The 57,671-nt window shown below is 71.6% G+C and carries 48 protein-coding genes, 1 pseudogene and 1 riboswitch (1 of these 50 running past the window's edge); of the genes and pseudogenes, 17 read left to right on the top strand and 32 right to left on the bottom strand.

What is annotated here, in order from left to right; all coding sequences use genetic code 11:
• Both gatA and gatC read right to left on the bottom strand, forming a co-directional pair.
• Positions 1 to 569, bottom strand: the start of a protein-coding gene (gene gatA, locus AB0J10_RS27310; protein ID WP_363065123.1) for an Asp-tRNA(Asn)/Glu-tRNA(Gln) amidotransferase subunit GatA. Its footprint begins 931 nt before the window's first position; only the first 569 of its 1,500 coding nucleotides appear in the window; it begins with the start codon at positions 567 to 569; its stop codon lies off the left edge, out of view.
• Between the two features lie 6 nt (positions 570 to 575).
• The gene (gatC, locus tag AB0J10_RS27305; protein WP_269728240.1) at positions 576 to 872 is read right to left on the bottom strand and encodes an Asp-tRNA(Asn)/Glu-tRNA(Gln) amidotransferase subunit GatC; all 297 of its coding nucleotides are present in this window, start codon (positions 870 to 872) and stop codon (positions 576 to 578) included.
• A 659-nt stretch (positions 873 to 1,531) separates the two neighbouring features.
• Between gatC and AB0J10_RS27300 the strand changes: the two genes are divergently transcribed.
• Complete coding sequence (locus AB0J10_RS27300; protein ID WP_363065122.1) at positions 1,532 to 2,026, top strand: hypothetical protein; 495 nt, start codon at positions 1,532 to 1,534, stop codon at positions 2,024 to 2,026.
• A gap of 351 nt (positions 2,027 to 2,377) precedes the next feature.
• Here the strand turns inward: AB0J10_RS27300 and AB0J10_RS27295 are convergent, their stop codons facing one another.
• The 6 genes from AB0J10_RS27295 to mnmA form a co-directional block, all read right to left on the bottom strand.
• The gene (locus AB0J10_RS27295) at positions 2,378 to 4,507 is read right to left on the bottom strand and encodes an EAL domain-containing protein (protein WP_363065121.1); all 2,130 of its coding nucleotides are present in this window, start codon (positions 4,505 to 4,507) and stop codon (positions 2,378 to 2,380) included.
• A 239-nt stretch (positions 4,508 to 4,746) separates the two neighbouring features.
• On the bottom strand, positions 4,747 to 6,930 hold the full coding sequence (ligA, locus tag AB0J10_RS27290) for an NAD-dependent DNA ligase LigA (RefSeq protein WP_363065120.1): 2,184 nt from the start codon (positions 6,928 to 6,930) through the stop codon (positions 4,747 to 4,749).
• 35 nt (positions 6,931 to 6,965) lie between these two features.
• A complete protein-coding gene (locus AB0J10_RS27285; RefSeq protein ID WP_363065119.1) occupies positions 6,966 to 7,961 on the bottom strand; it encodes a methionine synthase in 996 nt (331 codons plus the stop codon).
• On the bottom strand, positions 7,958 to 8,647 hold the full coding sequence (locus AB0J10_RS27280) for an SDR family oxidoreductase (protein ID WP_363065118.1): 690 nt from the start codon (positions 8,645 to 8,647) through the stop codon (positions 7,958 to 7,960). Before AB0J10_RS27280 ends, AB0J10_RS27285 begins: the two co-directional genes overlap by 4 nt.
• Before the next feature lie 16 nt (positions 8,648 to 8,663).
• Positions 8,664 to 9,203, bottom strand: a complete 540-nt coding sequence (locus tag AB0J10_RS27275; protein WP_363065117.1) for a TIGR00730 family Rossman fold protein — start codon at positions 9,201 to 9,203, stop codon at positions 8,664 to 8,666.
• A 206-nt stretch (positions 9,204 to 9,409) separates the two neighbouring features.
• On the bottom strand, positions 9,410 to 10,537 hold the full coding sequence (gene mnmA / locus AB0J10_RS27270) for a tRNA 2-thiouridine(34) synthase MnmA (protein ID WP_363065116.1): 1,128 nt from the start codon (positions 10,535 to 10,537) through the stop codon (positions 9,410 to 9,412).
• Between the two features lie 83 nt (positions 10,538 to 10,620).
• Between mnmA and AB0J10_RS27265 the strand changes: the two genes are divergently transcribed.
• Positions 10,621 to 11,283, top strand: coding sequence for an N-acetylmuramoyl-L-alanine amidase (locus tag AB0J10_RS27265; RefSeq protein WP_363065115.1), 663 nt, complete (start codon positions 10,621 to 10,623; stop codon positions 11,281 to 11,283).
• 180 nt (positions 11,284 to 11,463) lie between these two features.
• Here AB0J10_RS27265 and AB0J10_RS27260 read toward each other — a convergent pair whose 3' ends face one another.
• Genes AB0J10_RS27260 through AB0J10_RS27250 form a run of 3 tightly spaced genes read right to left on the bottom strand, consistent with a single transcriptional unit; the run spans position 11,464 to position 13,136 of the window.
• Entirely contained in the window at positions 11,464 to 12,627 is a 1,164-nt protein-coding gene (locus AB0J10_RS27260) for a cysteine desulfurase family protein (RefSeq protein ID WP_363065114.1), read from the bottom strand.
• 60 nt (positions 12,628 to 12,687) lie between these two features.
• Positions 12,688 to 12,960, bottom strand: a complete 273-nt coding sequence (locus tag AB0J10_RS27255; protein WP_363065113.1) for a DUF4190 domain-containing protein — start codon at positions 12,958 to 12,960, stop codon at positions 12,688 to 12,690.
• Positions 12,961 to 12,977: 17 nt separating this feature from the next.
• On the bottom strand, positions 12,978 to 13,136 hold the full coding sequence (locus tag AB0J10_RS27250) for a hypothetical protein (protein WP_363065112.1): 159 nt from the start codon (positions 13,134 to 13,136) through the stop codon (positions 12,978 to 12,980).
• 143 nt (positions 13,137 to 13,279) lie between these two features.
• Here AB0J10_RS27250 and AB0J10_RS27245 point away from each other — a divergent pair, with 143 nt between their 5' ends.
• The gene (locus tag AB0J10_RS27245) at positions 13,280 to 13,939 is read left to right on the top strand and encodes a TetR family transcriptional regulator (RefSeq protein ID WP_363065111.1); all 660 of its coding nucleotides are present in this window, start codon (positions 13,280 to 13,282) and stop codon (positions 13,937 to 13,939) included.
• Between the two features lie 84 nt (positions 13,940 to 14,023).
• On the opposite strand, the gene AB0J10_RS27240 is transcribed toward AB0J10_RS27245, so the two are convergent.
• The 11 genes from AB0J10_RS27240 to AB0J10_RS27190 all read right to left on the bottom strand — a co-directional run bounded on the left by AB0J10_RS27240 (position 14,024) and on the right by AB0J10_RS27190 (position 25,411).
• On the bottom strand, positions 14,024 to 14,518 hold the full coding sequence (locus tag AB0J10_RS27240; protein ID WP_363065110.1) for a hypothetical protein: 495 nt from the start codon (positions 14,516 to 14,518) through the stop codon (positions 14,024 to 14,026).
• A 319-nt stretch (positions 14,519 to 14,837) separates the two neighbouring features.
• A complete protein-coding gene (locus AB0J10_RS27235; RefSeq protein WP_363065109.1) occupies positions 14,838 to 15,701 on the bottom strand; it encodes a thioesterase family protein in 864 nt (287 codons plus the stop codon).
• A gap of 25 nt (positions 15,702 to 15,726) precedes the next feature.
• Complete coding sequence (locus AB0J10_RS27230) at positions 15,727 to 16,413, bottom strand: trimeric intracellular cation channel family protein (RefSeq protein ID WP_363065108.1); 687 nt, start codon at positions 16,411 to 16,413, stop codon at positions 15,727 to 15,729.
• A gap of 99 nt (positions 16,414 to 16,512) precedes the next feature.
• Complete coding sequence (locus AB0J10_RS27225; RefSeq protein ID WP_363065107.1) at positions 16,513 to 17,826, bottom strand: oligopeptide/dipeptide ABC transporter ATP-binding protein; 1,314 nt, start codon at positions 17,824 to 17,826, stop codon at positions 16,513 to 16,515.
• Positions 17,823 to 18,815 carry an ABC transporter ATP-binding protein gene (locus AB0J10_RS27220; RefSeq protein WP_363065106.1) on the bottom strand — a complete coding sequence of 331 codons (993 nt, stop codon included), beginning with the start codon at positions 18,813 to 18,815 and terminating at the stop codon, positions 17,823 to 17,825. Before AB0J10_RS27220 ends, AB0J10_RS27225 begins: the two co-directional genes overlap by 4 nt.
• A gap of 4 nt (positions 18,816 to 18,819) precedes the next feature.
• Entirely contained in the window at positions 18,820 to 19,782 is a 963-nt protein-coding gene (locus AB0J10_RS27215; RefSeq protein WP_363065105.1) for an ABC transporter permease, read from the bottom strand.
• Complete coding sequence (locus AB0J10_RS27210; protein WP_363065104.1) at positions 19,782 to 20,786, bottom strand: ABC transporter permease; 1,005 nt, start codon at positions 20,784 to 20,786, stop codon at positions 19,782 to 19,784. The genes AB0J10_RS27215 and AB0J10_RS27210 overlap by 1 nt, the downstream gene beginning before the upstream one ends.
• A 106-nt stretch (positions 20,787 to 20,892) precedes the next feature.
• On the bottom strand, positions 20,893 to 22,560 hold the full coding sequence (locus AB0J10_RS27205; RefSeq protein WP_363065103.1) for an ABC transporter substrate-binding protein: 1,668 nt from the start codon (positions 22,558 to 22,560) through the stop codon (positions 20,893 to 20,895).
• A gap of 214 nt (positions 22,561 to 22,774) precedes the next feature.
• Positions 22,775 to 23,557: an enhanced serine sensitivity protein SseB C-terminal domain-containing protein gene (locus tag AB0J10_RS27200; protein ID WP_363065102.1), complete on the bottom strand. Its 783-nt coding sequence runs from the start codon at positions 23,555 to 23,557 to the stop codon at positions 22,775 to 22,777.
• A gap of 114 nt (positions 23,558 to 23,671) precedes the next feature.
• Positions 23,672 to 24,427, bottom strand: a complete 756-nt coding sequence (locus AB0J10_RS27195) for an enhanced serine sensitivity protein SseB (protein WP_363065101.1) — start codon at positions 24,425 to 24,427, stop codon at positions 23,672 to 23,674.
• A gap of 282 nt (positions 24,428 to 24,709) precedes the next feature.
• A complete protein-coding gene (locus AB0J10_RS27190) occupies positions 24,710 to 25,411 on the bottom strand; it encodes an AAA family ATPase (RefSeq protein WP_363065100.1) in 702 nt (233 codons plus the stop codon).
• Positions 25,412 to 25,543: 132 nt separating this feature from the next.
• Positions 25,544 to 25,641: riboswitch (glycine riboswitch) on the top strand.
• 160 nt (positions 25,642 to 25,801) lie between these two features.
• Between AB0J10_RS27190 and gcvT the strand changes: the two genes are divergently transcribed.
• The 4 genes from gcvT to AB0J10_RS27170 all read left to right on the top strand — a co-directional run bounded on the left by gcvT (position 25,802) and on the right by AB0J10_RS27170 (position 30,194).
• On the top strand, positions 25,802 to 26,917 hold the full coding sequence (gene gcvT, locus AB0J10_RS27185; protein ID WP_363065099.1) for a glycine cleavage system aminomethyltransferase GcvT: 1,116 nt from the start codon (positions 25,802 to 25,804) through the stop codon (positions 26,915 to 26,917).
• A 55-nt stretch (positions 26,918 to 26,972) separates the two neighbouring features.
• Complete coding sequence (gcvH, locus tag AB0J10_RS27180; RefSeq protein ID WP_138053026.1) at positions 26,973 to 27,347, top strand: glycine cleavage system protein GcvH; 375 nt, start codon at positions 26,973 to 26,975, stop codon at positions 27,345 to 27,347.
• 27 nt (positions 27,348 to 27,374) lie between these two features.
• Complete coding sequence (gene glyA / locus AB0J10_RS27175; protein WP_363065098.1) at positions 27,375 to 28,634, top strand: serine hydroxymethyltransferase; 1,260 nt, start codon at positions 27,375 to 27,377, stop codon at positions 28,632 to 28,634.
• Between the two features lie 189 nt (positions 28,635 to 28,823).
• Positions 28,824 to 30,194 (top strand): L-serine ammonia-lyase, encoded by a 1,371-nt coding sequence (locus AB0J10_RS27170; protein ID WP_363065097.1) that lies wholly within the window; start codon positions 28,824 to 28,826, stop codon positions 30,192 to 30,194.
• Between the two features lie 147 nt (positions 30,195 to 30,341).
• Here AB0J10_RS27170 and AB0J10_RS27165 read toward each other — a convergent pair whose 3' ends face one another.
• A complete protein-coding gene (locus AB0J10_RS27165) occupies positions 30,342 to 30,557 on the bottom strand; it encodes an EF-hand domain-containing protein (RefSeq protein ID WP_138053029.1) in 216 nt (71 codons plus the stop codon).
• Between the two features lie 94 nt (positions 30,558 to 30,651).
• Here AB0J10_RS27165 and AB0J10_RS27160 point away from each other — a divergent pair, with 94 nt between their 5' ends.
• A complete protein-coding gene (locus AB0J10_RS27160) occupies positions 30,652 to 31,290 on the top strand; it encodes a GNAT family N-acetyltransferase (RefSeq protein ID WP_363065096.1) in 639 nt (212 codons plus the stop codon).
• Positions 31,291 to 31,386: 96 nt separating this feature from the next.
• Here AB0J10_RS27160 and AB0J10_RS27155 read toward each other — a convergent pair whose 3' ends face one another.
• From AB0J10_RS27155 to AB0J10_RS27135, 5 genes are all read right to left on the bottom strand, one after another.
• Positions 31,387 to 32,556, bottom strand: coding sequence for a hypothetical protein (locus AB0J10_RS27155; RefSeq protein WP_363065095.1), 1,170 nt, complete (start codon positions 32,554 to 32,556; stop codon positions 31,387 to 31,389).
• 481 nt (positions 32,557 to 33,037) lie between these two features.
• Entirely contained in the window at positions 33,038 to 33,541 is a 504-nt protein-coding gene (locus AB0J10_RS27150; protein WP_363065094.1) for an ATP-binding protein, read from the bottom strand.
• A gap of 273 nt (positions 33,542 to 33,814) precedes the next feature.
• Positions 33,815 to 34,582, bottom strand: a complete 768-nt coding sequence (locus tag AB0J10_RS27145) for an enoyl-CoA hydratase-related protein (protein ID WP_363065093.1) — start codon at positions 34,580 to 34,582, stop codon at positions 33,815 to 33,817.
• Between the two features lie 82 nt (positions 34,583 to 34,664).
• Positions 34,665 to 35,912, bottom strand: coding sequence for an Ig-like domain-containing protein (locus tag AB0J10_RS27140; RefSeq protein ID WP_363065092.1), 1,248 nt, complete (start codon positions 35,910 to 35,912; stop codon positions 34,665 to 34,667).
• Between the two features lie 174 nt (positions 35,913 to 36,086).
• Positions 36,087 to 37,340 (bottom strand): Ig-like domain-containing protein, encoded by a 1,254-nt coding sequence (locus tag AB0J10_RS27135; protein WP_363065091.1) that lies wholly within the window; start codon positions 37,338 to 37,340, stop codon positions 36,087 to 36,089.
• Positions 37,341 to 37,541: 201 nt separating this feature from the next.
• On the opposite strand from AB0J10_RS27135, the gene glgX reads away from it, so the two are divergent.
• From glgX to AB0J10_RS27120, 3 genes are all read left to right on the top strand, one after another.
• Positions 37,542 to 39,812 carry a glycogen debranching protein GlgX gene (gene glgX / locus AB0J10_RS27130; RefSeq protein WP_363065090.1) on the top strand — a complete coding sequence of 757 codons (2,271 nt, stop codon included), beginning with the start codon at positions 37,542 to 37,544 and terminating at the stop codon, positions 39,810 to 39,812.
• 299 nt (positions 39,813 to 40,111) lie between these two features.
• On the top strand, positions 40,112 to 41,995 hold the full coding sequence (locus AB0J10_RS27125) for an ABC transporter ATP-binding protein (RefSeq protein WP_363065089.1): 1,884 nt from the start codon (positions 40,112 to 40,114) through the stop codon (positions 41,993 to 41,995).
• Positions 41,992 to 43,986 (top strand): ABC transporter ATP-binding protein, encoded by a 1,995-nt coding sequence (locus AB0J10_RS27120; protein ID WP_363065088.1) that lies wholly within the window; start codon positions 41,992 to 41,994, stop codon positions 43,984 to 43,986. Before AB0J10_RS27125 ends, AB0J10_RS27120 begins: the two co-directional genes overlap by 4 nt.
• 400 nt (positions 43,987 to 44,386) lie before the next feature.
• Here AB0J10_RS27120 and AB0J10_RS27115 read toward each other — a convergent pair whose 3' ends face one another.
• Positions 44,387 to 44,623, bottom strand: a complete 237-nt coding sequence (locus AB0J10_RS27115; protein WP_363065087.1) for a hypothetical protein — start codon at positions 44,621 to 44,623, stop codon at positions 44,387 to 44,389.
• 151 nt (positions 44,624 to 44,774) lie between these two features.
• On the opposite strand from AB0J10_RS27115, the gene AB0J10_RS27110 reads away from it, so the two are divergent.
• The 5 genes and pseudogenes from AB0J10_RS27110 (at position 44,775) to AB0J10_RS27090 (ending at position 51,044) form a co-directional block, all read left to right on the top strand.
• Positions 44,775 to 45,044, top strand: a complete 270-nt coding sequence (locus tag AB0J10_RS27110) for a LysR family transcriptional regulator (protein ID WP_363065086.1) — start codon at positions 44,775 to 44,777, stop codon at positions 45,042 to 45,044.
• Entirely contained in the window at positions 45,041 to 45,622 is a 582-nt protein-coding gene (locus tag AB0J10_RS27105; RefSeq protein ID WP_363065085.1) for a GNAT family N-acetyltransferase, read from the top strand. The genes AB0J10_RS27110 and AB0J10_RS27105 overlap by 4 nt, the downstream gene beginning before the upstream one ends.
• A 388-nt stretch (positions 45,623 to 46,010) precedes the next feature.
• Positions 46,011 to 46,700 (top strand): annotated as a pseudogene (locus AB0J10_RS27100) (MBL fold metallo-hydrolase).
• 730 nt (positions 46,701 to 47,430) lie between these two features.
• On the top strand, positions 47,431 to 48,438 hold the full coding sequence (locus AB0J10_RS27095; protein ID WP_363065159.1) for a beta-propeller fold lactonase family protein: 1,008 nt from the start codon (positions 47,431 to 47,433) through the stop codon (positions 48,436 to 48,438).
• A gap of 575 nt (positions 48,439 to 49,013) precedes the next feature.
• Positions 49,014 to 51,044, top strand: a complete 2,031-nt coding sequence (locus tag AB0J10_RS27090; RefSeq protein ID WP_363065084.1) for a M4 family metallopeptidase — start codon at positions 49,014 to 49,016, stop codon at positions 51,042 to 51,044.
• A gap of 146 nt (positions 51,045 to 51,190) precedes the next feature.
• Here the strand turns inward: AB0J10_RS27090 and glgP are convergent, their stop codons facing one another.
• The 3 genes from glgP to AB0J10_RS27075 form a co-directional block, all read right to left on the bottom strand.
• The gene (gene glgP / locus AB0J10_RS27085; RefSeq protein WP_363065083.1) at positions 51,191 to 53,767 is read right to left on the bottom strand and encodes an alpha-glucan family phosphorylase; all 2,577 of its coding nucleotides are present in this window, start codon (positions 53,765 to 53,767) and stop codon (positions 51,191 to 51,193) included.
• A gap of 240 nt (positions 53,768 to 54,007) precedes the next feature.
• Complete coding sequence (locus tag AB0J10_RS27080; RefSeq protein WP_363065082.1) at positions 54,008 to 55,978, bottom strand: protein kinase; 1,971 nt, start codon at positions 55,976 to 55,978, stop codon at positions 54,008 to 54,010.
• A 95-nt stretch (positions 55,979 to 56,073) separates the two neighbouring features.
• A complete protein-coding gene (locus AB0J10_RS27075) occupies positions 56,074 to 57,486 on the bottom strand; it encodes a hypothetical protein (RefSeq protein WP_363065081.1) in 1,413 nt (470 codons plus the stop codon).
• Here AB0J10_RS27075 and AB0J10_RS27070 point away from each other — a divergent pair.
• Positions 57,481 to 57,671 (top strand): hypothetical protein (locus tag AB0J10_RS27070; RefSeq protein WP_363065158.1); only part of this gene is annotated, 191 nt, incomplete at its 3' end. The genes AB0J10_RS27075 and AB0J10_RS27070 overlap by 6 nt on opposite strands.

The raw sequence follows: 57,671 nt of genomic DNA, 5'->3' as shown, positions 1-57,671 counted from the left end.
CCGGTGACGGCGGCGGGCTGGCGGATGGAGCCGCCGGTGTCCGTGCCGATGGCGAGCGGCGCCTCGTAGGAGGCGAGGGCGGCGGACGAGCCGCCGCCGGAGCCGCCGGGGATGCGGGTCAGGTCCCAGGGGTTGCCGGTCGGGCCGTACGCGCTGTTCTCGGTGGAGGACCCCATGGCGAACTCGTCCATGTTGGTCTTGCCGAGGATGACGACGTCGGCCTCCTTGAGCCTGCGCGTCAGGGTGGCGTCGTACGGCGGGACCCAGCCCTCGAGGATCTTGGAGCCGACCGTGGTCGGGATGCCCTCGGTGGTGAAGATGTCCTTCAGCGCCAGCGGCACGCCGGCCAGCGGGCCGAGCTTCTCGCCGCGCTCGCGCTTCTCGTCGACGGCACGGGCCTGCGCGAGGGCGCCGTCACGGTCGATGTGCAGGAACGCGTGGACCTTCTCGTCCACTGCCTCGATCCGGGCGAGGTGCGCCTCGGCGACCTCGACGGCGGTGAGGTCGCCGGAGGCGATCCTCGCGGCGATCTCCGCCGCGGTGAGCTTGATGATGGGGCTGTCCGTCATCGCTGGTCAGTCCTCCCCCAGGATCTGCGGCACCTTGAAACGCTGCTGCTCCTGTGCCGGGGCGCAGTGAAGCGCCTGCTCGGGGGTGAGCGACGGACGGACCTCGTCCGCGCGCATGACGTTCGTCAGCGGCAGCGGGTGGGAGGTCGGCGGTACGTCTCGGTCGGCGACCTCGGCGACGCGGGCGACCGCGCCGATGATGTCGTCGAGCTGTCCGGCGAAGTGGTCGAGCTCTTCGGCCTTCAGCTCCAGACGCGCCAGCCGGGCGAGGTGGGCGACCTCCTCGCGCGTGATGCCAGGCATGCAGCGATCCTCAGGGGTGAGTGTGATGGTTGTGGCCCAATCCTATGGGCCCGGCCCGGGTGCCCGCGAAACCCTTTGCCGCGGGACCGGGCCGGTACCCGCGGCGGCGGCCGGCTCCGGGCGTGCGGCGGGGGCCGCCGGGCGGCCGGCCGAGCCCTTGTCCCATGCCGGCCGGGACCCACCTCGCCGGGGCCGCGGAGCCGGGCCCGAGGGCCTGACGCCGCCGAGGGGCGATCGGGCCGCGGCCGTCCTCGGGAGCGGGCGCGGCAGCTGGGAGACGACACCCGACCCGGGGTGCCAGGACCGGCCAGGACCGCCGGGCGGAACACCGTCGAGGCGGGACGCTCATCGATCCGCCCTCGGCTCGGGCAGGCGTCTCCAGAGCATCGGATCCACCGTTGACGAGACGCTCCTGCCACTGCCGGTGGATGGCACGTCGCACCGCTCACTGTTGCCTTGCCCAGGCAGTGTGCCTCCCTGGTGATCGATGCGACGATGCCTTCAGCGGCGCGCTCGCCACCACAGCGGAGTGGCACCGAAGGCCCGGTTGCCCGGTTCCGGCATTTCCGGCCGGACGGCTGCCCACGCTTCGCCGCATTCCCCCGTCCCCCCGTTCCCCGTTCCCAATTCCCCGTTCCCCGTTGCAGACAGGACACGGCATGACCGACCCCCGGGCCAGGCGGTCCCGGCACCGCGCCTCGCGCGTTCTCGCCAGAGTGCTCTTTGCAGCGCTCGCAGTTGTCGGACTCCTGTGGACCGCGCTGGGAATCTCCGAAGGCGGAGCCGCTGTCGGCGTCACCGGTGTGCGGGGCACCCTCACCGTGGAGCACTGTGAAGAGCGCCCAGGCGCCAGAGGGGGCACCACCACCGACTGCCGGGGGACCTTTGTCTCGGCGGACGACCGGATCACCGACGGACATGCCGAGACACAAGCCACGGAAGCACGGCCCGGGGACCGGCTCGAGGTCCGCCGTGTGTTCACCGGCCTGTACGTCGTCCAGGACACGTCCGAGGCCCACACCTACCTCCCTGGTGTCGTAGGGGGTGCCATCGCGGGCGCCGTCGGAATTTACGGGATGTTCCGCGCGCCGAAGCTGAGCGGCGCAAGGGCCTCGTGGCGGTCGCGGTACGGACGCACGCAGGGCGGGAGGTGAGTCGCTGCCGACGGACGCGTCCACGGATCCGTACGGGCCGGAGAAGGACGTCCGCGCCCGGATCTCGGACGGGTCGCGGCCGCAACACCGGCCCCCCACGTCCGAGCCGAGACCCAGACCCCCACCGCCTCACCCGCATTCGGACGGAACCGCCGACCCGGAACGAACGGGGCGTCTTGCGAAAGCAGCTCCGTCCGCCCACCGGGCGGGATCGCAAGGCGGAGGATCATCTTCGTGCTGGACCTACGGGGATGACTCCGCCAACACGGCGTGGGGGTACCTCCCGCGCCGAAGGGCTACGGGGAGTGCATGCCGGGCGTAGCGGACCAGGAGGGACCTTGGCGACACGCCCTAGTTCACCAGGCCCGACGGGCGGTCCACCTCCGAGGGAGCGGCGGCTGGGAGCTCGCCCACCGGACGGCGCCAGCCGTGCTCGCCCCGGGCAAGCAGCCAGGCCGTGGTCTCCTGCGGCGGCATGGCCGCCGCGACCAGCCAGCCCTGCACCGCGTCGCAGCCCAGGTCGCGCAGCCGCTCCCAGGTCTCGTCGTCCTCGACGCCCTCGGCGACCACGAGCAGTCCGAGGGAGTGGGCGAGGTCGACAGTGCAGCGGACGATCTCCGCGTCCTCCGCGTCGATCGCCAGCCGGGCGACGAAGGACCGGTCGATCTTGAGCTCGCTCACGGGCAGCCGGCGCAGATGGACCAGGGACGAGTAGCCCGTGCCGAAGTCGTCCAGCGACATCTTCACCCCGTGGCCCGTGAGCGCCGCGAGGGTGTCCCCGGCCCGCTGCGGGTCCTCCAGCAGCACATGCTCCGTGATCTCCAGCTGCAGCGCGCCCGCCGGAACGCCGTGCCGGGCCAGCCGGGCGGCGACGGAGCCGGCGAAGCCAGGCGTGTGGACGTCGCGCGGTGACACATTGACGGCCACCGGGACCTCGAGGCCCTGGGAGCGCCACTCGGCGACCTGTCCCAGCGCGGACTCCAGCACGTACTCGGTCAGATGGGGCATCAGCCCCGACGACTCGGCGATGGCGATGAACTCGTCGGGAGGGACCCGTCCGCGGTCCGGGTGCACCCAGCGCACCAGCGCCTCCAGCCCCGCGACATGCCCGTCGAAGCGCACCTTCGGCTGGTAGTGGAGCTCCACCTCGCCCGCGTCCAGCGCCCGGCGCAGATCGCCGAGCAGCCCGAGACGGTCCGGGGTGTTCGAGTCGCGCTTGGACTCGTACACCTCGACGCCGGTTCGGTCGCGCTTCGCCTGGTACATGGCCACGTCCGCGCGCCGGAGCAGCCCCTCGGCGTCCAGGGCGTGGTCGGGGAAGACGGCGAGGCCGGCACTGGCCTCCAGGACCAGCGTGAGCCCGTCCAGGTCGAGGGGCGAGGACAACTGGCCCACGAGGTGGCGGGCGACCCGCTGGGCGCTGGTGGTGGAGTCGGTCGTGGGCAGCAGCACGGCGAACTCGTCGCCGCCCAGCCGCGCGGCCTCCGCTCCGCGCGGCAGTGCGAGCTTCAGCCGCTCGGCGATCTGGAGCAGCAGCCTGTCGCCCGCGAGATGACCGAGTGTGTCGTTGACCGAGCGGAACCGGTCGAGGTCGATCAGGACGAGGGCTGAACGCGCTCCGACCCCCTCGGCCTCCTCCAGCGCGGTCCAGGTGCGCTCCAGCAGCCACTGGCGGTTGGGGAGTTTGGTGAGCGGGTCGCGCAGCTGCTCCTCGGCGCGGGCTCGGGCGATCCACAGCGTGGAGTCGAGTGCGATCAGCGGCACCGCGAACAGCGGCAGCACGATGGGCAGGGCCGTCGCGACGACGCAGATCAGCGGGGCGATGCCGAGCAGGGCGACCGCGACGAGCCCCTGCCGCAGCAGGGCGGTCCGGGCGACGGTGGGCAGTCCGCTGCTCTGGGGTGCCAGGGCGTACCAGAGCAGCACCCTGGTGGCGGCGAGGTACGCGGCCGCGGCGAGCACCACCTCGGGGACCGCCTCCGGTCCCCACTGCAGGGGCTGCCACGGGTGTTCGACGGTGGGTGTCTCGCCGAACGCGGCGAGGACGAGCGCGGCCGCTCCGATGCCCAGGATGTCCACCGCGCCGTGCAGGACGCCCTGCCGCCAGCGGTGTCGCCGCGCGGCGCCGACCAGCGCCACCAGGGCGAGGCTGACCATGCCCGCCGGCACCCAGCCGTACAGCAGCAGCACCGCGAGGGTCAGGGCGGCGCCGGAGCCGGTGCCGCCCCACCAGCGGTCGCGCCCGAGGGCGACCAGGTGGCCGACGATGATGCCGGTCAGCACGGCGAGGGACCAGCCCTCGGTGCCCCCGGGGAAGAGCCGGTGCCCATCCCTGAGAGCGCCGAAGAGCCCGGTCGCCAGGGTGAGTAAGGCGATTCCGACGACGACGAACGGCAGCGTCGAGGCGATGCCCGCGACGAACGCGAGTCCCGCGAAACCACGCGGCCGTGAGACCGGGGCGGCGCTCTCGGTCGGTTTCATTCCCGTCCCTCTCACAGCCGGCGGTGCCGATGCCACGTGGTGGCTTCCGTGTCATGCGACCACGGCCGGAACCTCACCACGCGGCCGTGCACGACAGGCGCATGCCTCAACAGTAGGCCGCCGGGGGCTCCGACGGGCAGCGCTCTACAGCTCTTGCCCGAATGCGACCCGGCCACCCTTATCCATCTGATATGCGCCGAACGAGTGATCCTGGCGGGGAGTTGGTCCGCACGGTCGTACTATTCCTCGACCGGCGCGGCCAACTCGCGGGCCGCTTCCGGCCCCTGCTCGAGAAGGACCGCGAAGCCGTCCTCGTCCAGTACGGGCACCTTCAGCTGCATGGCCTTGTCGTACTTCGATCCGGGGTTGTCACCCACCACAACGAACGAGGTCTTCTTCGAAACGGAACCCGTCACTTTCGCACCACGGCTCTGGAGCGCGTCCTTTGCGCCATCTCTCGTGTGGTTCTCGAGCGTTCCGGTGACGACGACGGTGAGGCCCTCGAGCGGACGCGGCCCCTCGTCCCCGCCGGAGCCCTCCTCCTCCATCCGGACGCCCGCGGCACGCCACTTGCGGAGGATCTCACGGTGCCACTCCTCCTCGAACCACTGCTTCACCGAGGCGGCGATGGTCGGCCCGACGCCCTCGACGGCCGCGAGCTCCTCCTGTGACGCCTGTTCGATCCGCTCGATCGAACGGAACTCGCGGGCCAGCTCCTCGGCCGCGACAGGGCCCACATGGCGGATGGAGAGGCCGGTGAGGATGCGGGCCAGCGGGCGCTCCTTGGCGGCCGCGATGTTCTCCAGCATGGCCAGCGTGTTCTTCTTCGGCTCGCCCTGCTGATTGGCGAAGACCGTGACGATCTTCTCCTCGCCGGTCTTCGGGTCGCGCTTGGGCAGTCCGCTGTCCTGGTCCAGCACATACGCCTTGATGGGCAGCAGCTGTTCGACCGTCAGGTCGAAGAGGTCGCCCTCGTCGGCCAGCGGCGGCTCGGCGGGCTCCAGCGGCTTCGTCAGGGCCGCCGCAGCCACATAGCCGAACGCCTCGACATCGAGCGACTTGCGGCCGGCGAGGTAGAACAGTCGTTCGCGCAACTGGGCCGGGCAGCTCCGGGCGTTGGGGCAGCGCAGATCGACGTCACCCTCCTTCATCGGCCGCAGGGGCGTGCCGCACTCGGGGCACTCGGACGGCATCACGAACTCGCGCTCGGTGCCGTCCCGCAGGTCGGCGACCGGGCCCAGGATCTCCGGGATGACATCGCCCGCCTTGCGCAGCACGACGGTGTCACCGATCAGGACACCCTTGGCCTTCACCACGTCCTGGTTGTGCAGCGTCGCGAACTCGACCTCGGAGCCCGCGACGGTCACCGGCTCCACCTGGGCGTAGGGGGTGACCCGGCCGGTCCGACCCACACCGACGCGGATGTCGACCAGTCTGGTGTTGACCTCCTCCGGCGGGTACTTCCAGGCGATCGCCCAGCGGGGTGCCCGCGAAGTCGAGCCCAGCCTGCCCTGCAGCGGGATCTCGTCCAGCTTGACGACCACTCCGTCGATCTCGTGCTCCATGGAGTGGCGGTGCTCGCCGTAGTACGCGATGAACTCCCGGACCTCTTCCAGGGAGCCCACCACCCTGTAGTGCCGGGCGGTCGGCAGGCCCCACTCGTGCAGCAGCTCGTACGCCTCCGAGAGCCGGCCGATCTCCAGGCCCTCGCGCGCGCCGATGCCGTGCACCACCATGTGGAGCGGCAGTGTCGCCGTGACCTTGGGGTCCTTCTGCCGCAGCGAACCCGACGCCGAGTTGCGGGGGTTGGCGTAGGGCTGCTCACCGGCCGCGACCCGGCGGGCGTTGAGCTCCTCGAACGCCTCCATCGGGAAGTAGACCTCGCCCCGGATCTCCACCAGATCGGGTACGCGCTCGCCCGTCAGGCGGACCGGAACGTCCCCGATCGTCCGGACGTTGGGGGTGATGTCCTCGCCGGTGCGGCCGTCGCCCCGGGTCGCGGCCCGGACCAGCCGGCCCTTCTCGTAGGTCAGGTTGACAGCCAGGCCGTCGACCTTGAGTTCGCACAGGAAGTGGTGCGCGGAGGTACCGACCTCCTTGGCGACCCGGTCCGCCCACGCGGCGAGCTCCGCCTCGTCGAAGGCGTTGTCGAGGGAGAGCATCCGCTCGCGGTGCTCGACCGCCGTGAACTCCGTCTCGTACGCCACCGAGACCTTCTGGGTCGGGGAGTCGGGCGTGCGCAGCTCCGGGTACTGCTCCTCCAGCGCCTCCAGGGACCGCATCAGCCGGTCGAACTCGGCGTCGCTGACGACCGGCTGGTCCTTCACGTAGTACCGGAAGCGGTGCTCCTCGATCTGCTCGGCCAGCCGGGCATGCTCGTCCCGCGCCTCCGCCGGCACCGGCCCCTGCTGTTCGACAGCCACCGTCACGTCCTCCCGTTACCTCAGCCCTCAGTCCATCACTCAGGGTTGTCCGCGAGCGATCTCGCCGCCCGGACGCCGTGCGCCAGGGCGGCACGGGCATAGCCGGGCGAAGCGCCCGCGAGCCCGCACGACGGGGTGACCACGACGGACTCGGCGAGAGTCCCCGGATTCAGCCCCAGCCTGCGCCACAGCGTCCTGACACCCATGACGCTACCGGCAGGGTCGGACAATGGGCCGTCGGTGGAGGGCACGACTCCCGCGAAGAGCTTCGTGCCGCCCTCGGCGGCCTCTCCGATCGACTCCTCGTCACGTTCGGTGAGCAGTGCGAAATCGAACGAGATCCCGGCGGCTCCGGCCCGGCGCAGCAGGGCGAACGGCACCTCCGGAGCACAGGAGTGCACCACCACCGGCACCCCGGCCGCTCCCACGACCTCCCGCAACGTGCTCTCGGCGAGCTGCCGGTCCACGGCGCGGTGGGTCCGGTACCCGCTGGCGGTCCGCACCCGGCCGCGCAGCACGGCCGTGAGGGACGGCTCGTCCAGCTGCAGCACCGGACTGGCGCCCGGCACCCGGCGCCGCACCTCGGCGAGATGGCCGCGGAGGCCTTCGGCGAGCGAGTCCGCGAGGTCCCGGCAGGCGCCGGGATCGGCGAGGGCCGCCTCGCCGTTCCTGAGCTCCAGAGCGGCCGCGAGCGTCCAGGGCCCGACGGCCTGGACCTTGAGCGGGCCCTCGTAGCCCTGGGTGAACTCCTCCAGCGCGTCCAGGTCCTCACCGAGCCACGACCTGGCCCGGCGGGTGTCCCGGCCCGGCCGGTCGCTCATCCGCCAGCCGCTCGGCTCCACGTGCGCGTACAGCTCCACCAGGAGCCCCGCGGTCCGGCCGATCATGTCCGCGCCGGGGCCGCGGGCGGGCAGTTCGGGCAGATGGGGAAAGTCCTCGAAGGATCCGGTCACGGTCCTCGCGGCCTCGCGCGCGTCCCCTCCGGGCAGCGAACCGACCCCGGTGGCGGGACCCCACACGATGCCGCTCATCGCCCCGGCCGGACGGTGAGGTCGTGGATGTCGGCGTCGCGCGGGAGGTCGAGGGCGGTGAGGACGGTCGTCGCGACCGACTCCGGGTCGATCCACCGCGACGGGTCGTACTCCTTGCCCTCCTGCTGGTGCACCTTCGCCTGCATGGGGCTCGCGGTACGGCCCGGGTACACCGACGTGACCCGGACACCGTGTTCCCCCTCCTCGTGGCGCAGGGCGTCGGCCAGTGCCTTGAGACCGTGCTTGGAGGCGGCATAGGCGGCCCACTCGGCATGGGCGTTGAGCCCGGCACCCGAGTTGACGAAGATCACCTTGCCCCGGGAGACGCGCAGTTGGGGCAGCAGCAGCCGGGTGAGCTCCGCCGGACTGACCAGGTTCACGTTGAGCTGCGCCTGCCAGGTCTTCGGCGTGAGGTCGGCGACCCGGCCGAGGTCCACGACGCCCGCGATGTGCAGCAGCGAGTCGACGCGCTCGGGCAGCGTCTGGTGCGAGAAGGCCCAGGACAGCCGGTCGGGCGTGGCGAGGTCGCCGACGAGGGTGCGGGAGCCGGGGAAGTCCCGGACCAGTTCCCGGGCGCGACCGGCGTCCCGGGCCAGCAGCACCAGGTCGTCGCCGCGCTCGTGCAGCCGGCGCGCGACGGCCGCGCCGATGCCGGAGCCCGCTCCGGTGATCAGATGTGTAGCCATACCGGCAATGCTCGCATCACTGCACCCCCGCGCCTTCCTCGAGGTAGGCGAGGGCGCTGACCGCGTCCTCGGCGAAGAAGACCAGGTCGGTGAGGGGCACCGGCAGGAAGCCCTCGTCGTCCATGCGCTGGAACTGCTGCTTCAGCCCGTCGTAGAAACCCGCCGTGTTGAGCAGCACCACCGGCTTCGCCGTGTGGCCGTGCTTCTTCAACTCCAGGATCTCCGTGGCCTCGTCCAGCGTCCCCGTGCCGCCCACCATGATCACGACCGCGTCGGACCTGGCCAGGAGCAGGGCCTTCCGCTCGGCGAGGTCCCGAGCGACGAGCATCTCGTCGGCGATCGGCCTGGCCTTGTCCTGGAGGAACTCCACCGAGACCCCGACCAGGCGGCCGCCGGCCTCGTGCACCCCGTCCGCGACCACCTTCATCAGACCGACGTCGGATCCGCCCCAGACCAGGGTGTGCCCGCCCTTGCCGAGCAGCTCGGCGAACTCGCGGGCGGGGCCGGTGTAGCGGTCGTCGAGGTCGGCGGCGGAGAGGAAGACGCAGATGTCCATGGGGTCACGGTACGGGCCGCCGCCGGCACCCGGCCCACGCGGTCGGCGGCCGGGAGGAAATGGCCGGGAACCGCCCGCGTACGGCGAAGGGCCCGGCGGCACCCGGCCCCGGGGCGCTTCGCCGGCGCGGTGTCGCCGGTCGCGGTGCGCGCGCGCCCGTGCCCGGCCCCCTTCCGGTGCCGGCACCCCGGTGCTCCGGAGCGGTCTCAGGCGGTGACGGGGCTCTGCCGGCGCGTCGTCGCCGCGATCGTCGCCGATCCGACCACGCGCGTGCCGTCGTACAGCACGATCGCCTGGCCGGGGGCGACCCCGCGCACGGGTCGCGTGAACGCCACCCGCAGCTCGCCGTCCACCAGCTCCGCCGAGACCTCCGTCTCGCCGCCGTGGGCGCGCAGCTGCGCCGTGTACGTGCCGGGGCCGGCGGGCGCCGTGCCGCACCAGCGGGGCTTGACCGCGGTGAGCGCGGAGACCTCCAGCGCCTCGGCCGGGCCCACGGTGACCGTGTTGCTCACCGGCGAGATGTCCAGGACGTAGCGCGGCTTGCCGTCGGGCGCGGGGTGGCCGATGCGCAGGCCCTTGCGCTGGCCGATGGTGAAGCCGTAGGCGCCGTCGTGGGTGCCCAGCTTGGCGCCGGACTCGTCGACGATGTCGCCCTCGGCCCGGCCGAGCCGCCCGGCGAGGAAGCCCTGGGTGTCGCCGTCTGCGATGAAGCAGATGTCGTGGCTGTCGGGCTTCTTGGCCACGGCCAGTCCGCGCCGCTCGGCCTCCGCTCGGATCTCGTCCTTGGTGGTGAGGGTGTCGCCCAGCGGGAACATCGCGTGGGCGAGCTGCCGCTCGTCGAGCACGCCGAGCACATAGGACTGGTCCTTGGCCATGTCGCTGGCTCGGTGCAGTTCGCGGCCGCCGTCCTCGCGCACGACGACGGTCGCGTAGTGGCCCGTGCACACGGCGTCGAAGCCCAGGGCGAGCGCCTTGTCGAGCAGGGCCGCGAACTTGATCTTCTCGTTGCAGCGCAGGCAGGGGTTGGGGGTGCGGCCCGCCTCGTACTCCGCGACGAAGTCCTCGACCACGTCCTCGCGGAACCGCTCGGCGAGGTCCCAGACGTAGAAGGGGATGCCGATGACGTCCGCGGCGCGGCGGGCGTCGCGGGAGTCCTCGACGGTGCAGCAGCCGCGCGCGCCGGTGCGGAAGGACTGCGGGTTCGCCGAGAGCGCCAGATGCACTCCGGTCACGTCGTGGCCCGCTTCTGCGGCCCGTGCGGCGGCGACGGCGGAGTCCACGCCGCCGGACATGGCGGCGAGGACGCGGAGGGGACGCTGGCGTGTCTCAGTCATAGCCCTATCAGGGTACGGGGCGCCGGGAACCGAATGCCCGCGAGTGGACGTTCGGGAGGTGATCGGGTGCGAAGAGGGGTGGCATGGGCAGCAGGAAGGCACAGCGCGGTGTCGGCAGGCGGGCCGTGCTGATCGGTGGCGGGGCGGCGCTGGTCGGGGCGGGTGTGGTGGCCCAGGACGAGCTGAGGCGGCTGTGGTGGCGGCTGCCCGGTATGGAGAAGAAGCGGGTGGAGGGGGAGCTGGACCACGCGGGCGCGGTGTGGACGGCGGCCTCCCGGGCGAACTGGCGTCGGGCAGACCGGCCCGACGACTACACGATCGACCGGATCGTGATCCATGTCGTCCAGGGCAGCTACCGGACGGCCCTGAGGGTGTTCAAGGACCCGGGACACGGCGCCGCCGCGCACTACGTGGTGGGCAAGGACGGGCGGGTCGCGCAGATGATCCGCGAACTCGACGTCGCCTTCCACGCGGGCAACCGGCACGTGAACGAGCGGAGCATAGGCATCGAGCACGAGGGCTTCGTCGACCGTCCCGAGGACTTCACTGACGCGATGTACGCCTCTTCGGCGCGGCTGACGGCCGGCATCTGCCGGCGGTACGGCATCCCCGTGGACCGGGAGCACGTCATCGGCCACGTCGAGGTGCCCGGGACCGACCACACCGACCCCGGCCCGCACTGGGACTGGGACCGGTACCTGCCGATGGTGCGGCAGGCACTGGCCGCTCCGGCCGTCGCCGGCTAGTGCCGCGTCCGGCGAGGTCCACCCGTCGAGGAGCGGCGTCCGGTGCGTGGGGTCTCCCCAGGCCCTCCGGGCCGAGGCGAGGATCGCAAGGCGCCGGATCGACCTCGTGGTCGGCCTGCTCGGTCGATGCGGCGGCACCGCGAGTCGCCGTGCCGGGCGTCGCGACGGGACGAACGCGGCCTAGCTGAGCCCCGCCGTGCGGGCCCGCTCCACGGCGGGTCCGATCGCCTCGGCGACGGCTTCGACGTCGCCCGCCGTGGAGGTGTGGCCGAGGCTGAAACGGAGCGTTCCGCGGGCCAGGTCCGGATCGGTGCCGGTGGCGAGGAGGACGTGGCTGGGCTGGGCGACGCCCGCCGTGCAGGCCGAGCCGGTGGAGCACTCGATGCCCTGGGCGTCCAGGAGCAGCAGCAGCGAGTCGCCCTCGCAGCCGGGGAACGTGAAGTGGGCGTTGGCCGGGAGCCGGTCGACCGGGTCGCCCCCGAGGATCGCGTCGGGCACCGCGTCGAGGACGGCGCGGACGAGCCGGTCGCGCAGGGCGCCGATCTCACGTGCGAAGTCCTCGCGGCGCTCGGCGGCGAGCCGGCCGGCCACGGCGAAGGCGGCGACGGCGGGGACGTCCAGCGTCCCTGAGCGCACATGGCGTTCCTGGCCGCCGCCGTGCAGCACGGGCACGGGCGTGTGCTCGCGGCCCAGCAGCAGTGCGCCGATGCCGTAGGGACCGCCGATCTTGTGGCCGCTGACGGTCATCGCGGCCAGGCCGGAGGCGGCGAAGTCGACGTCGAGCTGCCCGACGGCCTGTACCGCGTCGGAGTGCAGTGGTACCCCGAACTCGGCCGCGACGTCGGCGAGTCCACGGATCGGCATGACGGTGCCGATCTCGTTGTTGGCCCACATCACGGTGGCGAGGGCCACGTCCGAGGGATCGCGTTGGAGGGCCTCGCGCAACGCCTCCGGGTGCACCCGGCCGTGGTTGTCGACGGGGAGGTACTCGACGTTCGCGCCCTCGTGCTCGGCGAGCCAGTGCACGGCGTCGAGGACGGCGTGGTGCTCGACCGGGCCGGCGAGTACGCGGGTGCGGCGCGGGTCGGCGGCACGGCGGGCCCAGTAGAGGCCCTTGACGGCCAGGTTGTCGGCCTCGGTGCCGCCCGAGGTGAGGACGACCTCGCTGGGGCGCGCCCCGAGCGCCTCGGCGAGGGTCTCGCGGGCCTCCTCGACGGTACGGCGGGCCCTGCGGCCCGCTGCGTGCAACGACGAGGCGTTGCCGGTGACGGCGAGCTGGGCGGTCATCGCCTCGATCGCCTCCGGAAGCATCGGAGTGGTCGCGGCGTGGTCGAGGTAAGCCATGGTGGACACGATTCTACGAGCCGCCCGGAGCCCGGCTTCCGCCCCGGGGGCCCGGACGGGTCAGCCGACCGGACTCCAGACGACGACGCCGTCGCCGACGACGAGCACGGCGAGGACGACGAGGTCGGCGACGCCGAGGGCCAGACCCAGCAGGGCCCGTCCGCGCCGGGCGGTTCCGCGCCGCAGCGCGAGGCCGGCGAGGACGAGGGCGACGGGGCCGAGCACGATGTTCATCACGAGCAGCCCGACCAGTCCGAGGACGAACGACGCGACGGCCATGCCGTCGGCGTCGCGCGTGCCGGTGTACCGGCGGGCGGGTGAGGTGAGTTCCACGGCGGTCCCTCCTCGGGTCAGCGGGCGGCCCGGCGCGCGTGGCGCTCACGCACGGCGAACACGAGCAGCCATCCGCCGATGACGGCGGCGGCCGCGGTGGACACGGGCAGCGGGATGTGGGCCACGGCACCCAGGACGACGCCCAGTAAGGCGACCGCGGCGACGAGGGCGATCATCTTCCTCGACCTTCCTTCCGGTGATGGACTCGGAGTCGGTCCGAGAACGGCCCGCGTGCGGGCACAGAACTCAGAGTACGACTGTTCACTGACTACCCAGTCTAGGCTTTCGCATACCAGAGAACAGCTGTTTACTGAATTGCATGAGTCACACCGTCGGCGTCCGCCAGGCCCAGAAGTTGAAGACCCGTCAGGCACTGCTGGACGCCGCGCTGCGACTGCTCGAGCACCAGAGCCTGAGCAGTCTCGGACTGCGCGAGCTGACCCGGGCGGTGGGCGTGGCGCCGACGGCGTTCTACCGGCACTTCTCGGATGTGGCGGAGCTCGGTGTGGCCCTGGTCGAGGAGACACTCGGCAGCCTGCACGGTCTGGTCGGGGCCATCCTCGCGGAGACCGGCGACGCCGAGGTGCGGATCGCGCGGACCGTGGACCTCATCGCCCGTCACGTCCGGGAGCAGCCGGCCCACTTCCGCTTCATCGCGCGCGAGCGCCACGGCGGCGTCGGGCCGGTGCGCGCCGCGATCGCCGACCAACTCGACGCCTTCACCCAGGAGGTGGCGGCGGCGCTCGGGCGCGAGCCGGTGTCGGCGGGCTGGAGCGAGGAGGATCTGCGCATGCTGGCGGGCGTGTACGTGGAACACATGGTGATGACGGCCTCGGCCTTCCTCGCGGCCCGGGAGACCGGCGGGTCCGGCTCCCCCGAGGGGCCCGGCGAGGAACAGGTCGCCCGCACGGCCCGGGACCGTCTCCGACTGGTGTCGCTCGGCCGCCTCCACTGGGCGGGACGCGCCACCGGGCACTGAGACACGGGCCACGGCGCGCCCTCCGGTCGCTCCCGCCCGGCCGCTGCAGCGGGCATCCGCCGCGGGGCTCGCGGTAGCCGCTCCCTACTCGTCCTCGGCCGGGCGCCCCTCCCCCGCCATGAACCGCCACACCAGGCCGTGCCCCAGCACCACCAGCAGGATCAGCAGCACCGCCTCCGCCTGGATCGGCGCGAGACCGATCGCACCCGCGATCTCGGGCACCGCCCCCACCACCGCGATCAGGACGTAGAACAGCGCCGCGGCGCCCATGATCACGGCCAGGAACGGGGAAGAGCCGTCCCTGCGACCGTGGGCGAGGAGCCGGAGCGTGCACACACAGCCGATCACGGCGAGCAGGGCGAAGCTCGCACGCCAGATGCCGGGGGTGGCATCACCGCCGACCTGGGCGAACAGCCCCATCAACGCCGGCAGCAGGAACGAGAGATAGATCCCCCCGACGACGCGGCGCAGCTCCGGCCGGCGCATCCAGTCGGCATGGCCCTGCACGACGTTCCACCAGAGGCCGACGAGCGTGAAGCAGGTGGCGGCGAACAGGGCGTAGAACGTGCTGACATCCATCCGGCCTCCTGCGACGGGGCGGCCACGCGGTGGCCGGGACCGCGCCGGGGCCCGCTCCCGGTACGACCGGAACCGGTTCCGCGGACGCGGACCGTCCGGTGACGCACCCCGCCCCGGCGTGGGCGAGCGTCCCACGCCTGCGGAGCCGTCCCGGAGCACCGACACTCCCCGGCCACCCGCCCGGGTGCGGGAGGGCGCCCCTTCGCCGCGTGCCCGCCGTCCTGCCGCGTGCCTGCGGCCGAAGAGGACGGCGGCGGACGGGGCGGGCGGTTCGCCGGCCGAAGTCCGCCCGGCCGACCGCCGGCCGCCGAACGGGGGATCAGCCGCGCGGGAGCGGCGCCTTCGCCAGCTGACGGGACTGGGCGACCAGTCGGTCCGCGCTGTCCCAGACCTCGGCGTCCTCCTCCAGGAAGCCGCCCGCGAGATTGCGGGTGGTGATGGAGACGCGCAGCAGCCCCGGTGCCGGGCGGCAGCGGATGTGGGTGGTGAGCTCGACCGTCGGCGTCCAGCCCTTCAGGCCCAGCTCGAACGAGGTCGGCGGGAGCGCGTCGACCGTGAGCAGCAGCGAGAGCGGGTCGGCGTCGCGGCCGTCGGCGAGTCCGAACCAGCCCCGCATCTCCCCTCTGCCCGAGGGCGCGCCGACCGCCCAGCCGACGGTGGCGGGGTCGAGCTTGATGTTCAGCCGCTCGGTGATGGCCGAGGAGCCCGGGATGGCGGGCGCCGGACCGTCGTTCGGGCCGAGGCAGTCCCGGTAGGCCGGGATGACCGGAGGCAGTGCGGTCGTCCGGACGTCGCCGGGCAGTGCGTCCAGGTCGCCGTAGGTGGCGAGCACGCGGATGCGCTCGACCTCGGTGCCGTCCTCCGCGTACTGGAAGAGGGAGGCCTGGCCGGTGGAGAGCGTGCGTCCGGTGCGGATCGTCTCGGTGCGGATCACCGCGGGGCCGGGCGTGGAGGGGCTGAGGTAGTGCGCCGAGACCGTGAACGGATCGGGGTGCGGGAGGGCCTCTTTGAGGGCGCGACCGAGCAGCGCCAGCAGATAGCCGCCGTTGACGGCCGTGATGATCGTCCAGCCTGCGGAGAGCTCCGCGTCGTAGACGCCGGGTACGCCGGAGTCCCGGAGGGTGACAGCGGTGTCGCGGTCGAACTCGCTGTCACCGATGGTTGCCTGTGCCACCTGTGCCATGACCGAACCGTACAACAGATAATTACTAAGCGGTAGCTTTGCCGAAACCCTCGTTCCCGGGCTCGGTCGCACTCGACCTCCGGTTCCAGGCGCGTGGCGCCCGCCAGTTGAACCGCATCGCCAGCAGGCGGATGAGAAAGGCCATCAGTACGGCGATCCCGCTGGTCAGCCCGTTGAGCATCTCGAAGCGGATGAAGAGGACGACCATCGTGGCGCCCACGATCGCGGGAACGGCGTACAGATCGCGGTCCCAGCGCAGCAACGACGGCACCTCGTTCGCGAGGACGTCACGCAGCACACCGCCGCCGACCGCCGTGGCGAGCCCCAGCGTCGCGGAGGCGGTCAGGCCGAGGCCGTACTCGTACGCCTTGGTCGTGCCGGTGACGGCGAACAGGCCCAGCCCGGCGGCGTCGAAGACGTTGACCGAGCCCTGGATCCGCTCGACCTCCGGGTGGAGGAAGAAGACCAGCACCGCCGCCACGAGCGGCATCACGAAGTACCCGAGGTCCGTGAACGCGGCGGGGGGTACGGCGCCGATCACCAGATCGCGGAACAGCCCTCCGCCCAGTGCGGTGACCTCGGCGAGCACCGCGATGCCGAAGACGTCGAAGTTCTTCCGCACGGCGAGCAGGGCGCCGGAGATGGCGAAGACGAAGATGCCGGCGAGGTCGAGGGCGTGTTGGACGGAGGGGGTGAACAGTTCCTGGAGCACCGCCCAATTGTGCCGCCTCCGCAGAGCGGGTCCTTGCCGGCGCCGGTCCGGGCGGGGGCGGGACGCGAGCCGTCGACCCGCGCCCCGCCGGACTCACCGCTACGTGCCCGCGGGGGCCTCCGAGGTCTTCCCGTCGGCTGCCTCGGCGCCGTCCGCACCGCCCGGCGCCTCGGCCTTCCCGGCCTTCCCGTCGGACACCTCGGGAGCCTGGCCGGACCCCGGTGCCTCGTCCGCGCCGGACGCCCCGCCGGCGTCGGCAGCCTCCCCCCGGGGCGAGGGCACGGTGGCCTCCACCGGGTCCGCGTCCGCGGCATCCTCATGGGCTTCCGCCACCGAGCCCGACGTTGCAACGACATCCGGGTCGACGTCCTCGACGCCCTCCCGGACCGCCGGGACGACCTCACCGGAGGTGCGGACGATCTCACCCGACGCGATCTCCGCCGCGAAGTGGCACGCCACCTTGTGGCCGCCCCCGACGTCCTTGAGCTCGGGCCGCTCCGTGGCGCACAGCGTGTCCTGCTTCCACGGGCAGCGCGTGTGGAAGCGGCAGCCCGCGGGCGGGTTCGCGGGGGACGGCAGGTCCCCCAGCAGCAGAATGCGCTCGCGGCGATCCTCGACCTCCGGGTCCGGCACCGGCACCGCCGACATCAGCGCCCTGGTGTACGGGTGCTTCGGCTCCTCGTACAGCGCGTCGCTCGGGGCCTCCTCCACCAGGGAACCGAGGTACATGACCCCGATGACGTCGGAGATGTGCCGGACGACCGCGAGGTCGTGGGCGATGACGAGATACGTCAGACCCATCGACTCCTGGAGCTCCTCCAGCAGATTGATGACCTGTGCCTGGATGGAGACGTCCAGTGCCGAGACCGGCTCGTCGCAGATGATCACGTCCGGCTCGAGGACGAGGGCCCGGGCGATGCCGATCCGCTGGCGCTGGCCGCCGGAGAACTCGTGCGGGTAGCGGGAGAGGGCGTTGCCCGGGAGACCGACCCTGGCCAGGATCTCCTTGATCTTCTCCCGGCGCTCCTTCTGGTTCGCGCCGATGCCGTGCGCGGCCATGCCCTCCGACAGGATCGATTCGATGTTCTGCCGGGGGTTGAGGCTGCCCAACGGGTCCTGGAACACCATCTGGAGCCTGCGGCGGAAGCTGCGCAGCTGCTTCTCGGGCAGCTTCGCCACGTCCGTGCCGTCGAGGACGACCCTGCCGTCCGTGACGTCGACGAGCCGCAGCACCGCGCGCCCGAGGGTGGTCTTGCCGCAGCCGGACTCGCCGACGAGCCCGTACGTCTGACCGGCCTCGACGGACAGCGAGATGCCGTCCACGGCGTAGACGTGCCCGACCGTGCGGTCGAAGAGGATGCCCTTCTTGACGGGGAAGTGGACCTTCACACCGTCGAGTTCGAGCAGGCTCATGCCGGGACCTCCGTGGTGGCCAGGACCGGGTTGACGCAGCGGGCCTCGTGTCCGGCCTCGCGGGGTTCGGTCAGCTGGGGCGTGCCGGTCAGGCAGCCCATCTCGTAACGGTCGCAGCGGGGCGCGAAGGCGCAGCCGTCGACCCAGGCGATCTGGTCGTTGATGGACCCGCGGATGGGGTTCAACGGCTCGCCGCGCGGGGCGTCGAGCCGCGGGATGGAACCGAGCAGCCCGTGCGTGTACGGGTGCGTCGGGTGCGCGAACAGCTCCCGCCGCCCCGAGGATTCGACGACCTTGCCCGCGTACAGCACGTTGACGTGGTCGCAGAGCCCGGCGACGACACCCAGGTCATGGGTGATCATCAGCAGGGCGGTGCCCTCCTGGTCGACGAGTTCCTTGAGCAGTTCGAGGATCTGCGCCTGAATGGTGACGTCGAGCGCCGTGGTGGGCTCGTCGGCGATGAGCAGCCGGGGCGCGCAGGCCACGGCCATGGCGATCAGCGCGCGCTGCCGCATACCGCCGGAGAGCTGGTGCGGGTACTCCTTCAGCCGCCGGTCCGGGTCGGGGATGCCGACGCGGTCCAGCAGGTGCGCGGCCTCCTTGCGGGCGGCCTCGCCCTTCATGCCGCGGTGGCGCTGGAGGATCTCGGTCACCTGGACGCCGATCGGGACGACCGGGTTCAGGGAGGACAGCGGGTCCTGGAAGATCATCGCGAGCTTGCTGCCGCGCAGGTCCCGGATCTTGCGAGGGCTCATCGTCAGCAGATCGGCGCCGTCGAAGTCGGCCCGTCCGCCGAGGCTGACGCCCTTGCGCGGGAGGAGACCCATCAGCGCGAGCGAGGTGACGGACTTGCCGCAGCCCGACTCGCCGACGAGACCGACGACCTGGCCCTCGTCCACGGAGAAGGAGACTCCGTTGACGGCCTTGACGTCCTTGCGGCCGCGTCCGCCGAAGGTGACGGTGAGTTCGTCCACATTGAGCAGTGGCATGACATCAACCTCGCAGCTTCGGGTCGAGGGCTTCGCGCATGGCCTCGCCGAGCAGGGTGAAGCCCAGGGCGGTGATGATGATGGCGACCGCCGGGTACATCGACATCATCGGCGCGTTGTCGAAGAAGCGCTGGGCCTGGGAGAGCATCACGCCCCACTCCGGGACGGCCGGATCGGGATTGCCGAGGCCGAGGTAGGACAGCGCCGCGGCCTCGATGATGGCGGTGGCGAGGCTGAGGGTCGCCTGGACGATCACCGGGCTCAGCGAGTTGGGCATGATCTGGGTGAGGACGATGCGCCGCTTGCGGATGCCGAGGGACCGCGCGGCCAGCACGTAGTCCTTGCCGCCCTGGGCGAGCATCGAACCGCGCAGCAGCCGGGCGAAGATGGGGATCTGCACCACACCGACGGCGATCATCACCGTGGTCAGCGACTGTCCCATCACCGCGGCCACGGAGACCGCGAGCAGCAGCGAGGGCAGCGCCAGCATGAGGTCGGTGACACGCATGATGGCGTCGTCGAGGCGCCGTCCCGCCCGCCCGCCGAGGGTGGCCGCCGCGCCCGACAGGGTTCCGACCAGTGCGCCGAGGACCAGGCCGATCAGCATCGAGACCACACCGACCAGCAGGGTCTGCCGGGCTCCCACGAGCATCCGGGAGAACATGTCGCGGCCCAGGTGGTCCAGGCCGAACCAGTTCTCGCCGCGGGCACCGATGAACTTGCCCTGGTTGGGGAAGACCTCACCGCGCCAGGTCTGGGCGGTCGGGGTGTGCGGGGCGAACCACGGCCCCACGATCGCGACCACGACGAACACGGCGATGACGACCGCGCCGATGATCGCCATCTTGCTGGAGCGCAGCCGGCGGAACGCCTCGCGCCACAGGCTGGCACCGCTCGACGTCTCGGTCTTCGCGGTGAGCTCGGCGAGCCGGTCGATCTTCGATGTCTTGGTAGTAGCCAGGCTCATCAGTGCACCCGCACCCTCGGATCGATGACGCTGTACGCGAGATCCACCAGCAGGTTGATCAGCACGTACACGGTCGCGATGAACATGATGAAGCCGACGAGCACCGGGTAGTCACGGGCGTCGATGGCATCGCGGATGAAGTCGCCGATACCGCCGAAGGAGAAGACCGACTCGGTGAGCACGGCACCGGACAGCAGGCTGCCGGTGAGCAGACCGATGGTGGTGACCACGGGCAGCAGCGCGTTGCGCAGGATGTGCCGGCCCCGGACCGTCTTGCGCTCCAGGCCCTTGGACTCTGCGGTACGGATGTAGTCCTCGCCGAGGACCTCCAGCACGCTGGCCCGGGTCATGCGCACGATGACGGCGAGCGGGATGGAGGAGAGGGCGATCGCGGGCAGCACCAGGTGCGTGATCGCGTCCCAGGAGGCGTCGAACTCACCGGTGAGGACGCCGTCGAGGACGGCGAAGCCGGTCACGCTGGTGGCGTCGAGGCCCGTGTCCATCCGGCCGAAGCTGGGGAAGAGACCGAGGTTGACCGCAAAGACGCCCTTGAGGATCAGGGCGAGGAAGAAGACCGGGATGCAGATCCCGACGAGTGACCCGGAGACCGAGGCCACGTCGAGCCAGCCACCGCGCTTGCGCGCTGCGAGATAGCCGAGCGGAATGCCGACCGCCACGGCGATCAGCATGGCGGCGACGCTGAGTTCGACCGTCGCCGGGAACCGGAGGACGAACTCGTCCCACACCGGCTGCCCCGTCTGGGTCGAGGTGCCGAGGTCGAGTTCGAAGATGCGCTTGAGGAAGCGTCCGTACTGGACGTAGAGCGGCTGGTCGAGTCCGAGCGCCCGGTTGATGCGTGCCACTTCGGCTTCGGTCGCCCGCTCGCCCAGGATCGCTGAGGCGGGTCCGCCGGGCAGCCGGTTCAGCCAGATGAAGAGCAGAACCGACAGGCCGAGCAGGGTGGGTATCAGCTGTAGCAGTCGTCGTACGACGAGTCGCAACACCCCGCATGCCCCTTTCTTGCGTGTGTTGTACGAGTGGTACGGAAATGGGATGCGGGTCCGCCCGGCCACGAGTGTGCCGTGGCCGGGCGGACCCCCATGCGGTGTGCTACTTGAAGGAGACCTCGGCGAAGTTCTCCTGCGTCAGCGGGGAGACGTTCGGCGGGTTGACGTTCTTGCCGAAGGCGATGGCCGGCGGCGAGGAGGACAGCGGCACGCCCGGCAGGTACTCCATGATGGCCTCGTTGGCCTTCTTGTAGAGGTCCGTGCGCTTGGTCGGGTCGGCCTCGAGGGAACCGGCCTTCACCGCCGCGAAGACCTTCGGGTCCTTGAAGCCCCACTGCTTGTCGTACTCGGCGAACCAGGTGCCGATGAAGTTGTAGCCGTCGTTGAAGTCACCGGTCCAGCCCAGCATGTGCAGGGAGCAGGAGCCGGCCTCGGTGGCGTCCAGGTAGTCCGGGGCCCACTTCATCGGCTTCGGGGTGACCTTGATACCGGCCTTCTCCAGGTCGGCCTTGATCAGCTCGAAGATGTCCTGCGGGGCGGGCATGTACGGGCGGGTGACCTCGGTCGGGTAGCAGAAGTCGATCGACAGGCCGCTCGCACCGGCGGAGGCCAGCAGCGACTTCGCCTTGGCCGAGTCGAAGGGGTACTTCTTCACGTTCTCCGAGAAGCCGGCGACCGTGTCGGGCATGAACTGCGTCGCGACCTTGCCGCCCTCGGGCAGCTGGGTCTTGACCAGGTTCTCGCGGTCGATGGCGTGCGCGATGGCCTGGCGCACGGCCGGCTTCTTCAGCGCCGGGTTCTTCTCCTGGGACATGCCGAGGTAGAAGAGGTTGAAGACGTCACGGGTCGGCACGTTGAAGCCGGCTCCCTCGAGCGTCTTGATGTCGGCGGGCGCGACCAGGTCGTAGCCGTCGATGTCACCGGCCTGCAGCGCCTGACGGCGGCCGTCCTCGGTGTCGATCGTGCGGAAGACCAGGTTCTTCACCTTGGCCTTCTCACCCCAGTAGTCGTCGAAGCGCTCCAGGGAGACTTCCTTGTTGCCCTTGTTCCACTTCGTGATCCTGTACGGGCCGGTGCCGGCGACCGTGCCGGCCTCCTGGCTGTACTTGGGGTACGTGATGGCGTCGCCCTTGGCGGACGCCTCCTGCTTCTCGTACTCCTTGAGCGCCTTCGGCGAGTGGATGGCGAGGGCCTGCAGCGAGAAGCCGCCGGGCAGGTTCGCGGAGGTCTCGTTGACCTCGATGACGGCGGTGCTGTCGTCCTTGGCGGTGCAGGACTTGTAGTTCGGCTTCGGCGTCTCCTTGTCCTCGTTCGCCGCGAAGCCGCCCATGATGGTCTGCCAGTAGTAGGAGACCGCGCTCGACTGGTAGGTGCCCTTCCAGTTGAACCAGTGGTCGTAGTTGGCACACACCGCGGCGGCGTTGAACGCCTCGCCGTCGTGGAACTTGACGCCCTTGCGCAGGTTGAAGGTCCAGACCGTGCCCTCCGGGTTGCTGGACCACTTCTCGGCGAGACCACCGACGAGTTCACTGCCACCGGACTTGTGCTCGAGCAGTGCCTCGAACGCCTGACGGGTGACGCGGAAGGTCTCGCCGTCGCTCGCGAGGGCCGGGTCCAGGGAGCCCGGGTCACCCGGGGCACCGAAGACGAAGGTGTCCTTCTCGCCGCCCTTGTCGCCGTCCCCGCGCTCACTCGCACAGCCGGTGGCGACGAGGCCGACCGCGACGGCCGCTGTGATCACTTGGACGGCTCTGGACTTGAATATTGGCATGGTCCACCCCTGGAATCCGCCTGTGGAGGAGGTCTTGACCGGCCGAACACTACAGACGAGTCCCGAACGGGAGAACAGTCCGCATAGCGGTGATGCACAGTCGAGACCCGGACACTCACCAAACCGGTCCGATCCAGGACATCGGCCCCCGTCCCGTTAACTTCCCGGACACACGGCCCGGTTGGCCGGGGGCGGCGCGCGGCCCGGCGGGCCCTCAGCGGGGGAACTGGGCGGGAGGGTAACCGTAGCCGGACTGCCGGGGAGGACCGGCGTGGGCCTCCCGGTCGTAGAACGGGCGGGTGCCGGCCCGCAGCCACATGGCGACCGGGTCGTACTCGTCGGACATGGCGACGGTCGACACCGGAAGGCCGTCCGGGACGGCGGCGATCGACTGCTGCATCATGGCGCGCACCGACTCCACCGACTGCTGGCCCGTGTCGTAGAGGTCGAGGCCGATGGCGAGGTACGGGGCGCCGAGCGACGGCTGCACCCAGGCCCTGCGCAGGGAGCGGACGGCAGGGGTGCGGTGCGCGTTCTGGGTGAGCAGCGCGTAGAACTGGGGGATCTCGATGGCCGGTTCCGTGAGGCGCAGCGGACCGGCGGGCATCCGGTCGAGGCCGGTGGCGATCCGGCGAAGATCGGGCCAGGGAACACCGACACCACCGCCCGGCGCGTGCGGGTTGAGCCAGATGCCCCAGCGGTCGGGGTAGAGGGCGCGGGCGATGTCGGCACCGGCTGCCACCTCGTGCGCCCTGGTCCAGCCGGAGGCGGAGAGCTCCTGCGCGGAGGTGACGCACGGTGCGTAACCGAGGCCGTCCACCTCCATGTTCCCGTACTGGGCATCGGGGGATCCGGCCTGGCCGTGCCAGAGGAGCATCCACACCCGGCCGTCCGCGAGCGCCTGCAGCAGCGCCTCGTACGCGTCGTAGCGCCCGGGCGTCACCTGGCGCAGCATGTGCTCGACCTGCCCGGCCGCCGCGGTGCCTGACGCACTCACTCTGGGTCCCGCCCCTCTTCGATCCGCCGTTCCCTCGGGCCGCCCTGGGCACGCGAGTGCGGCGACCACGTCATCAAACCAGCTTAAGCGGCCGTACTGACACCGACTTGACGTCTATGCGTACCGCCGGGTGTAGAAGGGACGGACCCGGGTCAGCATCCAGTCGCCGACGGGGTCCTGGGCGATGTCCAGCAGAACCAGGTTCACCGGCCACCGCACGGCGACCCGGCCGAGTGCCCGGCCGAGTGCGTCCATGGGGGCGATCCGGTCGGGGCCCTCGAAGGCGGAGAGCTGGACGCCGACGAACAGGACCGGCGGGCCGCCCTCGATGCTGGCCAGGATCCGGCGGGCGGTCTGGACGACACGGGTCGACTCGAACTCGCCGGCCGCGGCGGCGAGGAAGTCGACCGGCTCCTCCTGCCAGTCGGGCTCGAAGAGCCGGACCCGGCCGCCGCTCGCCGGGCCTCCGGCATGGGGGCCGCCGAGTGGCGTGCGGCCGGCACGGCACAGCTCGGCGACGGCGGGCGGGGGCAGCGGTACGCCGACGGCGCCGCCGGGGTTCACGGCGATGCCGAGCTGCGGGGGCAGGCCCCGGGCGAACTCGACGGCGGGCGCCACGGTGCCGGACATGTGGTCGCCCGCGCCGATGCGGAACTGCTCCTGGGAGCTGAAGACGGGGACGTACGGGGCGCCGTCGATCCCGATGGTCGGCAGGTCGAGGTCGGGGCTGTCGGGCCCGCCCCCGTTCGGCAGCGGCACCCACACGGCGCTCCGCCCGAGCACCTCCACGATCCGCCCCCCGGCCGAGGGATTCCCGACCGATGCGGCCAGCACCTCTTCGAGCTCATTGGCGGGCCATGTCGTGTCCACTGTGATCCCTGCTTCCCCCGCCGGCCGGACGGGCCGGCCGCGATGTCCTCCGACAGCAGGGTAGCGGGCGGGCCGAGGGCGTGACGCGGGCGCACGCACAGGGCAGCCGACACACCGCCGAACGCCCGCTGCGCCCCGGGCCGGGCCGCGCGGCCCGAGCCGCCGGGCTCCGTCTCCGCGGACCGCTCCCCGGGGCCGGCCGGTCCGGTCCGGGACCCGGCACACCGGCCGGCCCCGCCCACACGCCTCCGCCCCGTGGCCGCTCCGCTCCGTGTCCGCCCCTCAGGGCGCGTCGCCGAAGCCGATCCGGGTGAGCACGGAGGCCGCAGCGCGGTCGAGGAGGGTCGCGGAGGCGCAGCCCGCGGGGAGGTGGCCGCGCTCGGCCGAGCGGAGGAGGCGGGACACCGCTCGGCGGTGGCGGGCGAAGGCGTAGCCGGAGACGCCGCGGCCGCGCTCCCGCTGGCCCGCTCGGGCGGTCTCCGGGGTGACGTCGAGCAGCAGCAGATGGAGGTCGCGCCCCCGTCTGCGGGCCTCGCGGGCCAGCCAGCGCCGGACCCACGACTGCGTGCCGCAGTCGTGCACGACCACGCTCTCGCCGGAGCGCAGCGCCCGCCGCAGCCCCGTGTAGTGCGCGAGCCGGACGAGCGGGCGGTAGACGGCGTAGGGCAGGGCACGGGGCATCCGCCGGTCCCAGCGGTCCCGCGCGTCCTGGGAGTCGATCCCACCGCCGTCGGCGGCCCGCCGGATGAGCGTGGACTTGCCGCTGCCGGGCAGCCCGGAGATCACGACCACGTCGCCGCGGCGGAACACCAGGGCGCGCGGGCCGCACCCCTTGCGTTCCCGCAGGTCACGCACGACGGGCTGGGCCGTGGTGAGGCCGATCGGCAGGCCGCTGCGGGTGGCCCCGGCGGCTCGCGAGGGAACTCCGGGACGGGCGGGGACCCCTGCGGTCGCCGGACAGGCACCGGACTGCTGCAACGTCATCAGCTCACTCTCCCCCTGTCGGGTCTCCGAGACCCTGCCCAAGAAGCTTAAAGAAAAGGTAATGACCGACAAGTGATTTGCCGACGCGGACACCCGTGCAATGATGTCCGCGCAAACTGCATACCGGCCGCTTGAATCCGCGCGGGAGAGTCCTGGCCACTGTGTGGGCCGGGCGCCGAAGGAGCAAGTCCCTCCCTTGAATCTCTCAGGCCCCGTACCGCGCGCGACGAGGCAGATCTGAAAAGCGATCCGCAGTCCCTGCGGTTCCACCCAAGGTGCAAGTCACGCCCTTCGCGTACGTCCGCTACGTGTGGTCGTGACGAACCTCTCAGGTTTCGATGACAGATGGGGAGGATCGTCCTCGCCAGTCATGCCCTGGGAGCCCCATCCATGAGCAACGCCCCCCGTCTCACCGCCCTCGATGCCCTGCATCGCTCGCTGGGCGCGACCATGACCGATTTCGCCGGCTGGGACATGCCGCTGCGATACGCGAGTGAGCGCGACGAGCACAACGCCGTCCGATCGAAGGCCGGTCTCTTCGACCTCTCCCACATGGGCGAGATCACCGTGACCGGGCCGCAGGCCGCCGCCCTGCTGGACTACGCGCTGGTCGGCAACATCGGCGGCGTCGCCACCGGCCGCGCCCGCTACACGATGATCTGCCGGGAGGACGGCGGCATCCTCGACGACCTGATCGTGTACCGCCTCGGCGACACGGAGTACATGGTCGTCGCCAACGCCTCCAACGCACAGATCGTCCTCGACGCCCTCACTGAGCGTGCCGCGGGCTTCGACGCGGCTGTACGCGACGACCGGGACGCATATGCGCTCATCGCCGTACAGGGTCCCGAGTCGCCCGGCATCCTCAAGTCGCTCACCGACGCAGACCTGGACGGGCTGAAGTACTACGCCGGCCTCCCCGGCACCGTCGCCGGCGTCCCGGCGCTGATCGCCCGTACCGGCTACACCGGCGAGGACGGCTTCGAACTGTTCGTCGAGCCGCGGCACGCGGAGACGCTGTGGCGGGCACTGACCGAGGCCGGCGCCCCGGCCGGTCTCGTGCCGTGCGGCCTGTCGTGCCGTGACACGCTGCGCCTGGAGGCGGGCATGCCGCTGTACGGGCACGAGCTGACCACCTCGCTCACCCCCTTCGACGCCGGTCTCGGCCGGGTCGTGAAGTTCGAGAAGGAGGGCGACTTCGTCGGCCGCAAGGCCCTGGAGGCCGCCGCGGAGCGTGCCGCCACGAACCCGCCCCGCAAGCTGGTCGGCCTGGTCGCCCAGGGCCGCCGGGTGCCGCGGGCCGGGATGGCCGTGGTCGCCGGCGGCCAGGTCGTCGGCGAGGTCACGTCCGGGGCGCCGTCACCGACCCTCGGCAAGCCGCTCGCCATCGCCTACGTGGACGCCTCGCTCGCCACGCCCGGCACCGAGGGCGTCGGCGTCGACATCCGCGGTACTCATGAGCCGTACGAGGTCGTGGCGCTCCCCTTCTACAAGCGCCAGAAGTAGTCACTCCGGCATCCCCCATCAGCAGCACTTCCCCGCGTACAGGAGAATTCAGGTCATGAGCAACCCCCAGCAGCTGCGCTACAGCAAGGAGCACGAGTGGCTGTCGGCCGCCGAGGACGGCGTCTCGACGGTCGGCATCACGGAGCACGCGGCGAACGCCCTCGGCGACGTCGTGTACGTCCAGCTCCCGGAGGTCGGTGACACGGTGACCGCGGGCGAGACCTGCGGCGAACTGGAGTCGACCAAGTCGGTCAGCGATCTGTACTCCCCGGTGACGGGTGAGGTCGTCGAGGCCAACCAGGACGTCGTCGACGACCCGTCCCTGGTGAACTCCGCCCCGTTCGAGGGCGGCTGGCTGTTCAAGGTGCGGGTCGCGGAGGAGCCGGAGGACCTGCTCTCCGCCGCCGAGTACACCGATTTCGCCAGCTGACCAGGACTCGACCCTAGGGATCGCGTGATGTCGCTTCTCAACACCCCTCTCCACGAGCTCGACCCGGACGTCGCCGCCGCCGTCGACGCCGAGCTCCACCGTCAGCAGTCCACCCTGGAAATGATCGCGTCGGAGAACTTCGCTCCGGTCGCGGTCATGGAGGCGCAGGGCTCCGTTCTCACCAACAAGTACGCCGAGGGATACCCCGGACGCCGCTACTACGGCGGCTGCGAGCACGTCGATGTCGTCGAGCAGATCGCCATCGACCGCATCAAGGAGCTGTTCGGCGCCGAGCACGCGAACGTACAGCCGCACTCGGGCGCCCAGGCCAACGCGGCGGCGATGTTCGCCCTGCTGAAGCCGGGCGACACGATCATGGGCCTGAACCTCGCGCACGGCGGGCACCTGACCCACGGCATGAAGATCAACTTCTCCGGCAAGCTCTACAACGTGGTCGCCTACCACGTGGACGACGCCACCGGCCAGGTCGACATGGCCGAGGTCGAGCGGCTCGCCAAGGAGTCCAAGCCGAAGTTGATCGTGGCCGGCTGGTCCGCGTACCCGCGCCGGCTGGACTTCGCCGCGTTCCGCCGGATCGCGGACGAGGTCGGCGCGTACCTGATGGTCGACATGGCCCACTTCGCGGGTCTGGTCGCCGCCGGGCTGCACCCGAACCCGGTGCCGCACGCCCATGTCGTGACCACGACCACCCACAAGACCCTGGGCGGCCCGCGCGGCGGTGTGATCCTCTCCACGGCCGACCTGGCCAAGAAGATCAACTCCGCGGTGTTCCCCGGCCAGCAGGGCGGCCCGCTGGAGCACGTGATCGCCGCCAAGGCGGTCTCCTTCAAGGTCGCGGCCTCGGAGGAGTTCAAGGAGCGCCAGGAGCGCACCCTGGAGGGCGCGAAGATCATCGCCGAGCGCCTGGTGCAGGACGACGTCAAGCAGGTGGGTGTCTCCGTGCTGTCCGGCGGCACGGACGTGCACCTGGTGCTGGTGGACCTGCGGCACTCGGAGCTGGACGGCCAGCAGGCCGAGGACCGGCTCCACGAGGTCGGCATCACCGTCAACCGCAACGCGATCCCGAACGATCCCCGCCCGCCGATGGTCACCTCGGGTCTGCGGATCGGCACGCCGGCGCTCGCCACCCGCGGCTTCCGGGCCGAGGACTTCCGTGAGGTCGCCGACATCATCGCCGAGGTGCTCAAGCCCTCGTACGACGCCGACGCACTCGGGGCCCGCGTCTCGGCACTCGCCGCGAAGCACCCCCTTTACCCTGGTCTGTAAGCAGACCTGAGCACGACCGACGGGGCACCGCGCACACCGGACGGTGAGTGCGGTGCCCCGCACCGTGCACCCGGCGCACACCCGCGCCTTCCTGCCCCGGCCCGACGGCCGGGGGTCCGGCCCGCGGCACCGCCGCACAGGGACACCGCGTCCCCCGGGAAAGCACAGCCATCCCACAAGGAGTACCCCGTGGCCATCTCGGTCTTCGACCTGTTCTCGATCGGCATCGGGCCGTCCAGCTCCCACACGGTCGGCCCGATGAGGGCGGCCGCCATGTTCGCCCGGCGGCTCAAGAACGAGGGCATGCTGGTCCACACGACGGCGATACGCGCGGAGCTGTACGGCTCGCTCGGCGCGACCGGCCACGGTCACGGCACCCCCAAGGCCGTCCTGCTGGGCCTGGAGGGCAGCTCGCCCCGGACGGTCGACGTCGAGACCGCCGACGACGAGGTCGAGCGGATCAAGAGCGACAAGCGGATCAGGCTCCTCGGGGTGCACGAGATCGGCTTCGACTTCGACGAGGACCTCGTCCTGCACCGCCGCAAGGCGCTCCCGTACCACGCGAACGGCATGACCCTGTGGGCGTACGACGCCGAGGGCGGGACGCTGCTGGAGAAGACGTACTACTCGGTGGGCGGCGGATTCGTCGTCGACGAGGACGCGGTGGCCGGCGAGAACCCGATCGTGCCGGACGACACCGTGCTGAAGTACCCCTTCCGCACCGGTGACGAGCTGCTGCGCCTCTCCCGCGAGACGGGGCTGTCGATCTCCTCGCTGATGCTGGAGAACGAGAAGGCCTGGCGCACCGAGGGCGAGATCCGTGAGGGGCTGCTGGACATCTGGCGGGTCATGCAGGCCTGCGTCTCGCGCGGTATGGCCCGCGAGGGCATCCTCCCCGGCGGGCTGAAGGTCCGGCGCCGCGCCGCCACCACCGCGCGCAAGCTGCGCTCCGAGGGCGACCCGCAGGCGCTCGCGATGGAGTGGATCACTCTCTACGCGATGGCCGTGAACGAGGAGAACGCCGCGGGCGGCCGTGTCGTGACGGCCCCGACGAACGGCGCGGCGGGCATCATCCCGGCGGTCCTGCACTACTACATGAACTTCGTGCCGGGGGCCGACGAGGAGGGCGTGGTCCGCTTCCTGCTGGCGGCCGGCGCGATCGGCATGCTCTTCAAGGAGAACGCCTCGATCTCCGGCGCCGAGGTCGGCTGCCAGGGCGAGGTCGGCTCGGCCTGCTCGATGGCGGCGGGCGCGCTCGCCGAGGTGATGGGCGGCTCCCCGGAACAGGTGGAGAACGCCGCCGAGATCGGCATGGAGCACAACCTGGGCCTGACCTGCGACCCGGTGGGCGGGCTCGTCCAGATCCCGTGCATCGAGCGCAACGGCATGGCCGCGGTGAAGGCCGTCACCGCCGCCCGGATGGCCCTGCGTGGCGACGGCAGCCACAAGGTCTCCCTCGACAAGGTCATCAAGACCATGAAGGACACCGGTGCTGACATGTCGGTGAAGTACAAGGAGACCGCGCGCGGCGGTCTCGCGGTGAACATCATCGAGTGCTGACGGAACGTCACCCGGCGCCCCACGCAGCCGCCGGGGCGTCCGCGCCTCGGCGCCAGGACCCGGGGTCCGGGCCCGGCCGCCGAGGCGCTGTGCACGACGTGGGCCCCGGGACGGGGGCCCACCTCGCGCAGGGCGTACGAGCGGGCGTCAGGCCTGGTTCAGCGCGGCCCAGAACTCGTCGAAGGTCAGCAGACCGTCGCCGTTGGCGTCCTTGGTCCTGATGACCGCCTCGGCGACCGTCTCGGTCACGTTGAAGTCGCCCAGCTGCGCCATGGCGCTCTTGTACTCGGCGGCCGAGATCAGCCCGTCGCCGTTCAGGTCGAATCGATCGAAGGCCTTGCGTGCCGACTCGATGTCCGCCACAGGTCCACCCCTTCTTGGTGCATCACTGACGCAGGCCAGGTTATCGGCGGGGGCCGCGATCCGGGCGCCGGGGGCCGTCGGGGACGATGAGGGCATGAGCGACACGGTGGCACGGATTCTGGAAGCGGCGGCACGGGGCGATTTCCCGCCACCGGACGGGGGCACGACGGTGGTGCCGCAGCCCAGCGCCCGGGACGCGGGTGTACTGGCGTTCACGGCGCACTCGGTGGTGTTCACGGACGCGGACCCGGTGTGGGTGCGCGGCGCCCTGACCGCGGCCGCGAGCGATCCGCTCGCCGCGAGCATGAATCCCGGCTTCCTGACCGCGCTGATGGCGAGGACCGGCCGCTCGATGAACACCGTCGACCTGCTCACGGTCGCCACCGCCCGGAGCGGCGAGCCCGGGCTGGAGCTGCGGGAGATGACCGACCCGGACCACCCCCGGGTCGCCCGGGCACTGAAGTTCCGTGACGAGGTGCGGGTGTGGGCCGCGGACGGCGGCGTGCTCGTCCTCGGCCGCGGGGTGGCCGGGCGGTGGGAGGCCGCGATCGAGGTGGACCCGGAGGCGCGCGGTGCCGGGCTGGGGGTACGACTCGCCGTCGCGGCACGCCATCTGGTGCCGGGTACGCACGTATGGGCCCAGCAGTCGCCCGGGAACGCCCGCAGCGTACGGACGTTCCAGCAGGCGGGATACCGGCCGGTGGGCTCGGAGGCCCTGCTCGTGGCGGGGTAGCCGCGGCGATCGCGGCCCGGCCCGGTACGCGACGGCGGCCGCCGTGCGCCGCGCCCCTGCCGGCGGTCGCACCCGGTGCCGGGCGCTCGCGAGGGATCAGCGGAATACGCCCGTGTGTCCCAGGGAGTAGCGGCCGGGCTGGGGGTAGACGGCGAGTCCGTGCGGGCCGCTGCCGACGGGGACGCGGGCGAGCTGCTCGCCGGTCGTGGTGTCGATCGCGTACACCTCGGAGTGGTAGCGCCCCGACAGCCACAGCACCCTGCCGTCCGCCGAGACGCCCCCCATGTCCGGGGAACCCCCGTTCGGCAGCCGCCACTTCTTCGTCAGCCGGTCCTGCGCGAAGTCGAAGACGGAGACCGAGCCCTCGCCCCGGTTGGTCACGTACATCTCCCGGGAGTCGCGGCTGACGTACAGGCCGTGGCAGCCCTTGCCGGTGGGCAGCAGGTTCGGTGTGGTGAACCGGTCGCCGTCGAGGACCCACATGCCGTCGGCGACCATGTCGGCGATGTAGAAGGTCCTGCCGTCCGGCGAGAGCTTCACGTCCTGCGGCATGGCGCCGCCGAACGGCAGCTTCTGCTGTCCGATCACCTCCATGCTCTCCGTGTCGACCTTGAGCAGTTCGCCGGAGAACTCGCAGGAGACGATGAAGTACCGGCCGTCCGCCGAGAAGTCCGCGTGGTTGACTCCGTAGCAGGTGACGGGCGTCGTCTTGAGCGTGCGCATGGTGTGCGGGTCCCGGAAGACCAGTTCCCGGTCCATGGAGGCCATGACGACTGCGTGGCGGCCGTTGGGCGTGAAGTAGAGGTTGTACGGGTCGTGGACGTCCACCGGCCGGCCCGCGATCCCGGTGGCCGGGTCGATGGGGGTGAGGGTGTGGCCCCGGTTGTTGTTCACCCACAGGGTCCTCAGGTCCCAGGAGGGGACGACGTGCTGCGGCTGGACGCCCACCGGGATCGTCTCCACGACCTTGTACGTGGCCGGGTCGATGACCGAGACGGTGTTGGAGTTGGTGTTGGGCACGTACACCCGGGACGGGAAGTCCCGCACGACGGGCGAGAGCCTGCCGGGGCGGTCGGCCGCGTAGACGTCCCTGGGGTCGAGGAGCGGTGGCATGCCGGGGAGCCCCAGGGGGACGCCGGCCTCTCTCGTCCGGACCGGCGGGGTGCGCGTCCCCTGCTTCTCCGGGGCGGCTTCGCAGCCGGCGCCGAGGGCCGCGAGCAGGGCGGTCGCGAGGAGCGGGAGGAATCGCTTGGTGAGATGCAGCATCAGTCGGCTCGCTCCGTGGTCGGCACCCCGGTGATCCGTGCCCGCGCAGTGGGTGCGATGCCGACGAAAACTAGCGACGGGCCTGGTTCAGGCCCACGGTCCGACACACACCAGGCCGCCTACTTTCGAAGATTCACCCGTTCGGCTCGATTTTTATTCATTGTTTACCAGGCGGGTGGCTTAATTCACCTTTGATTCAAAGCTGCATTGCCAGCCTATGAGGGATATTGCCCGTATTTGCCACTTTGGCAGATGGCCGGATGTCTGCCATAGTCGGTCCCACGACCCCCATTGACCCGGGCCAGGTCGTCCAGAAGAGCGGAAGCGTGGATACACCCCACCCCGTCCACGCCCGCACGCACACGGAGCCCCCTCGACGCCGAGACGGCGAAGGGGGCCTTCGTGCGTCCGGGCCCGACGGGGCCCGGACACCCCGGCACCGGCGGCGAAAGGGGCCTCGACGGCAGCGACCGCTCCGGCGTCAGCGGTCCCCGATCCGCATCTCGAACCAGGTCGTCTTGCCGCGCGGCAGCAGGTCGACACCCCACCGGTCGGACAGCTTGTCGACCAGGAAGAGCCCGCGGCCACTGGTGTCGAGTTCGTGGACCGGCAGCAGACAGGGCAGACCGCGCGAGGGATCGCGCACCTCGATGCGGATCCAGCCGCGCCGGCGCAGCATGCGGAGCCCGAACACCCGCGCTCCGGTGTGCCGCACCGCGTTTCCCACGAGCTCGGAGACCAGCAGGATCGCGTGCTCGGCGGTCTGCGGCGAGAGCGCCCACTGATGGAGCACCACCCACTGCGTCAGCCGGCGCGCGACGGCGGCCGACTGGGGCCGCGAGGGCAGCTCGACCTCACCCTCCGTCGGATCGCCGAACAGCTCGACCGCCTCGAGCGCCCGCTCGTCGTCGACGGCCGGCGTCCGTCGTGCGGCGGTCGCACCGCCGCGCGCCCGTGGTTGCTCCACACCTTCCAGCCCCGCCATGCCCCCATCATGGCCGCCCGAAGGGACCTCCGTGGCCGTTCCGGGGGAATCGGGACCCCCGGGAAGAGGGCCCCGAGGTGCCGGATTGGCATATGACCTTGGCATCCAAGGGGCCTCCACGGCCCGACTGACCTGCGGTGACGCACCGCTTATGCATGATCGCCAAGAGCAGCGACCGGCGGGGACTTAAGGTTCCTTTAAGGTTCGATTAAGACACCCGCCAAGTTGACGCGACAGGCACCGGTGTCCAATCCCCTTCACTCCGAGGCGAGTTCAGACGAACTTGGCCTTGCCCGGGCCCTCCTCGACGAAGCTCCGCATGCCCCGCTCCCGGTCCTCCGTGGCGAACAGGCCCGCGAACCAGTTCCGTTCGATCGCGAGACCCGTGTCGATGTCCGTCTCGAGCCCGGCGTCGACGGACTCCTTGGCCGCCCGGAGCGCCAGCGCCGGCCCCTGGGCCAGCTTCGCGGCCCAGGCGTGCGCCTGCTCGTGGACCTCGGCGGCCGGCACGACCCGGTCGACCAGTCCGATGGCCAGCGCCTCGTCCGCCTTCACATGACGGCCGGTGAAGATGAGGTCCTTGGCCTTGGACGGGCCGACCAGCCGGGCCAGCCGCTGAGTGCCGCCCGCGCCCGGGATCAGACCGAGCAGGATCTCCGGCTGGCCCAGCCGGGCGTTGTCCGCGGCGATCCGGAAGTCGGCGCACAGCGCCAGCTCGCAGCCGCCGCCCAGGGCGTAGCCGGTCACGGCCGCGACGACGGGCTTGGGAATGCGGGCGACGGCGGTGAAGGAGTCCTGCAGGGCCTTGGAACGCTTCACCATCGCGGTGTGGTCCATCACCTGCATCTCCTTGATGTCCGCTCCGGCCGCGAACACCTTCTCCCCGCCGTAGAGGATCACGGCCCGCACGTCGTCGCGGTCGGTGGCCTCTACGGCCAGTTCGCGCAGCCTGTCCTGGGTGGCGATGTCCAGGGCGTTCATCGGAGGGCGGTCCAGCCGGATGGTGCCGACGCCTTCGGAGACTTCGAGAGTGACTGTCATACGGGGAGGTTAGCCCCCGTTAACGCCGAGGGACCCGGTGCCGTCCGTCACAGCACCGGGTCCCTCGTCCGGGTCGCCGCGGCTACTCGGTCCACTCCGCCCACGACATGTTCCAGCCGTTCAGGCCGTTGTCGGGGGCGATCTGCTTGTCCTTGGAGTTCTTCACGATCACCACGTCGCCGATGATCGAGTTGTTGTACATCCACGCGGCCGGCGTACCGCTGTCGTAGGCGCCGCGCACGTCGCGCAGACCGACGCAGCCGTGGCTGACGTTCGCCGAGCCGAAGGTCCCGCGCGAGGCCCAGTAGTTGCCGTGCATGAAGGTGCCGGACGTCGACAGGCGCATCGCGTGCGGCACGTCCTTGATGTCGTACTCGCCGCCGAAGCCCACGGTGGCGCCGTTCATCCGCGTCACCTTGTACTTCTCGCTGATGACCATCTGGCCGTTGTACGTCGTGGTCGACGGGGCGCCCGCGGTGATCGGGATGGTCTTGAGGAGCTTGCCGTCGCGCACGACCTTCATCGTGTGGGCCTTGGCGTCGACCGTGGAGACCTGGCTGCGGCCGATGGTGAAGGAGACCGTCTTGGCCTGCTTGCCGTACACACCGGGGCGGCCCTCGACGCCGTCCAGGTTGAGCCGGACCGTCACCTTGGTGCCGGCGGCCCAGTACTTCTCCGGGCGGAAGTCCAGGCGGTCGTTGCCGAACCAGTGGCCCTCGATGGGCACCGACGGCTCGGCCGTCACCTTGATGGCCTTCTCCACGGCCTCGGGGTCGGTGATGCCGCGGGTGAAGTTGATGGAGACGGGCATGCCGACGCCGACCGTGGCGCCGTTCTCGGGGGTGTAGTGGCCCACGAAGGTGTTCTTGGGGACGAGCGTGGTGAAGGTCGTGTCCTTCGCGGACTCACGGCCCTCGGCGTCCTCGGCGATCGCGTGCACCTTGTACATGGTGGCCGAGGCGAGGTGCTGCAGCGGCTCCCAGCTCGCACCGCCGGCGGCGATCTTCCCCTCGACGGCGTTGCCCTTGTCGTCCTTGACGGCGACCTCGGTGAGCTTGCCCCTGTCGGCGGTCACCTTGAGCGCGCCGCTCGTGGCGACCGACTTCGCGCCGTCCTTGGGCGCGATGGTGACGACCGCCTGGGAGGCGGCCGTGCCGACCTCGCCCCCGCCCTTGGCGCCCTTGTCGGCGCCGGCCGCGGGATCGGAGTCGCCGCCGCCGCAGGCGGACACCAGCAGCAGTAGCGCACCCACGGCGAGGGCCGGCAGCGCGGTGCGTCCGCGTCGCCGGCCCGTCCGGACCGATGCCCCCGATATCGGCTGCCCGTTCACGATCAGTTGTCTCCCCTCGCACGGCCTGGCCACGCCGAGGCCCGCACCCCCACGCGCTCGAACGGCGCGCACTGCGATAGATAATCACACCGCAGGTCGCCGGGGCTTCTCGCACATGTCACCGTTCAGTCGCAAATCTGCCCGGTGGACGTGCCGGTCATGCGGGAGGGCGGCTCATCGCAGGGCGGAGCCGGCCTTCCACTCCTTCCAGCCCATGTTCCAGCCGCTCAGCCCGTTCCACGGGTCGACCACCCGGTCCGGGGAGTTGACCACCTCCACCACGTCCCCGATGAGCGTCCGGTCGAAGAACCAGCCCGCCGGGGAGTCCTGGCTGCCGCCCTTCTCGTCGCGCAGCCCGATGCAGCCGTGGCTGACGTTCCGCATGCCGAAGACCGCCGGATCGGCCCAGTAGTTGCCGTGCAGGAAGGTGCCCGAAGTGGTGAGCCGCATCGCGTGCGGCACGTCCTTGATGTCGTACTCGCTCTTGCCGTCGTCGTCGGTGAAGCCGACCGTGGCACCGTTCATCCGGGTGACGTCGTGCATCTCGCTGACGACCATCCTGCCGTTGTACGTCCGGGTCTTCCTGCCCCCCGTGGTGACCGGCAGCGTCGTGAGCAGCCGCCCGTCGCGGCGCACCTCCATGGTCCGCTCGCGGACGTCGACCAGGGAGACCTGGGACCTGCCCACGGTGAAGCCGACGGTCTTGCGCTGGATGCCGTACACCCCCGAAGAGCCCTCGACGTCGCGCAACCGCATGTCGACGGTGACCTTGGTGCCAGGCTTCCAGTACTCGCGCGGGCGGAAGTCGAGCCGCTCGGCGTCGAACCAGTGGCCCACGACCTCGACGGGCGGCACGGAGGTGATGCGGATGGCCCGCTCGACGGCCGCGCGGTTCCTGATGCCACGGTTGAAGTCGAACGAAACAATCATTCCGATGCCCACCGTGGAGCGGTTCTCCGGGGTGAAGTAGCCGATGAAGCGATGGTCGGGCACCACGGTGGTGAAGGTCGTGTGCCGTGCCGAGCGGCGCCCGTGGGCGTCGAGAGCCACCGCGTCGACGCTGTACTTGGCCGCCAGCGCGAGCCGGGTGCCCTGCTTCGGGCGCCAGCTCAGACCGTCCGGGGAGACGGCGCCCGGGACGTCGGCGGGCTGTGCGCTCTCGATCTGGGTGACCTTGACCCGCTCCAGCCGCCCGCTCGCCAGCGTCACTTCGAGCCGGCCGTCCGCGGGCACGGCGCCGGCCCCGTCCGCGGGGGTGATCCGGATGATGTCGCCCGGCGCCTGTGCCCGGGGTTTGTCACCGCCGGTGCCCGGACCGGCGCCGGCACTCCCGGCCCCTCCGGTGCAGCCGGTCAGCCCGGCCAGCAGTCCCGTCCACAGCACGGCGACGGCCAGCGTGGCCCTCGTCCGCCTCACCGCGTTGCTCACAGAGTCCACCTCGTGGGGTCGCAGAGACACAGCACGTCCCGCCCAACGACGGCCACCCTCCTGGGGAAACGTCGCCACGGGTCATGTTGGGAGCAGCGCGACGTCGGGCAGGAATGGTGGGAGGACCACACGCGGGGAGCCACGGCCGGGACGCCGTGGGCGGGAGCCGCGCGGGCCCGACGAGCCGCGGGAGGCCGACAGGTGTCGAGCGCAGCCGAGCAGGAGGCGGTACGGGAAGGGGAGCGGCCTCTTCCCGCCGCGGGGCCGCGCCCGGCCCCGAACGGACGGCCGAGACGGACGGACCGCTCCGGACCCCCGGTCCGGCCGGGGGCGCCGACCCCGCTGGGAGCGCGGTACCGGGTCGGCCGCGACGGTGTCGCGGGCACCAACTTCGCCCTGTGGGCCGGCGGCGCCGAGGCCGTGGAGGTCTGCCTCTTCGACGCGTCCGGAGCGGAGGTCCGGCTGCCGCTGACCGAGCTCACCCACGAGATCTGGCACGGCTTCGTGCCCGGGGTCGGACCGGGGCAGCGGTACGGCTTCCGGGTCCACGGCCGCTGGGACCCGTGGACGGGGGCGCGCTGGAACCCGGCGAAACTGCTGCTCGACCCGTACGCCCGGGCGGTCGACGGCGAGTACGCGCTGCCGCCCGAGGTGTACGGGCACGTCCGCGACTGGCCGCAGCAGCACGTCGCGGACACCGTGCGCGACGACCGGGACTCGGCCCCGCACGTCCCGAAGGGAGTGGTCGTCCACGACGACGCGCCGGACGACGAGTGGACCGACGACCGGCGGCCGAAGACGCCGTGGGCGGACTCCGTCATCTACGAACTGCACGTGCGCGGCTTCACCCGGCTGCACCCCGGCATCCCCCCGGAGCTGCGCGGCACCTACGCGGGCCTGGCCCACCCGGCGGCGATCGGCCACCTCGTGCGGCTCGGGGTGACGGCGGTCGAGCTGCTGCCGGTGCACCAGTTCGCGCACGAGGACCATCTGCTGCGGCGGGGCCTGAGGAACTACTGGGGCTACAACTCGATCGGCTACTTCGCGCCCCACGCCGGCTACAGCGCCTCCGGGACGGCGGGGCAGCAGGTGGGCGAGTTCAAGCGGATGGTGCGCGCACTGCACGAGGCGGGCATCGAGGTCATCCTCGACGTCGTCTACAACCACACCGCGGAGGCCGGCGAGCTGGGGCCGACGCTCAGCCTCAAGGGCATCGACAACCGCGGCTACTACCGGCTCCAGCCCGACGCGCGCCGCTACGCCGACTACACCGGCTGCGGCAACACGCTGCACGTGGTCCAGCCCCAGGTGCTGCGGCTCATCACCGACTCGCTGCGCTACTGGGTCACGGAGATGGGTGTCGACGGCTTCCGCTTCGACCTCGCGGCGGCCCTCGCCCGCTCGATGCACGACGTCGACATGCTGTCCCCCTTCCTCGCCGTGATCGCACAGGACCCGGTGCTGCGCCGGGTGAAGCTGATAGCCGAACCGTGGGACGTCGGCAGCGGCGGCTACCAGGTCGGCGCGTTCCCACCGCTGTGGACGGAGTGGAACGACCGCTACCGGGACGCGGTGCGGGACTTCTGGCGGGGCGCGCTGCCCGATCTGCGTGACCTGGGCTACCGGGTGTCCGGCTCCAGCGACCTCTACGCCTGGGGCGGACGACGGCCGTACGCCTCGGTCAACTTCGTCACCGCCCACGACGGCTTCACCCTGCGCGACCTGGTCAGCTACGAGCGCAAGCACAACGAGGCGAACGGCGAGGGCAACCGCGACGGGACGAACGACAACCGCGCCTGGAACTGCGGCGCCGAGGGCGAGACGGACGACCCCGACGTCAACGCCCTGCGCCGGCGGCAGATCCGCAATCTGCTCACCACACTGCTGCTGTCCACGGGCGTCCCGATGCTGGTGTCCGGCGACGAGATGGGCCGTACGCAGGGCGGCAACAACAACGCCTACTGCCAGGACAACGAGACCGGCTGGCTCGACTGGTCGCTGCTCGGCCGGCCGGGGCCGGACGGGCTGCTGGCCCTGACCTCCCGGCTGCTCGCGCTGCGCGGCGCGCACCCGGTGCTGCGGCGCCGGGCGTTCTTCTCCGGCCGGCCGCAGACCCCCGACGGACTGCGGGACCTGGCCTGGTTCACGACGCGCGGCGCGGAGATGACCGAGCAGGACTGGTACGCCCCTTCCTCCACCCTGGCGCTGTTCCTGTCCGGCCGGGACATCCCGGGCCGGGACTCCAGGGGCGCCCAGGTCACCGACGACAGCTTCCTGGTCGTCCTGCACGCCGCAGGCCGTCCCACCGCCTTCCGGCTGCCGGGACCACCGTGGGCCGAGGAGTACGAACTCGTCGTCGACACCTCGCTGGAGGACCAGTCAGCGGCGCCGGGCACGGTGTACCGGGGCGGGGAACTGACCACCGTGCCCGCGCGGTCGGTGCTGCTGCTGCGGGTGCGTGACGGGGGCTGAGGCCCCGACCCGGCACGAACGCGCCGGGCTCGCCCGCCGTTCGGGGCACCGGCGACGCCGGGGCGGTCCTGCGCCCGTTGCGCGACGGGGCGGCGGCGCACGGCGGCCGGCTGCCGCAGGGCGACAGCGGGCGGCCCGGCGCGGCAGCGGGACGACCGGCCGGGCGGCACCGCAGGCCGCGATGGGCGGTGCCCACGCGCCCGCGAGACCGCGAGACCGCGAGGCCATGCGCCCGCGAGACCGCGGGGCCGCGAAAACTCGGTGGGACTTGTCAGTGGTGAACCGTAGGCTCGCTCCTGATGTCCACCACAGCTGAAGCCCCCCGGCCCGACCGGTCCGCCGTCCGCTCCCTGCTGCGGCTGTGGCCGTACGTGCGCCCGGTCAGGACCCGGCTGTTCACGGCGGCGTTCGTCGCGATCGTCGCCTCCTGTCTGGGCCTCGTGATCCCCCTCGTCCTGAAGTGGATGGTGGACGGACCGGTCGCCGACCGGGACGTGGGCGGGGTGTGGCTCGGGGCGCTGTACCTGCTGCTGCTCGGGGTCGCGGAGGCGGTGCTGTTCGGCTTCCGCCGCTGGCTGGTGGCCCGTCCGCTGGCCGGGGTGGAGGCGGCGATGCGCGCCGATCTCTTCCGGCACCTCCAGCGGCTGCCCGTGGCGTTCCACGACCGGTGGGCGTCGGGGCAGCTGCTGTCGCGCGGGACGACGGATCTGATGCTCGTGCGGATGTTCCTCGCCTTCCCGCTGACCTTCCTGCTCGTCAACGGCGTGACCATCCTCGTCGGCGCGGGCATCCTGCTGGCCCAGCAGTGGACTCTGGGTCTGCTGCTGCTGGCCCCGGTGGCCCCGTTGGTGTTCGTCGTCGCCCGGTTCGAGGCGCGCTACTCGTCGGTGGCGCGGACGGCGCAGGACCAGGTGGGCGATCTGACGACCGTCGTCGAGGAGAGCGTCCTCGGCATCCGCGTCATCAAGGGCTTCGGCCGCCACCGCAGCCAGGCGGCGGCCTTCCGGGCGCTGTCCGAGCGGCTGCGCGGGACCGAGCTGGTCAAGGCCCGCCTGCTGGCGGGCATCTTCGGCGTCATCATGACCGTACCGGAGCTGGCGATCGGAGCCGCGCTGGTGCTCGGCACGATGCAGGTCGCGGACGGCACCCTGTCGGCCGGCACGCTCGTCGCCTTCCTCTCGACGGCGCTCGCGCTGCGCTGGCCGGTGGACGCGATGGGCTTCCTGCTGGCCATGAGCCAGGAGGCGGCGACGGCGGCGGACCGCTACTTCGAGGTCCTGGACGCCGAGGAGGAGCGGGACGAGAGGCACGACGAGGACCGGAGGGAGGGGGAGACCGTGCGGGGCAAGGCTCTCCGGTGCGGGTCCGCCTCCCCCGCACGTCCGCCGGCCGTCCCCGCACCCCCGCGGAGACCGGAGCGCGCCGCCTCCGAGGGTGGCGGGCTGCGGTTCGAGGGCGTCCGCTTCCGCTACCCCGACGCGCCCGAGGATGCGGAACCGGTGCTGAGGGACATCGAACTGCACGTCCGGCCCGGTGAGACCATGGCCCTCGTCGGCGGCACGGGCAGCGGCAAGACGACGCTCACCGCGCTCGTCCCCCGGCTGTACGAGGTGACCTCCGGGCGCATCACGCTGGACGGGCGGGACATCGCCGCCATGCCGCGCGAGGAGCTGCGCACCCTGGTGTCGATGGCGTTCGAGGAACCGACCCTCTTCTCGGCGAGCGTCGGGGAGAACGTGCGGATGGGCGCGGAGCACGCCGGTGACGAGGAGGTGCGGCGCGCGCTGGACGTGGCCCAGGCGGGATTCGTGCACACGCTGCCGCAGGGCTTCGGCACCCAGGTCGGCGAGCAGGGCCTCAGTCTCTCGGGCGGCCAGCGGCAGCGGCTCGCCCTCGCCCGGGCGGTCGTCGGGAAGCCGCGGTTCCTCGTGCTCGACGACCCGCTGTCGGCGCTCGACGTGCACACGGAGGCACTCGTGGAGGCGGCGCTGCGCAGGGTCCTGGACGACACCACCGCCCTGGTCGTGGCGCACCGCCCGTCCACGGTGCTGCTCGCCGACCGGGTGGCGCTGCTGTCGGAGGGCCGGGTCGCGGCCGTCGGCACCCACCACGAACTGCTGCGGGACAACGCCGAGTACGCCTGGCTGATGTCGGGCGCTCATGCCGAGGAGCGAGACCGATGACGTCATCGACGGCGACGACGCCACAACCGGACGCCGGGGACGCCACGGACGGCGCCCCGAAGGGCCCGGGGGCATCGGGCCCGGGAGCGGAGCGCACCGACACGCGCGGCGCGGACACCCAGGTGACGGGCCCGGACGGCCCTGATCCCACGGCCCCGGCCGCGCACGGCGCGGAGGCGCATGCCGGGGGCGCGGGCGGCGATCCCTTCGACCGGGACGCCTTGCCCGCGCCCGAGGGCGCGACCGGCGCACTGCTGAGGTCGCTGCTGGCCCCCCTCCGGGGCCGGGTCGTCGCCGCCGCCGTGCTGCTGCTGCTCCAGCAGGCCGCGACGCAGGCGGGCCCGCTGCTCGTCGCCTTCGCCATCGACAGGGGGGTGCCCGCGCTGCGGGACGGCGACCATGGCCCCCTGGTCGTGGTCGGCGCCGGGTACGCGCTGTGCGCGATCGGGTCGGGCGCGTTCCAGTACGCCTTCATCCGCGCGTCGGCCGGGGTCAACCAGGACGCCCTGCTCGATCTGCGGGGCCGGATCTTCCGGCACGCGCAGGCGCTGAGCCTGGACTTCCACGAGCGCTACACCTCGGGTCGGCTGATCTCCCGTTCCACCACGGACGTCGAGTCGCTGCGCGAACTCCTCAGCGAGGGGCTGCAGGAGCTCCTCGCCGTCGTCCTGTCATTCGTCTACATCTCGGCGATGCTGCTCTGGCTCGACCTCGGCATCGGCGGTCTCGCCGTGCTCAGCTTCGTCCCGCTGTACCTGCTGGTGCGGCTCTACCGGCGCCGCGCCGCGGTGGTGTTCGCCGAGCGGTCCACCGCCATCGCCTCCGTCATCGTGAAGTTCGCGGAGACGATGAACGGCATCCGGCCGGTGCGCGCCTTCCGCCGCGAGCGGGCGAACGACGAGCGCTTCCAGGCGCTGAACGACCGGCACGCCCGCAGCAACGGGGACTCGTTGCTGGAGATGGCCCGCTATGTCGTGGGCTCCCGACTGGTGGCCAACACCGCGGTGGCGGGCATCGTGCTGTGGGGTGCGTACCGGGTGACCGAGGGGACGCTGGCGCTGGGTGTGCTGGCGGCCGCGGTCCTCTACCTGCGGCGGCTGTACGACCCGATCGACCGGCTCGGCATGTTCCTCAACTCCTACGAGTCGGCTGCCGCGTCGCTGCAGAAGATCGCGGGCCTGCTCGCCCAGACGCCGACCGTGCCGGAGCCCGCCCGTCCTGAGGCGCTTCCGGAGCGCGCCGGTGCCTCCGGTCCCGGCCGCGAGGTGGTCTTCGACGGCGTCCGCTTCGCCTACCGCACGGGCGGAGAGGTGCTGCCGCGCTTCGATCTGACGATCCCCGCCGGCCAGACCGTCGCCGTCGTCGGTTCGACCGGCGCGGGCAAGTCCACCCTGGCGAAGCTGCTTGCCCGGTTCTACGACCCGACGGACGGGCGGGTCCTGCTCGACGGGACCGACCTGCGCGACCTGCCGGTGCCCGAACTGCGGCGCGGGGTGGTGATGGTGACCCAGGAGGCCTTCCTGTTCTCGGGCACGGTCGCCGAGAACATCGCCATCGGCCGGCCGGACGCGACGCGCGAGGAGATCGAGCAGGCCGCGAAGGCAATCGGCGCGCACGACTTCATCAGCGGTCTGCCGGAGGGCTACGACACCGACGTGCGCAAGCGCGGCGGCCGGATCTCGGCGGGCCAGCGCCAGCTCGTCGCCTTCGCCCGGGCGCTGCTGGCCGACCCGGCGGTGCTGATCCTGGACGAGGCGACCAGCTCGCTGGACATCCCCGGCGAGCGCGCGGTTCAACGGGCCATGGACACGGTCCTGCGCGGTCGTACGGCGATCGTCATCGCCCACCGCCTGTCGACGGTGGAGATCGCCGACCGGGTCCTGGTGATGGAGCGCGGCCGCATCGTCGAGGACGGCAGCCCGTCCTCCCTCATCGACGGCACGGGCCGCTTCGCGGGGCTGCACCGGGCATGGCGGGAGAGCCTGGTCTGAGGGCGGGACGTCCAGGATCCGCGACTTCGTTAGCAATGAAGGTGGTTCGTTAGCAGTGGATTAGCAAATCCGCGATCCGGTTGACAACGGCTACGGTCAGTAGCGATCTCCGCCGGATCTCTTTCGATCTTCACTGGGTGCCGGCTGTCCTTGCTTCGTACCGTCCTCGTCATGGCGGAACGGAGCAAGGGCAGCGGTCGTCGTACGCGCAAGGTTCCAACGGCCTCGATCCGGTACGAGGATGCGGCGGTACGTGAAGTGCCGGTACGACAGTTGCGGTCGGCGGACTTCGCGGAGTCGATGCCGTGGCGGGATGTCCGGTCGGTACACGGGATGACCCACCACTCGGCTCGCGGTCGAGACCTTCGGCACCACCGCACCGCATCCCGTCCAGCAGCGGTCACCCGCCCCGGGCCGACGCACCCCACGACAGGGAGTCCTGGCCCCACGGAGCCTTCAACAGCTCTACCAGGAACAGCAGTAGCGTCACCATCAAATCGCCGAGCTGGCGGGTTGCAGCATCAGTACCGTTCGGCACGCACTCGATGAAGCGGGCATCCCGCTCCGCCGACGCCGCCCAGCCGGCCACTTTGAGAAGACCGTCTCTCGCACCTGGCTGGAAGAGGAGTACCACCACAAGGGGCGCTCTTCACCCGACATCGCCCGTGAACTGGGCGTTCGCAAGGACGACGTAATGCGACTCGTGAACAAGTGGAACATCCCCCGTCACCCCACCAGTCAGTTCACCAACCCCCTTTGCACCGCTCGACATCGACCTGTCTCCCGCGATGCACGCCGTCAGCCGGACCAAAAACTGCACCCAACGCCTACGGCACCTCACCCTGACCTCCAGGCATCGCACTCTCCAAGACGCTGCAACCGAGCTCGGGGTGACCTGGGGCACGCTCAACTACCAACTCAAGCGGATCGAGGAAGCAGCAGGCTTCACCATCATCGACTTCGGACGAACCCGGCCCCTGACCGTCACGGCAGCCGGACGCGCATTCCTCAACGAAGCCACTCAGCTCCTGACCCTGCTCGAGGACCGCTCACCATGAACGCCGCGCACGACAGCGCGTTCGCCCGTGAGATCTTTGCTGTCATGACAGTTGGCACTCAGGACAACGAAGTCGTACTGGAGACGAGTCGCCTGCTACTCAGACCTTGGCGGGTAGCCGAGGCTGTCGTCCAGCGTGAGCTGTGGACCGAACGTGATCCACGAGTGCCGCCGCACCGTCGAATCGACGCAGACGGACACCCCACGGTCGCGGAGCTCGAGGAATCGATCCGCACCAACCAGCTCTGGTCGACCGGGTTGCTGGCGATCGAGCGGAAGGCCTCTCGCGACGTCATCGGCTACTGCGGGCTCGTCGACAACGGGCGAGGATCAGCAGGAGAACCGGAACTGGCATTCGAGCTGCTACGCCAAGTTTGGTGCCAGGGATACGCGACCGAGGCCTCGTTGGCGGTTCTGGAATGGGCAAGATCGTCTGAGTACGAACGTCTGTGGGCCACGGTCTGGGACTGGAACACCGCTTCTCGCCGTGTGCTGGCCAAGGTCGGGTTCACCGAGACCGAGCGGAAAGAAGTGGACGCGGTGCACGGAACTACCCTGTTCACCACAAGACGGCTCTGACACACCCGGTGTCTGGGCTTGCGGACGACTCCGTGCAGTGCCGGCAGGTGGCGGGTGTCCCCATTCCCCTCGGCACAAGCGGATACGGCGGCACACGCTCAATGCCGGGACGCTGGGGGCGGAACATCACGGCGGCCGGCGGGCCGTTCTTATGGGTCTCGCTGAGTCCGGTGGTCGGATCGCGGTCGGTTGAAGCGGTCGGACCTGCCTCCGCTCGTCTTATCGTCGATCCGCACGGCGCTGTGCACATTCAGCTGCACTTGGCGTTGACTCGCACGCCGACAACCTCGCAATCCCCGGCCTTCGGTGCCCAATACGTCTGGTCCGCACCTGTCCGCTCTGGGCTTACAGCCCCACGAGAGAAGCCGCTACTTGCCACCATGCCAGGATGCCTCACGACACAGCCGTCCGTCGCCTCGGCCTGGGCTACTTCGTCCGACCCGCGTCAGAGACTGGCGGCCCGCAACCGCGAGTCGAACCCGTACTTGCCTACCTGGTCCGACGTGACGAAGGACTGATCCTCTTCGACACCGGCATGGGCCTCGCTGATCCCGAAACCGAAGCTCACTACCGTCCTCAACGCCGTGGGCTGGAGAGCGCCCTCGCAGCAGCCGGGGCCTGCCTCTCGGACATCTCCCTGGTGGTGAACTGCCACCTCCACTTCGACCACTGCGGAGGAAACAACCTGCTCGGTGGAAATCCTGGTGCAGAACGCGGAACTGAACGCTGCACGCCAAAGCGGCTACACCTTCAACGAGCTCATCGACTTCCCTGACGCAACCTACAAGGAGATCTCCGGAGAAACCGAGGTCTGGCCGGGAGCATGGATCATCCCCGGCCACACCGACGGTCACCAGTCCCTGGTCGTCAGGCAAAGCGACGGCACCGTCATCCTCGCCGGCCAAGCCCACGACTTCGCCTCACAATACGGATCGGAACACCTCGCTCGGCAAGCCAGACTTGAGCACCTGGAGCAACCACTGCCCACCCGTCAACCATGGGGTTGGACCGTCTCGCTGCCTTCGATCCACGGCGCGTGCTGTTCGCACACGACTGCTCGGTCTGGGAGCCCTCCTGAGAGGGCGCTCGGACCCCGGCTTCCGACAACGCCAGAGTCCTCACTCAGGCATCCCATTCGTCACTCTGAGTAAACATTCGCTGGGTCGAGGACCAACTGATTGCTCACCATGCACCGAAACGGCCAGTGCCCACGACACCCGGATTCCGGCGTTTCCGCAGGACGCAGTGGTCACGATCAAGCGGAACCTACAGACGGACCGGGCGGCTTCCGCCCGGCCGCCGGCCTCTCCGCCTGCGGCCGGGCGGAAGGCGCCGACCGCCGTTGCCGCGAGAGGCACCGCAGGCCGCCGGTCCGGCAGCAGCACGGCACGCGAATCCGCCGGTCCGGCGAGAGGCGCCGGCCCGGGTACCGGGCGCCAGGACACCGCCGGCCGAGGGTGCGTTCGGGCTCTCCGCGGGACCCGATGGCCTGTTCGGCGGACTCCGCTTCCGCCGCGGCACGTGCCGGCGCGTGTCCCCCGCGGGGGACGCTCCCGACGGGGCTAGCGTGTTCGCGGCTCGGTCACGGCGGCTGGCACGGGACGCGCGGGAAGGCCGGTGGGCGGCCGCTCGGCGGACCGGGATCGGCCGTCGGGTCACGGCCGGGTGACCGGCCGGAGTCGTTCCGGGCCACCCGGTTCCGGAGGCCGCAGCCGTACACCCGTTCCGGCTCCGCCCCACCCCTGGCGGGGCGTCGGCCGTTCCTGTGGGAGGTCCCTTTGCCCGGTTCCGGACTGCGTGCGGCACTGGTGTCCGTGGTGCTTGCGGGACTGGTGTTGCCCGTCTCGGCCTCCGGTGCCCAGGGGGCACCGGAGGAGCATGCCGGCACGCACCGGCCGGATGGTGGTCCACGCCATGGAGCCCTGGCCTATGTGGCCGAACTCCACTCCGACTCGGTCTCGGTGATCGACACCCGCACGGGTGGTCTCGTGGACACGGTCCCTGTGGGTACCGGGCCCGACAGCGTCGCGGTCGCCCCGGACGGTTCACGGGTCTACGTCACCGACTCCGGAGCGGACACGGTGTCCGTGATCGACACCCGCCGCCACGAGGTCGTGGACACCGTGCCGGTCGGCGACGAGCCGAGCAGGGTGGCCCTCTCCCCCGACGGCCGCCGCGCCTACGTCGCCAACGTGGCATCCGACGACGTCTCCGTCATCGACACCCGCCGCAACAGTGTCGTCGCCACCGTCGACGTGGGCGACGCCCCACTGGGCCTCGCGTTCCTGCCGGACGGCTCCCGGCTCTACGTCGCGAGCGCCGGCTCGAACGAGGTGTGGGTCGTCGACACCCGTCGACACCGGGTCGTCGGCACCGTGCCCGTGGGAGAGGGGCCGACCGCCCTGGCGGTCACCCCGAGCGGTTCCCGCGTGTACGTCACCAACCTCACCTCCGGTGATGTGTCCGTCGTCGACACCCGCCGGGAGGAGGTCGTCGCCACCGTCGCGGCGGGCGAAGGGCCGGCGGGGGTGACCGTGCTTCCCGACGGCCGCCGCGTGTACGTCGCCAACACGCTCAGCGACGACGTGTCGGTGATCGACACCCGCCGGGACGAGGTCGTGGACACCGTGCCCGTCGGTGAGGAGCCCAACGGGATCGCCGTCACCCCGGACGGCTCGCGGGTGTATGTCACCGACTTCGCGGACGACGAGGTGTCGGTGATCTCCACCCGCCGGGACCGGGTCGTCGGCACCGTCCAGGTCGGCGACGGGCCGACGGGGGTCGCGATCGGCCCGGCCACGAAGGGGACGTGGTGACGGCCTGACCGCCGAAGCGCGCACACCCGGCGGCCCGCCGGCCGGGTCCCCGACGGACGTTCCCGTCGACCGGCTGCCGCCGCTCTGCGCATCCCGCTGAGCCGTACAGCTGACGCCTTTTCAGACAATTCCCGAACGGTTCCCGCCCTGGCCCGGGACATACGGCACGGCCGAAGGCGGTCGTGCCGTATGTCCCGGCGGGCCGGCGCCGGACGGGGAGCGGAACGGCCGCACTGCAGGAACGAGCCATGCACGGGCGTCCGCCCGACGGGTGGCGCGTACCCTCTGCCCTCCACCGTCCCCGAAGCGGATGTCTTCAGTCCGCACCCTCCCGGTACCCTCGCGTTCCGCCTGACACGGCCACCGGACGACGTCGACGCAACACCCGGCGAAACGTCCGCTTAACGAACATGGCCTTTCACTCAACGGACGCAATCCGGCCATTCTGTTGACGCGCTCCTGACAGGAGGCGTCCACTCCTGCGACTCTTCCACCGATCCACGCACTACATGCTCCTCAGCTCTGCCGGGCGGCCCACCCAGCCGCCTTCGACCCCCCTCGCAGAAGGAGTTCGCGTGAGACCCACGCCCAGCCGTCGCGCGTCCGCGACCGGCGCTCTGCTCGCAGTCGCAGCCCTCCTGGCCGTCGGAGTCCAGTCCGGCTCCGCCGCCGCGGCCCCCGACGCCGCGCCGATCGCCCCGAAGCAGCAGTCCGCCTCCGGGGCCGACCCCGGCGCGCTGCCCGCCCAGCTCTCCCCCGCCCAGCGGGCGGAGCTGCTCCGCGAGGCCAACGCCACCAAGGCGGCGACCGCGGCCGAACTCGGCCTCGGCGCCCAGGAGAAGCTCGTCGTGCGCGATGTCGTCCAGGACCAGGACGGCACCACGCACACCCGCTACGAGCGCACCTACGCGGGCCTGCCCGTGCTCGGCGGCGACCTGGTGGTCGCCGAGACGAAGGCGGGACGGACCGAGTCCGTCAGCAAGGCGTCGACCGCCGCACTGAAGAACGTCGACACCAGCGCCGACGTCGCTCCCGCCGCCGCCGAACGCCAGGCCGTGGCCGCCGCACGCTCCGAGGGCTCGAAGGACACCGCCGCCGACCGGGCCCCGCGCAAGGTGGTCTGGATGGCCCAGGGCAAGCCGACGCTGGCCTACGAGACCGTCGTCGGCGGTCTGCAGCACGACGGCACCCCCAACGAGCTGCATGTCGTCACCGACGCCACCACCGGGGCGAAGCTGTACGAGTGGCAGGCGGTCCACGAGGGCACGGGCAACACGATGTACAGCGGCCAGGTGACGCTGGGCACCGCGCCGTCGTACACCCTGACCGACACCACCCGCGGCAACCACAAGACCAACAACCTCAACCGCGGCACGTCCGGAGCCGGCACCCTGTTCTCCGGCCCCGACGACACCTGGGGCGACGGCACCCCGCAGAACGCCGAGACCGCCGGTGCGGACGCGCACTACGGCGCGGCGCTGACCTGGGACTACTACAAGAACGTGCAAGGCCGTTCCGGTATCCGGGGTGACGGCGTCGGCGCGTACTCCCGGGTCCACTACGGCAACAACTACATCAACGCGTTCTGGCAGGACAGCTGCTTCTGCATGACCTACGGCGACGGCGCGGGCAACGCCAAGCCGCTGACGTCGATCGACGTGGCCGCGCACGAGATGACGCACGGGGTCACCTCCAACACCGCCAGGCTGGTCTACAGCGGCGAGTCCGGCGGGCTCAACGAGGCGACGTCCGACATCTTCGCCGCCGCCGTCGAGTTCCACGCCAACAACGCCCAGGACGTGGGCGACTACCTCGTCGGCGAGAAGATCGACATCAACGGCAACGGCACCCCGCTGCGTTACATGGACAAGCCGAGCAAGGACGGCAAGTCCAAGGACGCCTGGTACTCGGGCATCGGCGGGATCGACGTGCACTACTCCTCGGGCCCGGCGAACCACTGGTACTACCTGCTCTCCGAGGGCAGCGGCGCGAAGACCATCAACGGCGTGAACTACGACTCCCCGACGTCGGACGGTCTGCCGGTCACCGGCATCGGCCGCGACAAGGCGTCGCTGATCTGGTTCAAGGCGCTCACCACGAAGTTCAACTCGACCACCAACTACGCGGGCGCCCGCACCGGCACGCTCGCGGTCGCGACGGAGCTGTACGGCGCGAACAGCGCCGAGGTCAAGGCCGTGACCGACGCCTGGGCCGGCATCAACGTCGGCTCCCGGCCCGGCGGGGGCGAGCCCGGCCCCGGCAAGGTCTTCGAGAACACCAACGACGTGAACATCCCGGACCTCGGCACGGTGAGCTCCCCGGTCGCGGTCACCGGTATCGCCGGCAACGCCCCGTCGAACCTCAAGGTCGACGTCGACATCAAGCACACCTGGCGCGGTGACCTCGTCATCGACCTGGTGGCCCCCGACGGCACGGCCTACCGCCTGAAGAACTCCAGCGGCAGCGACTCGGCGGACGACGTCATCGCCACGTACACCGTCAACGCCTCCAGTGAGGTGGCCAACGGCACCTGGAACCTGCGGGTCCAGGACGTCGCCCGCTACGACACCGGCTACATCAGCAACGTCAAGCTGACGTTCCCGTAAGGCACCGCGGCCCGTCGGGCCCGTGCCGCACCGCCGGGACCGCCCGGGGGAGCTCCCGCTCCCCCGGGCGGTCCCGCGCGGGGAACCCGTCGGACGCGAACGGACCCGCGCGTCTCCGCACGCCCGACCGCACGATCCGCCGGGCCTCAGCGCATCAGCACCCCCGCGCCCTCCCCGGTCACCTCGGACGGCCACGCCACCAGGCCGGGATCCGCCCCGTGCGGCAGCAGCGGGTGCGCGGGCAGCACCCGGACCGTGTAGCCGAACGGACCGGTGCGGTCGAGGGCGAGCGGGCCCTCGTAGATCCACCGCCCGGCCGTGGTGGGACCGCCGGAGGCAGGCTTCAGCGGAAAGGTCTGGGGATCGGCGATCGCGTCGTCCGAGTCGACCCGGCCCGCCACGGCCTGCACCTCGACGTCCTCGGGCCGGAGCGTGCCGAGGGTGACGGACACGCGCAGCGCCAGCGTCGAACCGAGCTCCGCCGCGCCCGTGTCCGCTCCCGCCTCGACGTGGCCGACCGAGACTCCGGGCCAGGCCGCGCGCACCCGGGCCTTCCAGGCGGCCAGTTCGCCGGCCGCGCCGGTGTCCAGGGCGAGCAGCCGGTGGGCGCGGGCGGCCGGGGCGTAGAGCCGTTCCACGTATTCGCGGACCATGCGGTCCGCGAGCACCTTCGGGCCCAGTGCGGTGAGCGTGCGCCGGACCATCTCGGTCCAGCGGGCGGGGACCCCGTCCGCGCCCCGGTCGTAGAACAGCGGCGCGATGCGTTCCTCGACCAGCCCGTACAGCGCGGCGGCCTCCAGGTCGTCGCGGCGGTCCTGGTCGTGCGCGGCGGTGCCGTCGGCCGTGGGCACGGCCCAGCCGAAGTCCGGCTCGTACCACTCGTCCCACCAGCCGTCGAGCACGGACAGATTGAGGCATCCGTTGAGCGCGGCCTTCATCCCGCTGGTGCCGCACGCCTCCAGCGGCCGCAGCGGATTGTTCAGCCACACGTCGCAGCCCGGCAGGAGCCGCCGCGCCATCGCCATGCCGTAGTCGGGCAGGAAGACGATCCGGTGCCGCACCCGCGGGTCGTCCGCGAACCGCACCAGTTCCTGGATCAGCCGCTTCCCGCCGTCGTCGGCGGGGTGCGCCTTGCCGGCGACGACGATCTGCACCGGCCGCTCGGGGTGCAGCAGCAGCTCCGCCAGCCGCTCCCGGTCGCGCAGCATCAGGGTGAGCCGCTTGTACGCGGGTACCCGGCGGGCGAACCCGACGGTGAGCACGTCCGGGTCCAGCACCCCGTCGATCCAGCCCAGTTCCGCCGTGCCGGAACCGCGCTGGCGCCACGAGACGTACAGCCGCTCACGCACCTCGTGCACCAGCTGCTCCCGCAGTACCCGGCGCAGCTCCCAGAGATCGGCGTCCGGGGTCGCCGCGACGTCGTCGCCGAGGGCGAGCACTTCCGGGGCCACCCAGGTCGGGGCGTGCACCCCGTTGGTGACCGAGGTGATGGGAACCTCCGGCGTGTCGAAGCCCGGCCACAGACCGCGGAACATCTCCCGGCTCACGGCGCCGTGCAGCGTGGAGACGCCGTTGGCGCGCTGCGCGAGGCGCAGCCCCATCACCGCCATGTTGAACACGCGCGGCTCGCCGCCGGGGTAGCTCTCCGTGCCCAGCCTCAGCACCCGTCCCGCGTCGACGCCGGGCAGTTCGCCGCCCTCGTCGAAGTGACGGGCGACCAGCTCGCGGTCGAAGCGGTCGATACCGGCCGGGACGGGGGTGTGGGTGGTGAACACCGTCCCGGCCCTGACCGCCTCCAGCGCGGCGTCGAAGTCGAGACCGTACGTCAGCAGCTCCCGGATCCGCTCCAGCCCCTGGAAACCGGCGTGGCCCTCGTTGGTGTGGAAGACCTCGGGCTCGGGGTGGCCGGTGAGCCGGCAGTACGCGCGGACCGCGCGGACCCCACCGATGCCCAGGAGCACCTCCTGCAGCAGCCGGTGCTCGCTGCCACCGCCGTACAGCCGGTCGGTGACGTCCCGCTCCCCCGGCGCGTTCTCCTCCACGTCCGAGTCCAGCAGCAGCAGCGGTACGCGACCGACCTGCGCCTGCCAGATCCGGGCCCGCAGTGAGCGGCCGCCCGGCAGGTCGAGGGACACCTGGGCGGGGCTGCCGGCGGGCTCGCGGAGCAGGGTCAGCGGGAGCTCGTCGGGATCGAGGACGGGGTAGTGCTCCTGCTGCCAGCCGTCGCGGGACAGCGACTGGCGGAAGTAGCCGTGCCGGTAGAGCAGTCCGACGCCGATCAGCGGCACTCCCAGGTCGCTGGCGGCCTTCAGATGGTCGCCGGCGAGTATGCCCAGACCGCCCGAGTACTGCGGCAGCGCCGCGGTGATTCCGAACTCCGGCGAGAAGTAGGCGACGGCGGCGGGCAGGGGCGCGCCGTCACCGGACTGCTCCTGGTACCAGCGCCGCCCGCGCAGATACCCGTCCAGGTCGCGGGCGGACTCCGAGACGCGGAACAGGAACTCCGGGTCGGTGGCGAGTTCGGCGAGTCGCCCCGCGGTCACCGAACCGAGCAGCCGCACCGGGTCGCCGCCGGACGCCCGCCAGCCGGACGGGTCCGCGCTGCGGAACAGCTCCCGGGTCGGCGCGTGCCACGACCAGCGCAGGTTGCGGGCCAGCTCGCTGAGCGGGGCGAGGGGTTCGGGGAGGACGGGGCGGACGGTGAATCGACGAATGGCCTTCACGGGTCCCACCTTCGAAACGGGGTTCATCCGGGGACGCACGACGCTGTGCGCCCGTCCGACCTCTCGACCGTAACGGCGTGCCGCCCGGCTCAACCACGGCGCGAGGAGGGCGCATCGAGCCGTGCCTCCATCGGCGGATCCCGGGCCGTGCCGCGTCCCGCGCCGCGAACAGGGGTTCGCACGAGGCCGGACGGGGGCGGTCGTCCCGGCACCGGCCACGATGCACGACCCCGGTGCGGGCTACGGCCCGCGGGTTCCGTCCGCCGCGCCGCCGGCGGCCGCCGGGAGCGCGTGCAGGCTGCCGTGGGAGGCGGCCGCGTAGACGGTGCGGGCGTCCGGGGCATGGGCGGTGGCGAGGATCTGGCCGCCCAGGTCGAAGCTCTGCAGGGAGGAGCCGTCCGCCGCGTCCAGCAGATGCAGCCGGCCGTGCCAGCCGCCCGCGTAGACCGCGGTTCCGTCGGTGCACAGCGAGAAGAACTCCTCGCCGTCCGCGTACTGGGCTCGCCAGACCTCCTCGCCGGTCTTGGCGCTGTGGCAGTGCACGATGCCCGCGGTGTCCCCGACGATCACCGTGCCGGCGACCCGTACGGGCGGGGCGACCACCGGCGCACCGAGCCGGGTCTCCCACAGCGTGCCGCCGTCGGCAGCCGCCAGGCGGCGCAGTCCGCCGTCGCCGTCGGCGACCACGACGCCGTCGTCCAGCGCGAGCGGCGCCGCCGGCACGAGTGCGGGTAACCGCACGGCCCGGTCCCAGCAGGCCCGGCCCTCCTCGTCGTCGACCGCGAGCAGTTCGCGGCCCTGCGCGGCCGAGAGGTAGAGGTGCCGGGGACCGGCCGCGACCGGCTCGGCCGGGCCGCCGTCGGAGTCCGAGAGCGGTTCGGTACGCCACCAGACCCGGCGGGTGACGGCGTCGAAGTGGTGGATGCGGCCCGTCCCGTCACCGAGGAACACGCTCTGCCCGCGCAGCAGCACCCGCGCGTGCGGGAGGCTCCCGGCGGGGACGGACCACCAGAGGGTGCGGGCTCGGGTGTCCCAGGACTCCAGCCGGCCCGCGGCGTCGCACACCAGCAGCAGAGCGCCCTCGGCGCACAGCTGGACAGGGGGAGCGAAGTCCCGGTGCCGGGCCTGCTCCCGACCGGTCGACGCGTCGAGCCAGCGCACGTCGCCGCCGCCGTCCGCGGTCACGACGCCGCCGTGGCCGGTGGACACGACCTGGTGCGGCCATTCCCCCGCGCCGGCGCTCCAACTGCACCGGCCGGCGCGGAACGGCACGGTGAGGTCGGCGCCGTTGCCGGCGCCCGTGAGCAGTTCCCTCAGCTCGGACCGGTACCGGGCCAGGGACCGGGCGACGTCGCCCGGGAGCCTGAGGGTGCCCGGTTCGCCGAAGCCCTCGGCGACCTCGGCGAGGGTCGGGCGGTCGGCCGGGTCCTCCGCCAGGCAGGCCCGGACCAGGCGCCCCGACCGGTCGTCCGGCAACCCCGACAGATCGGGCGCGGTGCCCGACACCCGGCGCAGCAGCATCGCGCGGGCGTCCCGCTCCCCGGTGTACGGCGGATGCCCGGTCAGCCCGTAGAGCACGATCGCGCCGATCCCGAAGACGTCGGTGGCGTTCACCGTCTTCGACAGGCCCATGATCTGCTCGGGTGCGCAGAAGTGCGGATGGCCGATGACGGTGTCCAGGCTCACCGTCACCCGCTGGCCCCGGATGCGGGTCAGCCCGAAGTCGATGATCCAGGGCCCGTCCTGGGTCAACAGCACATTGCCGGGGTGCAGGTCCCGGTGCAGAAGGCCCTTGCCGTGCGCGGTGCTCAGGGTGTCGACGAGTTCGGCGGCGACGGAGTGCACCGTGTCGCGGGGCAGTGCGCCCCCGTGCGACTCCAGTATGCGGTGGAGCGAGAGGCCGGGGATGAAGCGCGTCGCCAGGGTGGGCTGCCGTCCCGCGCCGAAGTCGAAGACGAGCAGCTCGGGGATGCGGGCGCCCTTGCAGCGGTCGAGCGCCTTGCTCTCCTGGTGGAAGCGCTGCAGATGCTGGGCGTCCTCGGTGAACTCGGACTTGAGCAGCTTCACGGCCCCGAGGGTGTCGAGGCCCCGCTCCTCGCCCGACGGGCGGCCGAGGTAGACGGTGCCGAACCCGCCCGTGCCCAGTCTGCCAAGCAGCCGGAACCCCGCGGCCTCGGGCGGGTCGACGGCCGGGTCCAGCGGCTTCACCATGACGGGGTCCTCTCCTCGGGCGGCTGGTGCGGGTGGGTGGTACTGCACGGATTCCCCGGGACGCCGTCGAGCGGGAGGCTTCCGGAGCATTCGGCTCACTGCGTGAGGACGGCCTGGCTCCCGGTCTCGTGCGAGAACCCGATGCCGCACAGCACGGTCGACTTGCCGAGTTCGCACGTACCGCTGCCGTGCAGCCGCTCCCCGCCGGGTCGCGGGGACTCGCGGTCGCACCGCAGCACGAGCACGAGCCGACCGCCCTCGTGGCGTCCGCGGACGGTGATCCGGGCCCGTACGTCGCCGGCGTCCGTCTCCCCGCTGACCTCCCGGCCGCGCAGCACCAGCGTCCGGCGGTCCCCCGTCCGCAGGTCGGTCACGGTCAGCGCACCGGACAGCGCGGGACGGCGACGCTTGTACGCACGCCACCCGGCCGCCCCTGCGAGCAGGGCGACGAGCAGCACCAGCGGAGGGAACCAGCCCGGGGCCCGGCCGGGGACGGTCCCGACGAGGTCCACGTCCGTGACGGACGGGCCGCCCGTGGTGAACTTCGCGTATCCCAGCGAGCCGCGGACGGCGGGTGTCCACGGCGAGGAGACATCGGCCCGGAGGTCCAGCCCGGCGCGGAAGTCCCGGGCTCCCGGGATCAGGGCGAACTCCGGATCCTGATTCCACGACAGCTTCAGTTCGACGGTGCGGCTCTGCCCCGGAGCCAGGTCCACGGCCCGCCCCGCACCGCTGACGGCGACGTCCGGACCGCCTCGTTCGGCGGCTGCCCGCAGGGTGACCCGCAGCGGGACGTGCCGGGCCTCGGACGACAGCGTGACGCGCACGGTCCTGGAGCGGGCGCCCGTACGGTCCCCGGTGGCCAGGGTGAACGCCCCGGGCCCGGGGCGGCGCACCCCTTCCCCTTCGACGGAGACGTCCACCCCCTTCCCCTCGTCCGCCCGGAGGACGCTCACGGCCTTCTCCGCGCGCACCTGGTCCTTGGCGACACCGAGCTGGGTGCCCAGCGCCGCAGGGTCCACGGGCAGGATGCGCGGGGCGCCGAACGCCCCGCCGAGGACCTCGCCGACGCGCGTGCCCTCGGCGAGCGGCACGCCGTAGCCGACGATCTTCCGGTTGGTGCCCATCGCCGAATAGCGCTCCTTGAGGCGCTTCCACTCCGGAGTGCCCCGGCGTTCGTAAGGGCTGCCCGGTGCGTTGACGGCGCCGTCGGTGAGCAGGAGCACCGCCCCGACCGGGGCCGTGCTGCGGTTGAGCTGCTCGGCGGCGGCCTCCAGAGCGGACCCGTGGTCGCTGGCCGACTCCGTGGCGGTGGCCGGGAGCCCCTTGGCGAAGAGGCTGCCGCCGCCCTTCGCCTTCACCGGGGACATGGGGTGGATGACGCTCGTGGCCCGGCCGAAGGTGACGACCGCGACCTCGTCGGCGGGGGTGAGGGTCCGGAGGAAGGCGTCCAGCCGCCGTTTGACGGTGGCGTAGAGCGGTGCGCCGTCGGGGCCGCGGTCCTGCATGGAGCTGGAGGTGTCGATGAGGACGACGTACGCGGCCGGCACCTCGTCGACCTTCAGCGAACGGTAGACGACCTCGCGCGGGAGCGGGGCGTCGGCGGCCGAGTGGTCGGCGCGGGGACCGCGCTGGACGCGGTGACACGCGGGCTGTCCACCGGAATCGTCGAGGCGCGTGACTGGGCGTCGGG

The organism is Streptomyces sp. NPDC049887 (assembly GCF_040656535.1).
Classification (GTDB): Bacteria; Actinomycetota; Actinomycetes; order Streptomycetales; family Streptomycetaceae; genus Streptomyces.
This window is presented reverse-complemented; position numbering and strand designations above follow the sequence as displayed.

Bases quoted from the DNA above. Each gene is read 5' to 3' on its own strand.
- gatC (WP_269728240.1), bottom strand. From the start codon at position 872: ATGCCTGGCATCACGCGCGAGGAGGTCGCCCACCTCGCCCGGCTGGCG.
- AB0J10_RS27300 (WP_363065122.1), top strand. From the start codon at position 1,532: ATGACCGACCCCCGGGCCAGGCGGTCCCGGCACCGCGCCTCGCGCGTT.
- AB0J10_RS27295 (WP_363065121.1), bottom strand. From the start codon at position 4,507: ATGAAACCGACCGAGAGCGCCGCCCCGGTCTCACGGCCGCGTGGTTTC.
- AB0J10_RS27285 (WP_363065119.1), bottom strand. From the start codon at position 7,961: ATGAGCGGCATCGTGTGGGGTCCCGCCACCGGGGTCGGTTCGCTGCCC.
- AB0J10_RS27280 (WP_363065118.1), bottom strand. From the start codon at position 8,647: ATGGCTACACATCTGATCACCGGAGCGGGCTCCGGCATCGGCGCGGCC.
- AB0J10_RS27275 (WP_363065117.1), bottom strand. From the start codon at position 9,203: ATGGACATCTGCGTCTTCCTCTCCGCCGCCGACCTCGACGACCGCTAC.
- mnmA (WP_363065116.1), bottom strand. From the start codon at position 10,537: ATGACTGAGACACGCCAGCGTCCCCTCCGCGTCCTCGCCGCCATGTCC.
- AB0J10_RS27265 (WP_363065115.1), top strand. From the start codon at position 10,621: ATGGGCAGCAGGAAGGCACAGCGCGGTGTCGGCAGGCGGGCCGTGCTG.
- AB0J10_RS27260 (WP_363065114.1), bottom strand. From the start codon at position 12,627: ATGGCTTACCTCGACCACGCCGCGACCACTCCGATGCTTCCGGAGGCG.
- AB0J10_RS27250 (WP_363065112.1), bottom strand. From the start codon at position 13,136: ATGATCGCCCTCGTCGCCGCGGTCGCCTTACTGGGCGTCGTCCTGGGT.
- AB0J10_RS27245 (WP_363065111.1), top strand. From the start codon at position 13,280: ATGAGTCACACCGTCGGCGTCCGCCAGGCCCAGAAGTTGAAGACCCGT.
- AB0J10_RS27240 (WP_363065110.1), bottom strand. From the start codon at position 14,518: ATGGATGTCAGCACGTTCTACGCCCTGTTCGCCGCCACCTGCTTCACG.
- AB0J10_RS27235 (WP_363065109.1), bottom strand. From the start codon at position 15,701: ATGGCACAGGTGGCACAGGCAACCATCGGTGACAGCGAGTTCGACCGC.
- AB0J10_RS27225 (WP_363065107.1), bottom strand. From the start codon at position 17,826: ATGAGCCTGCTCGAACTCGACGGTGTGAAGGTCCACTTCCCCGTCAAG.
- AB0J10_RS27220 (WP_363065106.1), bottom strand. From the start codon at position 18,815: ATGCCACTGCTCAATGTGGACGAACTCACCGTCACCTTCGGCGGACGC.
- AB0J10_RS27215 (WP_363065105.1), bottom strand. From the start codon at position 19,782: ATGAGCCTGGCTACTACCAAGACATCGAAGATCGACCGGCTCGCCGAG.
- AB0J10_RS27205 (WP_363065103.1), bottom strand. From the start codon at position 22,560: ATGCCAATATTCAAGTCCAGAGCCGTCCAAGTGATCACAGCGGCCGTC.
- AB0J10_RS27190 (WP_363065100.1), bottom strand. From the start codon at position 25,411: ATGACGTTGCAGCAGTCCGGTGCCTGTCCGGCGACCGCAGGGGTCCCC.
- gcvT (WP_363065099.1), top strand. From the start codon at position 25,802: ATGAGCAACGCCCCCCGTCTCACCGCCCTCGATGCCCTGCATCGCTCG.
- gcvH (WP_138053026.1), top strand. From the start codon at position 26,973: ATGAGCAACCCCCAGCAGCTGCGCTACAGCAAGGAGCACGAGTGGCTG.
- glyA (WP_363065098.1), top strand. From the start codon at position 27,375: ATGTCGCTTCTCAACACCCCTCTCCACGAGCTCGACCCGGACGTCGCC.
- AB0J10_RS27160 (WP_363065096.1), top strand. From the start codon at position 30,652: ATGAGCGACACGGTGGCACGGATTCTGGAAGCGGCGGCACGGGGCGAT.
- AB0J10_RS27155 (WP_363065095.1), bottom strand. From the start codon at position 32,556: ATGCTGCATCTCACCAAGCGATTCCTCCCGCTCCTCGCGACCGCCCTG.
- AB0J10_RS27150 (WP_363065094.1), bottom strand. From the start codon at position 33,541: ATGGCGGGGCTGGAAGGTGTGGAGCAACCACGGGCGCGCGGCGGTGCG.
- AB0J10_RS27145 (WP_363065093.1), bottom strand. From the start codon at position 34,582: ATGACAGTCACTCTCGAAGTCTCCGAAGGCGTCGGCACCATCCGGCTG.
- AB0J10_RS27125 (WP_363065089.1), top strand. From the start codon at position 40,112: ATGTCCACCACAGCTGAAGCCCCCCGGCCCGACCGGTCCGCCGTCCGC.
- AB0J10_RS27120 (WP_363065088.1), top strand. From the start codon at position 41,992: ATGACGTCATCGACGGCGACGACGCCACAACCGGACGCCGGGGACGCC.
- AB0J10_RS27110 (WP_363065086.1), top strand. From the start codon at position 44,775: ATGCACGCCGTCAGCCGGACCAAAAACTGCACCCAACGCCTACGGCAC.
- AB0J10_RS27105 (WP_363065085.1), top strand. From the start codon at position 45,041: ATGAACGCCGCGCACGACAGCGCGTTCGCCCGTGAGATCTTTGCTGTC.
- AB0J10_RS27080 (WP_363065082.1), bottom strand. From the start codon at position 55,978: ATGGTGAAGCCGCTGGACCCGGCCGTCGACCCGCCCGAGGCCGCGGGG.
- AB0J10_RS27075 (WP_363065081.1), bottom strand. From the start codon at position 57,486: ATGCAGGACCGCGGCCCCGACGGCGCACCGCTCTACGCCACCGTCAAA.